This window comes from Pedobacter sp. SYSU D00535, from assembly GCF_017355855.1.
Classification (GTDB): Bacteria; Bacteroidota; Bacteroidia; order Sphingobacteriales; family Sphingobacteriaceae; genus Desertivirga.
In genome coordinates, this window is sequence record NZ_JAFEWD010000012.1 from 115344 (window position 1) to 173014 (window position 57671).

The window sequence follows — 57671 nt, forward strand, 5'->3', positions numbered from 1 at the left end:
GAAATTTCAAATCATAAAAGCCTGGTAGGCTCCATCATCAAAAGAACAGTGATACTGTTTGCACTCGGCCTCATACTTGCCCTATTTCCCCTTGTACTGACAGATCCTCTCGAAGCACTAAAAACGGTTAGGATACCGGGAGTATTGCAACGAATAGCGCTCGTTTTCTTCGCTACTGCCATTATTTTCCTAAAAATGGGATGGAAAGCACAGGCGGGAATCTTCGCAGGATTGTTAGGCCTTTACTGGATACTGCTTACTCAGGTACCCGTCCCCGGCATTGGGCCTGCAAACTTTGATCCGGATACAAATTTGGGTGCATGGCTTGATAGGGTAGTATTTGGGGAATCGCACCTCTGGCAGCAGTCAAAAACCTGGGACCCGGAAGGACTACTTGGAACGCTGCCAGCAATTGCAACCTGCCTGTCGGGAGTATTAACCGGACAGCTGGTCAAGAGCAAGCGCATTGCCAACGGCTCAAAACTAATGTCCATGTTTGGGGCTGGAATCGTCTTCCTTTCTGCCGCTATCTGGTGGGACGACTCCTTCCCAATAAACAAAGCTTTATGGACTAGCTCCTATGTATTATATACCTCGGGATTTGCGATGCTACTATTTGCAATACTTTACGGAGTTATAGATCTCAAAGGCTATGAAACGTGGACAAAACCCTTCGTTTTTTATGGAGTCAATGCTATTACCGTATTTTTCCTATCCAGTATAATGGCGAAATCGATGAATGCAATAAAGATAACTGCAGCGGGCGAGGAAGTGAGCTTGAAAACCTGGATCTATACCAGTGTTTACACCCCTTACCTGTCGCCATTGAATGCTTCATTGGCCTGGGCCTTTACCTTTGTATTCATCTGGATGTTGATCCTCTGGTGGATGTATAGCAAGAAAATAATAATTAAAGTCTGACGTACTATACTTGATATCCTAATAAACGTAATCCAATTACTATGAAAAAAATTCTAACTAAAAACCTTGTCCCCATTTGGATAGTGACTGCATTTACTGTCGCGGCTTGCAGCGTGAACAGGCAGACCAACACCACGCCAACGATTGCGGTAACACCGAAAGCAGATACGTTGCCTACGGATACGGCTGTACTTATTGGGAAACTAGACAACGGATTCACCTATTACATCAGAAGGAATATCGAACCCAGAAACCGGGCTCAGTTATATTTGGCAGTAAAGGCAGGTTCTATCCTCGAAAACGAAAACCAGTTGGGCCTGGCCCATTTTATGGAGCACATGAGCTTTAACGGCACTAAAAACTTTCCTAAAAATGCTCTTGTAGATTACTTACAAAAGTCCGGCATCCGCTTCGGCGCCGACTTGAACGCCTACACAAGCTTCGATGAAACTGTTTATCAGCTCCCTATCCCAACAGACGACCCTGAACTATTAAAAAATGGCATCCAAATCATGCGAGACTGGGCCCAGGACGCATCGCTTGACTCGGCCGAAATAGAAAAAGAAAGAGGGGTAATTCTTGAAGAAAAACGACTTGGAAAAGGTGCACAGGAAAGAATGAGAAATAAATATCTCCCCTTACTTTTGAACAATTCCCGCTACTCTAATCGCTTACCAATAGGAACAGAAGAGGTACTAAAAAGCTTCAATCATGAGGCGCTTCGGCAGTTTTACAAAGATTGGTACAGACCAGACCTCCAGGCTTTGATAGTGGTAGGAGACATCGATGTGCAAAAGGTGGAACAAATGATTAAAAGCACCTTTTCGGATCTTAAAAAGCCGACAAATTCAAAAGCACGGACTGACTACGAAATTCCCTTACTTAATAAAAACCAATTTATTGCTGTTACCGATCCGGAAATGCCCTACACCGTAGCTCAAGTGCTGGTAAAGCATCCTGCGGCGGTGGTAAAAACAACGGCTGATTTAAGAAACGGCATTGTAAGATCCTTGTACAACCAAATGTTGGCTGCGCGCTTCTCCGAGCTGATGAAGCAGGCGAATCCTCCTTTTCTCCAGGCTGGAAGCAGTATAAGCGGTCTTTTGGCTGATCTTGATGTGGCCTCAACCGTGATAGTGGCCAAGCCAGGAGACCTTGAAAAAGGATTTAAAGCAGCCTTGACAGAAACTGAACGGGTTGAAAAGTTTGGCTTTACCGCGACAGAATTAGAACGAGCGAAGCAGTCGTATATGACTTCGATGGAGGCTGCTTACAATGAGCGCAGCAAGACCAATTCGCAAAACTACGTTCAGGAGTACTTAAGAATGTTCCTGGAAGGAGAAGCCAGTCCGGGCATCGAATACGAATACAATTTCGCCAAAAATACCCTCGGACAGATTTCGCTAAGCGATGTGAACGGCTTAGCAAAGCAGTACCTGGTCGATGTAAACCGAGATGTGATCATCATGGCTCCGGAAAAGGAGTCAGCAACTATTCCAAATGAAGCGACCATAAACACCTGGATACAGTCGGTGGAGCAGCAAAACCTAAGTGCTTATGTCGACCAGGTATCGAACGAACCACTGATCAGCGCAAAACTAAACGGAGGAAAAGTCGTAGCTGAAAAAAAACTAGAAGCAATCGGGGTGACAGAACTGACCCTCAGCAATGGGGTGAAGGTGGTACTTAAACCCACCGATTTCAAAAATGATGAAATTATTTTTAGCGCTTCAAGTCCTGGTGGAACATCCTTATACCCTGATGCCAGCTATCAGTCTGCAGCTAACGCGGCCAGCATTATAGGCAGAAGCGGTGTCGGGAACTTCAATTCCATCCAGTTGCCCAAAATGCTTGCCGGTAAACGGGTGTCGGTAAGCCCTTACATTTCTGAACGTACCGAGGGCATCAGCGGCTACGCTTCACCCAAGGACTTGGAAACGGCCTTACAGCTCACCTATCTGTTTTTTACGCAACCGCGTAAGGATGAGGAAATCTTCCAAGCGCATGTTGCACAACAGAAAGGAGCCATTGCCAACCGCGCCAGCGATCCTTCCAGCGTCTTTTCAGATACCATAGCAGCCGTTCTGGGGAACTACAATATTCGTCGTACCGGTCCAACCCTAAGTAAAATAGAGCAGATCAACCTGGATCAGGCCTATCAGATTTACAAAGAACGCTTTGCCGATGCAAGCGACTTTGCGTTCACGTTTGTTGGTACGTTTGATAATGAAAAGATCAAGCCACTCTTGGAGCAGTACCTGGGATCGCTCCCCACGCTAAAACGAAATGAACAGGCCCGAGACCTCGGGATACAGATTCCTGCAGGAAAAATAACGAAAGAAGTTCGGAAGGGCCAGGAAGATCAAGCAAGCGTGCGCTTAGTATTCAGCGGTGACTACAGCTACAACGAGGAAAACAATAACCTGCTTGACGCTTTGGCTGAAGTGCTGCAGATTAAGTTAATTGAACGCTTACGCGAAGAAGAAAGCGGAGTCTACAGTCCGGGAGCATATGTGAGCTATTCGAAGTACCCAAAAAACCGCTACGCCTTTACTATCGTGTTTGGTTCGGCTCCTGAAAACGTGGATAAGCTGACTAACGCTGCCTTAGATGAGATTAGCAAAATCAGGAAGAACGGCGCGGCTGCCACAGATATCGCTAAGTTTGTAGCCGAGGAAACAAGAACTACCGAAACCCAGCTGAAACAAAATAGCTTTTGGGCGAGCTATATCAGTAGCCAATATCAACTTAATGAAGACCCAACCGACGTGCTTGGGTATGTTGCGAGTTTGAAAAAGATCACCCCGGCTGCCCTTAAAACTGCAGCCAACAAATACTTGAGCGGCGCTAATTATATAAAATTCGTCTTGCTGCCAGAGAAAAAGTAAACCTCACAAAAAAGCCGTCCCTCGAAGGACGGCTTTTTTCCTAACTACTGCCCTACCATGAAAATAGCGTTGCTGAATAACAGCTTCCCATTTTCCCAAAACCCTCTAAATAAAGGATCTTCGGCCATGTAAACGATAGAACCTGCGCCGCTTTCTTGCACCCCGAATAATAAGCCACCTGTCAACTTTCTTTTTGTTTCTGCGCCCGCGAACCCTGTTACGTAACTTCCCTTCTCTAGTATGCCAACGTTCCAACCTTCACTTATATAATTGTAAACTTTGTCGTCCAATTTCAGTGTGAAGTAGTAATCAGGAAAACCAAACGCCAAAGGGTGGGTATTATCAAGCCGAAGTTTAAAAATTGCCCCGGGAATATTGTTTTTCACAGACTCCCTTTCCCGATTTGCATAGGGTTTCAGAATATCGACAAGTTCCGGTTCATGATCTTTTAAACCTTCCTTGTTTTCCCCTTTAAGGCTGATATTAAACCCTCTTTTCCCGGCAAGACTATTCAAGGCACTCTGCATGGATACTACTTTTCCTCCATCGTTCACCCATGCTAGCAATTTTTCACTTGCTATACCTGGATAATCTCCGTCGGGGAAAATAAGCACATTGAACTTTGTCAAATCGGCCTGGTTAAAATCTACTGCCCGGATGATAGACAGCGGGTAGCTAAGTTCCTGTTCGAAATGGTGCCACACTTCACCCACAGCAAGTGGCGACGACTCTTCGCCCGCAATCAGTGCAACTCGAGGAGGTTTAATATACCGAACTTTCTCCGAGCCGAGGTCGGGCCCTCTCTCCGCCATGCCAGAACTAAGCGGCTGGAGACTAACCCCTGCAGCAGAAGCGATAGACTCAACAGTAGATTCAAAGGATTCTCCTAAAAATTCATTTCCCGTTTTAGTAACAAGAAGCGACCCCGCATTGAACAACCTACCGTTCGCCTCAAAAGGCACTTCCGAGTAACGCACCCGTAGGTTTCGTTTTAGCAAAGCCGACAAAAATCTGGCATCGGCTATAGAGTTCCAGTTGGCCGCAAAAGCGACCGGATTCTCAACTTTCGCCCTAACCAAACTCAAGCTGGGAGCTGATGCACTTAATGGCTTCAATGCCTCCTTCGTCGCATAAGCTTTTAGTCCGTAGGCATATGGCAAAGCCCAGGCAGTAATGTCATAGGTGACAGAATCTGAAACGAAGGTGCGAGGCTCGAACAAAACCTTTAGAAGCACTGACCTTGGTTGATAAGCGCTAATCACCATATCTTGTGGTGTTATACTCAGAGATTCCACCTTCCCGGTGACATAATTCAAGCCGCGGCTATTCTTCGCCGAACCGTATCCAAATACAATCCCATTTTTAGTAAGCAAGTTGGCCAACTTCTTCAGCTTCTCCTGATTTTCAGCCTTGATTACATACGACTTATATTGTCCGGGTGGCTTACTACGACTATTAGAAAAATACTTTTGATATTCTGCAACGAGTTGAGAGGCATTCATTGCAGCAGATTCGACAGTAGAAAGAGCGCTGGTATGATGATGTTCGATACGCTGGGCAAGTGTAAGCGTATCTCCTTCCCTGTTGATAACAGCCAAACCAGCCCTTCCAGCGCCACCCTGCTCAAAGGTCATCCCTACCGCCCCGTTATAAGTTGGATAGGTATCGCCATAAGATGGGTAAAGCAGATCAAAACGCTCCCGCGTAAAATAAAGCCAACCCTTCTCGTCAAAATACCGTGCGTTGTTTTTTCCTATAACTTTTTGAAATTCCCGTTGCCAGGGAGTGACGTCCTGATGAAACGGCTCAGCCGCCGGGGCAAAGAAGTAAGGAGAATTAAGGTTCTGCTCATGAAAGTCGACATGAATTTGAGGCAACCAGGAATTGTAGAGCGCCATCCGTTGTTGGGTTTCCAGCTGTGTTTGCCAGGCCCAATCGCGGTTCAGATCGAAATAATAGTGATTGGAGCGGCCGCCGGGCCAAGGTTCCATATGCTCTCGGGTGAATGGAAGTGCATCCGGAACGACATTTTTAACCGAATTATAAAAATTTACATACCGTTCCCGGCCGTCGGGATTTAGGCAGGGATCAATTACTATTATCGTCTTTTGCAACCAATCTTTTGCCTTCAGATTATCGGGACGCAACAAGTCATACAAAGTTTGCATAGAGGCCTCGGTGGAAACCGCCTCATTCCCGTGAACATTGTAGCTTAGCCAAATAATAGCGGGACTATCTGAATCTGAATTGCCGGCTTGCCCATGACTCAGCCTCCAATTGTTTTTCCGAATATCCTCTAAATGACCTAGATTTTCAGCCGATCCGAGGAAAGCGACCAGCAACTCACGTCCTTCATAGGTCTTTCCATATTCCCGAAGTTTTATGTGAGCGGATACAGAAGCAGCATGTCGAAAGTATTCAAGCACGCGGTAATGAGGAGTAAACCTTTCCCCGGGCTGATATCCTAAAAATTGCGCCGGTGAGTGCAGCTTTTGCGAAAAGCCGGGTTTAAATAATAGCAGAAAGAATATTAGCAATGCCGCTCGTCTCATATTACTAATCTACCGAAGCAAATGATCATTTGGAAAAAAACTATCATGGATTGCATATTTCATCTTATTATTGCCAAAAAAGGTTTTCTATGTCAATTGAAGAACTGTATGAGATCTATCTGAAGCACCCCTCCGTTTCTACCGATACAAGGAAGATCACGAAAGATTGTCTCTTTTTCGCCCTCAAGGGGGATAATTTTGATGGGAACGCATTTGCCGAAAAAGCACTTGATGCTGGCGCTGCTTTTGCCATCATCGATAATCCTACATTCAAAAAAAGCGAAAAGTACCTTTTGTTTGATGATTCACTCCAAATACTACAGCAATTAGCATCTTATCACAGAAAACAGCTTGCTATTCCCGTCGTGGGAATCACAGGCACCAACGGTAAAACAACCAGTAAAGAGTTGATCAATTCCGTCCTGTCGCAAAAGTTTAAAACCTTTGCCACACAAGGCAACCTCAATAATCATATCGGAGTACCACTTACGTTACTGTCTATTGATTCATCCATCGAACTTGCTATTGTTGAAATGGGAGCCAATCATCAGAAAGAAATCGGTTTCTTAAGCAGCATTTCTCAACCTACTCACGGCTTAATCACTAATGTTGGCAAAGCACACCTGGAAGGATTTGGTGGCTTTGAGGGGGTGAAGAAAGGCAAGGGGGAACTATACGACTATCTCAAGGAACAGAACGCCATTGCTTTTATTAATAGGGACAGTAATCATTTGATGGAAATGAGCTTATCGAGGCAGCTCCAACAGGTAATCTATTTCGGCAGCGGTAGTGATTGTTCCGTTTGTGGAAGAATTATTAAAAATGATCCATTCCTCTCCGTAGAATGGGAGACTAAGAGCGAAAAGCACCAGATACAGTCAAATCTTACCGGAGCCTACAACCTGGAAAATATATTGGCGGCTATTACCATTGGCCTTCATTTCGGATTAGCCCCAGGACTGATCAACGAAGGAATAGCGTCATACGTCCCCGGGAACAACCGCTCCCAGGTAACGAGAACGGCAACGAACACGTTGATCTGCGACTTCTACAATGCCAATCCTAGCAGCATGTCTGTTGCCCTCGACAATTTTGACGGCATTTCCGCAGCGCGGAAAGTGTTAATACTGGGAGATATGTTCGAGCTAGGCACCGAAGCAGCTGAAGAGCATCAATTCATTTTGGAGAAAGCACTGAAAACAGAGGCTGATGAAAGGATCTTTATAGGAAAAGAGTTTTTAAGCTTGAAGAATACCCAAAACGCACATTTTTTCGAGTCGACGGCAGAAGCCTTAACCTTTACTAAGGAAGCTGATTTCAAAAACGCCACTATTCTGATCAAAGGGTCAAGAGGCATGAAACTGGAGCAACTACTCGAAGTGCTTTAAATAGCACGCGACAACAAAAAAGCCGGCTTTTAACCGGCTTTTCTATTTTTATCTCTTACCAAAAGGCATTTTCGGCATTCCCTTCATCATCTTCGCCATTTGGGCAGGGTTGCTGAATTGTTTCATCACCTTTCGCATGTCCTCAAACTGCTTAATCAGCTTATTTACCTCCTGAAGCTCAGTACCAGAGCCTTTGGCAATCCTTGCTCTTCTGCTGGGATTGATCGAGTCTGGATTCTCCCGCTCATAAGGAGTCATAGATTGAATAATCGCTTCAATAGGCTTGAAGGCATTATCGTCGATATCAACGTCTTTGATTGCCTTTCCAACCCCCGGAATCATTCCCATCAAGTCCTTCATATTACCCATCTTTTTGATCTGTTGGATCTGACCGAGAAAATCATTGAAGTCGAACTTATTCTTGCGGATCTTCTTTTGGAGTTCAGCTGCCTCTTTCTCATCAAACTGTTGCTGTGCCCTTTCCACCAGAGACACCACGTCTCCCATCCCAAGAATACGTGAAGCCATCCGATCCGGATAAAATACATCCAGAGCATCCATTTTCTCACCTGTTCCAATGAATTTAATCGGTTTGTTCACTACCGATTTAATAGACAGGGCAGCTCCACCACGTGTATCACCATCCAGCTTCGTTAAAACGACACCAGAAAAGTCAAGACGATCGTTGAAAGCTTTAGCCGTATTCACAGCGTCCTGACCGGTCATGGAATCTACTACGAACAGAATTTCATGAGGGTTAGTACTTTGCTTTACAGCAGCAATCTCGTTCATCATCTCCTCATCGATGGCTAAACGACCTGCAGTATCCACAATTACCACGTTGTGCCCATTCTTTTTCGCTTCCGCGATACCCCGCTCTGCGATACCGATCGGATCCTTAGATTCAAGATCAGCAAAAACAGGAACTCCGATCTGCTCGCCCAATACCTGCAGCTGGTTAATAGCGGCAGGCCTGTACACGTCACCGGCAACCAGTAAAGGCTTCTTATTCTTTTTTGTCTTTAAAAAATTAGCCAACTTTCCGGAAAAGGTTGTTTTCCCTGCTCCGTTCAAACCTGCAATTAAAATGACAGTAGGGTTAGCAGTTAAATCAACTTCTGTTACCGAGCCCCCCATCAGTTCTGTCAGCTCATCGTTCATTATTTTGGTAAGCAATTGACCTGGAGAAATTGCGGTAAGCACATTTTCACCCAGGGCTTTTTGCTTCACCTCATCAGTGAAAGTTTTGGCAGTTTTATAGTTTACGTCAGCATCAAGAAGGGCCTTTCTGATCTCCTTCATCGTCTCCGCGACGTTAATTTCTGTTATAGTACCTTGTCCCTTCAGGACTTTAAATGCCCTGTCGAGTTTATCCTGTAAGTTTTCGAACATATTCTAATTTCAACTTTAGAGGTGCAAATTTAAGGAATAATATAAAACATCTTGTCTATTAATCACATATCCCAGCCACGGAGCACTTCGCTACGCGTTCTTGGAAGCTTGTTTAGGAAATTGCAAACTAGCAGTGGCCAGCTTTTGTCCTCTCCCCACTACAGATTCTGGAAAAGCAATGTTTGCTACCTCACGTTTGGAAATTTATACACTAAGCCAAGGGCTAATGTTTGGCTGGCCTGGATTTTGTCACTGGCATCGTCGTCGTATACGCCTATACCGGAAATAGTAACGTTCACAACCCTGTTGACCTTTGCAATAAGAGTGGCGTCCAATCGGTGGTCGATGTTATTTAACCTTTCATAATTGGCAAACATAGCATATCTGGTCTTCAACCTCAAGTTCTCCATGATATCCTTTTCATAGTTACTCACCAACTGAAAGGCAAGTTCATTACGCACCACTTTTCCGGGCGCAACCCCAAAATTTTTCGGATTAGTACGATAAAGGTCTTTATCCAACACAAAGGTCTGACGAGCTGTTCCTGTACCTATACGAAGGTAGTAGTACTTATTTGGCTTATATTCAAATCCAAGCGACTCGGTTAGGTATCCCGGCGACATAAATCTCGAAATCAGTGTGCGGGTTTCGTTACCTTGCTGATCCTTACCATAAGAATACCCTTGATCAAACTGCGACTCAAAGTTCAACGAGCCGAAAAAATACCAGCTTTTGGAGAGCTTTAGAGCGACTTTGTTATCCCAAAAAATACGGTCGTTAGTTTTTCGCTGCAGCTGATCCCTGTTTTTTAGCTTCCCATATTGGAAGATGAGCTCGGAGACGTAGTTCTTTTCATCTTTGGTATAGTCGGTTTTATGATTAAACATCAGCCCGACCGCAATAGAATTCACTCCCCCTCCACTCCAGTTATCGCTGAATGCTGCCTGGTTCATATTAATTCCAAAAGTAGACCAGTTGCGCCAGTAATTCACCTTCAACTTCAACTCTGACTCCGGAATTTCGACGGGTTGTAATTGCAATACCGGCTTTCGTACAGGCAAGGTGTTTTTCTTAGGATACTGCTTCAAGCCACTTAATCCGGTAGTGTCGCTTGCTGTGTTTTGCGCATATACAACTGAAGAACAAACTACTAACAGAAAACTAAACACCCTTTTCAACATCATCGCAAAGAAACTGAAATTTGAAGAGTATGAAAAATCTAATTCGTAACTAAAAAGATAGAAAACGCCGCCAGGCCCAAATTTCGCGCCTTTTCAAATAAGAAGTTTCACTTTCGCGACGATAGGCCTCCTTCTCAAAAACGATATTCAAATAAGCCAGCTCGTGCTTTTTGTATTTTAGGAGATTGATCAGGTAATTCAAGAAATAGAGCAGATAAAATCCAACTAAGAGCAGCTCCAGCTGCTGTACTATATGAATCCTTTCGTGGTTCAGCAATACCTGATCTCCCTTGTATTCACTCCTTTTTATTAAAATAAAGGGAAAAAGCGCCATACCCGCCATTGGCAAAAAAGGCACACAAATGACAGGAAAACGCATCATCTATCTGACGGCTTTAGAGGAGGAAGACGATTTGCTGCAGGATTTCTCTTATACTGTTCGTACGCTTTTTGAACGAAATCAATAAAAGCGTAATCATTAGCATCGAGCACAAAATAATAGCTTGGCCGGTACTGAGACATGAAGTCTGTTAACTTGTCACCGCTTAAGCCCGTGATTTGGGCCACAAAACTTTTACTATAACGGTAGCTGATGATCATCTCGCGATAATCCTGCTCAATAATTTTTTGAAGATTTCTGGCATTTTTTCCTTCTCTGCTCAGCAAGCTCCATAAGGCATCGATCCCAAGCCCTGCTCCACCTGTCCCATTGCCTCCTCCTATCTGAAGAATGTCTTCAGTGCTCCCCTTTCGGTAGATGTCCTTGTATTCTCTTTTAACGCGTTCCAGTCGTGCAGCAGGACTTCCTACTGTGTCGGTCACTACTACCTCACGGAGCTGTATACTCGTTCTTTTTAAGTAAAAAAGAAGTGTATTCTGATTTTGAACGGTCAGCGTGTCCACTCGGTAGCCGGGCAGGGCCGCTATCAGTGTATCCCCCTTACTTACACGGGTAGAAAATTCGCCTTTCGTGTTGTTATAAAACCCTTTATGCGTGCGAAGATTGTACAGGTACACTCTAGACAATCGTTGCTTGGTGTCCAGATCAAACACCAAACCCTGAACTTCTCGCTCTTGAGCAAATAGTGTACAAAAGGAAATTATAAAGAAAAATAGCAGGCTTATTTTTTTCAAGTCGGTTAAAGTTAAAGTTTTTGTTGCAAGCGAATTGCAGTTTTAACATTCCTTAACTTATTTTGAGACTAGAAGAAGCTGCCCGAGTTTAATATCGTCACCGTTAATAGAGTTCAAAATCTTGACATCGTCCACGCTGATACCGAAGCGTCTGCTGATAGAATACAGCGTATCTCCTTGCCTCACCTCGTAGATCTTCATCGCTACCGGCGCTTTTTCCGGTTGATTGATCTGCTTAACCGGCTCCTCTTTGATGATTTCCGATAAGACCCGCTCCTCTCTTTGTTCTTTGGCGATATACGTCTCTGCCCGGTCATACTGATCGAGCTGGTAACGCTCCACCAAGCCAATCAGCAATTCGGCATAACGGGGATTGGTAGCATAACCCGCCTTTTTCAGTCCATGAGCCCAGCCGCGATAATCATTCCGGTCGAGCTCAAACAACGCAGCGTAGCGCTTTCTTTTCAAAAACTCAGAGTGATCCCGATAAGATTCTTCGGGGTTGTTATATACACGAAAGCACTCCCCTATAGCGTCATCGTCCTTTAAGATCGTCGGACCGGTCCAGTCCACATTACACTTAATTCCGAAGTGATTATTAGCCTGCGTTGCCAGTGTGCTATTTCCGTTTGCAGATTCTAGAAGTCCTTGAGCCAGCGTAATACTTGCCGGAATGCCACTTTTTAGCATTTCTTCAATTGCGATGTCCTTATAGCGTTCTATATATGCGTCAGCAGTGGAATTTCTACTTAGCTTTTCTGTTGTTATTACGCGCTGTGGTTGGTTCGTTTTGGGTACTGGCCGTGTCTCTTTCGCCGCAATCTTTATGCTGGTGCAGGACATAGAAAGTCCGGCACAGGCTATCAGAATTAATCTTTTCATCAAAATCTTACAAATGCAATATCTGGCCGATGCTCAGGCTGCTGTTTTTTAAACTATTTTTTATTAGGATAGACTGTACTGTCGTGTTAAACTTCTTTGCTATTTCAATTAGCGTATCCCCTTTTTTAACCTGATACGTTACTGCCTGATTTACAGTTTCAACTGAATTTACTTTTACTGTTTCCAGGGGCCGCAGGTTCTCGGGAACAGGGTTATCATATTCGTACAGCTTGTACTTTTTGATGATGCCCACCACCTGAGACGCCCAACTTTTGCTGGCGGCATAACCACCTCTCTGGATACCAATTGCCCATTTCTTATAATCACCATCCGGATATTTAATGAACAGCGAATTGAACCTTCTCTTCAGCAGAGATACGAAATCCGCGTAGCAATCATCCACGCTTTCATAACCCTTGTAAGCTGATGGAATAGGCTTCGGACCGCTTTTACCCTTCATCCCGAAATGATTGTTAAGATATTTTGCAATCTTGCTTGTACCACTAGCCGACTCATGAATTGCAACTCCAAGCACAATACTGGCTGGAACTCCATGTTCATTCATTGTACGTATAGCAGCTTCCTTATATGCTTCAACATATCTCTGTGCTGCCGACTGTGCCGATGCTGTGCCTGTCATAAAAAGAGCAAACAGGCTCATTGTTAAAAATTTTCTTAGCATAGTTTTACAGTTTACGGATTATGAATAAACCATCGCGTACCGGAAGTATTAGCTTCTCTACGCGATGGTCTGATGTTACTTTTTCATTAAACGTCCGGATTCCAGAGGTATCCTTATCATTTGCACCCTGTGTTATTTTACCGCTCCACAGTACATTATCTACTATAATGAGCCCGCCTTTTCTTATTTTATCAAATACTAAATCGTAATATGTTTGATTATTCTTTTTGTCGGCATCTATAAAGACTATATCAAAAACTTCATCTAACCCAGGAATAATGTCAAGTGCGTTCCCAAGATGGTAGTTGATCTTCGAATGATAGTCTGACTTGTTAAAATATTCCCGCACCCGGTCTTCAAGCTCTACATTAATATCAATAGTATGGATAATACCATCGTCACTTAAGCCCTCAGCGAGACATAAAGTTGCGTAGCCTGTAAAAGTTCCGATTTCTAAAATGCGGCGGGGAGAGAGGAGCTTGCTCAGAAAAGTTAGGACACGACCCTGGTAATGCCCTGAGAGCATCCGGGCCATAGGCACCTTCAAATGCGTCTCACGGTTTATGTACCTAAGCAACTCTGGCTCTGGTTCGCAGTGTTGCTCAAGGTAGGCCTGCAGTCCCTCAGTAAGCAGTTCCATGGCTACAAATATATAAAATTGTTTTTTGCCGCAAATTTTTCGCCTATAAACTCAACATTATCAACAGGATGCGAAAATCGACCACACGATACTCTCATCTAAAACTCTCTCACGTTCGCAAATGAACGAAAAACTTGGAGCTTTTGTTTGGCCAAAGGTTTAACCGGAATTTCCGAGTCAGGGCGAAAACTAGCTGAGAAAGCTCCTTTTTTCCAGGTAAGATTGCAGGATGATCGTAGCAGATATGGTGTCTACCAACTCCTTTTTTTGCCGGTCAGCTTTCTTTAGACCGCTTTGAGCGATCACGGCCGAGGCCATCTTTGAGGTAAATCTTTCGTCTATAGTTTCTATCGGTATACCAGGGAAATTTTTTTTCAGGATGGTGATGAAGCCTTTTACATGAGGGGCGGACTGAGAGACTGAACCGTCCATTTGCCGTGGCTCTCCCACCACAAACCTTTCTACCTGTTCGGTGGTCAGGTATTTTTTCAGAAACTCCACAATGTCTTTTGGATGCACCGTAGTAAGCCCATTGGCAATAATCTGCAGCGGATCTGTAACAGCTACCCCAATTCGTTTTGTCCCAAAATCAAATGCCATTATCCGCATACTCATCGTGTTTTTGCTTTGTAAAAGAAGCTTAAGAATGCAAAAGTAGTGTAAGTTCTTCGTCCCAAAAGTATATATCTCACTTCTATTTATTATTTTGCACCTCATGCATTTCAGCGAAATAGTTGGACAACAGGAGGTAAAGCAACACTTGATTCAAAGTGTGAAGGAGAACAGGATAAGTCATGCCCAATTATTTTTAGGCCCTGAAGGATCTGGAAGCCTGGCGCTTGCCGTCGCCTATGCCCAATACATATCCTGCGAAAACAGGAAGGAAGATGATAGCTGTGGCGAATGCAGTTCTTGCAGAAAATATAACCGACTAATTCACCCGGATCTTCACTTCTCCTACCCCTTTTTTGCTAAACATAAAGAAGATACAGCCCTCTCGTTTATAGAAGAATGGCGGGGAATTTTTCTATCGAACCCGTATCTGAGCTTAGACGAGTGGCGTAATCAGTTGGATGCTGAGAATAAACAAGCCAACATCAATATAGCGGAGTGTCACCAGATCATTAAAAAACTCAGTTTAAAACCTTTTGAGTCTGAATACAAAGTATTGATCATGTGGCTCCCGGAATATCTGGACAAAGAAGGAAATACGCTTTTAAAGATTATTGAAGAGCCTCCTCAAAAAACGCTGTTCTTACTGGTAGCTCAAAATCAGGATCAGATACTAAACACCATACTTTCTCGTACTCAGTTAGTGAAAGTTCAACGGCTTAGCAATAATGATGTGGCAGGTTACCTGATGCATCGGTACCACATGCAGGAAGATGCGGCGCTGAGAATTGCTTATTTAAGCGAAGGGAACATACAGTCAGCTATTAATCTCAGCAAGGAAGAAAGCGGCAATAACTTCGGCCTTTTTTCCGATTGGTTGAGAATGTGCTTTACCAACAGAGGACTCCTTACTATCGAGTTTGCGGAAAATGCAGCAAAGATGGGCCGGGAGAATCAGAAAAACTTTCTGCGTTACGGCATGAAGCTAATGCGGGAGGTATTGATGGTTTTGGCCGGAGCAGAAGCATTGGTGAACTTGCCCGACAATGAAAAACTCTTTGCTGTAAACTTTAGCCGCACGATTAATTCGGCAAAGGCGGAAGCGATAATTAACGAGCTTGAAAAAGCTCACTACCATATAGAGAGGAATGCAAACGCTAAAATCTTATTTTTAGATGTATCTTTGCAGTTTATTAAAATTTTAAAATACAATACGCTCCCGAAAGGGACTCAATATATACTAAATTAAATGGGATGTGGATCATGTTCTTCAGGCGGCGGATGTACGCCTGCAGGCTGCAAAAGTAATGGCTCGTGCCTTACTAACGGTTGCAGCAAACTAGATGTATACGACTGGCTTGCCCATATGGACATGCCATCAAATTATAAACCTTTCAATATTGTTGAAGTAAAGTTCAAAGGCTCACGCAAGGATTTTTACATCAACCATGAGAACCTTTACGTTGAAAACGGGGAACTGGTAGTAGTGGAAACACCCACTGGGGGCTACGATGTCGGACATATTTCTCTTACGGGCGAACTAGTGAGGATGCAAATCAAAAAGAAGCACCTCAAAATGGAAGACATTGTTAAAAAAATACTCCGTAAAGCGACGCCGGCAGATGTTGACAAATGGAAAGCCGCAAAAGACCTGGAATGGGAGACGATGCACAAAGCTCGTACCCTCGCACTCAACTTAGGGCTATCGATGAAACTAAGCGACGTGGACTACCAGGGTGATAAAACCAAAGCTACTTTCTATTATACTGCAGAGGGACGCGTTGACTTCCGGGAACTTATAAAAAAGATGGCCGAATCTTTCCGTATACGGATTGAGATGCGGCAGATCGGTATGCGCCAGGAGGCAAGCCGCCTCGGCGGAATTGGATCCTGTGGCCGCGAATTGTGCTGCTCAACGTGGTTGACCGACTTCAAAACAGTCTCTACTTCGGCTGCCAGGTATCAGAATCTATCCTTAAACACCTTAAAATTAGCCGGCCAATGTGGCAAGCTCAAATGTTGCTTAAACTACGAGCTGGATACTTATATGGATGCGCTGAAGGATATTCCAGATGACGTAGACAGATTGGAAACAGAGAAAGGGTGGGCCAGACTGCAGAAAACCGATATCTTCAAAAAGTTGATGTGGTTCAGTTATCCAAACGAAGAGTCCTGGATTCCGCTGGAAATTGACCGGGTGAGGGAAATACAACAAATGAACCGAGAAGGTGTTAAACCTGAAGACCTGAAAGATGAAGCGGTTGAGTTGGCGCCGGCCCAGGTAGCTAAAATTCTTGACTACGAAAACGTAGTGGGGCAAGACAGCATCACCAGGCTTGATGAAAAGACTAACAAGCGTAAGAAAAAACGAAATAACAAGAATAAGCCAAAGGCCGAAGCAGCTGTGCCGGTTAAAGAGGTTAACGCACCGGTAAAAGACGGAAGGCCAAGGCCAGCAGGAAATCCTCCCAGACAAAATCAGGAAAAACAGCAGGTAAACGGCACAAATAGCAACAATCAGCAACAAAATAATAGAAAGCCGGGTGGGAACAGAAATCACCAGAGAAGGCACAAAAACAACAATAAGCCGAAGGCCAATGAAGAATAAACTTTTTGCTTTTAACACTTTTATTCTTACCTGCCTGCTAGCTGCAGGATTATCTTCCTGTAAGGATAACGCTGTTATCGACACAAGTAAAGAGTTAAGCGACAGGAACTGGTCTTACATAAACAAGGTTTCTATTCCGGTGAAGGTTGAAGACGCTGACAAGCTTTACAATGTCTACCTCAATCTTCGGCATACAGCCGATTACAAATATTCAAACATCTATGTTCTCGTTCATCAGGTTGCCCCTGATAAAAAACGAGCTACAGAAAGAAGAGAATTCCAGCTGGCATACCCTGATGGGGAATGGTTGGGGAGCGGTTCAGGAAACCTCTACTCCTACCAATTGCCTATAAGAGAAAAATATAAGTTCCCGGCTCCGGGAACTTATATTTTTGAATTCGAACAGAACATGAGGGATAACCCTTTGCGGGAAGTCAACGATGTCGGCTTAAGAGTCGAGCCAGCCCAATAAACACCTGTATTTCTCTCCCCAGCCATTTTTTGAGGAAATTTTCTAGCCTCATCTTTTTCTTTTATCTTCGATAAAACCTTATTACGATGCCAGTTAAAACCTTTGGTAGCGCAGTTTATGGGATAGAGGCCACTACTATCACCATTGAAGTACATATCAGCAGCGGAACAAAATACTTTATTGTAGGATTGCCGGACAAAGCGGTAAGCGAGAGCATGCTGCGGGTGGAGAGTGCGATCAATAATTCCGGCTACCGGATGCCCCGCCAAAAAATTGTGGTTAACCTTGCTCCGGCCGACATTCGAAAAGAAGGTTCGTCATACGACCTTGCCATCGCCATTGGGATTCTTGCCGAATCCTGCCAGATCGAAAGCGATCTGCTAGACAAGTATTTAATTCTTGGCGAAATTTCTCTTAATGGGGATATACAGCCAATTAAGGGCGCACTTCCCATATCAATTCAGGCGAAAAAAGAAAACTTTAAAGGGTTGATTTTACCGAAAGCAAATGCCAGGGAAGCTGCAATTGTAAGTGATCTGGAAGTTTACGGCGTCGAAAATCTTACCGAAGTAATAGGTTTTTTCAACGGGAAAAAGTCGCTGGAGCGAACAATCGTTGATACAAGAGACGAGTTCTTTAATAACATCAATAACTATGAAAGTAATTTTGCTGACGTAAAAGGACAGGAAAACATCAAGCGAGCGCTTGAGATTGCAGCAGCGGGAGGCCATAACGTAATATTGATCGGTCCTCCCGGAGCAGGAAAAACGATGTTAGCGAAAAGACTTCCGACCATACTCCCTCCTTTGAACCTGTATGAAGCACTGGAAACCACCAAAATCCATTCAGTTGCAGGGAAATTAGCAGCTTCCGATTCTCTAATGACGGTCAGGCCCTTCCGATCCCCGCACCATACTATCAGCGATGTAGCTTTGGTTGGCGGAGGAGGACATCCACAGCCGGGGGAAATTTCGTTAGCCCATAACGGAGTACTGTTCCTCGATGAGCTTCCGGAGTTTAAGCGAACCGTACTGGAAGTGATGCGCCAGCCGCTGGAGGAAAGAAGAGTGACTATTTCGAGAGCCCGCTTTACCGTGGATTACCCTGCGAGCTTTATGCTGGTAGCCTCCATGAACCCCTGCCCCTGCGGCTTTTACAATCATCCTGAAAAGGAATGTTTATGCGGCCCGGGAGTGGTGCAGCGCTATCTAAGTAAAGTTTCTGGTCCGTTACTGGACCGAATTGACTTGCATGTCGAAGTAACACCTGTCAATTTTAATGAACTAGCATCAGATCGTAAAGCAGAGGCTAGTGATATGATCCGGCAAAGAGTAATCAAAGCAAGGGAAATCCAAACAAATCGGTTTCAGGAACAGACAGAGGTATACTGTAATGCCCAGATGAGCCCAAAAAAAGTAAGAGAAATCTGCAAGATTAATGAAACCGGGCAAAACTTACTGAAGAAAGCAATGGAACGTCTGGGATTATCCGCCCGTGCTTACGATCGAATATTGAAAGTAGCAAGAACTATTGCTGACCTGGATGCTTCTGAGGATATAAAAATAGAGCATCTGGCTGAAGCAATTCACTATCGGAGCCTGGACCGGGAAGGCTGGGCAGGATAAGCTCAAAGCTTTGAAACAATCCAATATGTTGGCCATTTTCACGTTATTATAGCATCTATCAATTTAATAAGAACACCTTGAAATATCTTTCGCTCATCCTGCTCTCGATCTTGTTTTTGTCCTGCAACCTGGCCGGGCAGCAAAAATCTACTACCGTTAAGGCTGTAGCTCCAACAGGTAAGGCAGTTGCAGCCTTTGCAGAGGGCTGCTTTTGGTGCACTGAGCATATCTTCGAAGAAATTGCAGGAGTAGATTCAGCTGTTTCAGGCTATGCGGGGGGTAGGACGAAGAATCCTACTTACGAACAAGTGTGCACTGAAACCACCGGGCATGCGGAGACCGTACTCGTATACTATGATCCAAAAAAGGTTTCTTACACCCAACTCCTCGACGCTTTCTTTGGCTCACATGATCCAACCACAAAAAACAGACAGGGCCCTGATGTCGGCTCGTCCTACCGTTCAGCTATCTTCTATAAGACAGCGGCAGAACAGGAGCTCATCCGGAAAGCTATAATGAAGTGGACCCCTGCTTTCAAAAACCCAATCGTTACAGAAGTAGCGCCACTAAAGCAATTCTATCGGGCAGAAGAATATCACCAGAATTACGTGTCGCAGAATCCTAACGAGTCTTACGTACGAAACGTATCAATGCCTCGCTTCCAAAGCTTTAAAAGGACCTGTAAGTTGAAGCTAAAAAACTAATAACGAAAGCTTATTAGTAGATTTGCAGCTTAATGGATTATCAGGTACACACCTTGCCGAATGGCATCAGATTATTATATAAACCCTTTCCATCTACCATCACCCATGCATGCATCATTGTAAATGCGGGATCCCGGGATGAAGAATCTGGAAAAGACGGACTGGCGCACTTTATCGAGCATCTGCTTTTTAAACAGACAGCGAAGCGGAATACCAATCAGATTTTAAATCGACTGGAATCTGTGGGCGGAGACTTGAACGCATACACAACTAAGGAGTATACGTGTATCCACGCCTCTTTCTTAAATCCCCACCTGGAACGGGCACTCGATCTTTTTGAAGATCTGGTTTTTCATTCCACGTTCCCGCTCAACGAGATGGCTAAAGAGAAAAGTGTTATTCTAGATGAAATCGCCTCATACCAGGATCAGCCGGAAGAAGCTATTCAAGATGACTTTGAAGATTTACTATTTGCAGGTCACGAGTTGGGAAGAAACATTTTAGGAACAGAAGAAACGGTCAAAGCTCTGGAACAAACTGACATCCTTCACTTCCTTGCATCTAACTATAACACGGAAGAAATTGTAGTCGGAGTTATAGGAAGCTACGATTACAAAAAACTTTGTAATTTGTTTAATAAGTTGTTCGGGCAGGTGCCGGCAAACAAGCCAATAAAAAAGCGCCAGCTGATGCTAAGCTATCAAGCCCGTCAAAAAAAGGAGGAAAAGCCAATCTCCCAGAGCCACTGCATCATCGGTAGTCCGGCTTATTCAATTCACGATAAGAATAAGGCTGGGCTCTTGCTGATGAATAACATCCTGGGCGGCACAGGAATGACATCGCGGCTGAACCTGGAAATACGGGAAAAGTACGGGATTGCCTACACTATCGAATCAAATTACACCCCCCTGAGTGACACTGGCATCTTCTCCATCTATTTCGGTACAGATGTAGAGAAGGTTGAAAAAGCGCTGTCTTTAACGCATAAAGAATTACGAAGACTCAGAGAACAGCGTTTAACTGCTACCAGCCTTCATCGCGCTAAGCAAAAATTTATTGGCCAAATTGCATTGGGTGAAGAGAATAAGTTGAGCTTGATTATTGCGATGACCAAGAGCTTGATTGACTTTAACAGGGTGGACACGCTTGAAGAAGTTTTTGATAAAATAAATGCAGTAACCGAGGATCAGGTACTCGAAATATCAAACGAAATTCTTGAGCCCGCCAAGCTCACGACACTTCTTTTTCAACCAGCTGACGAGGAATAAAAATTTGAGTTTAACTCATCCCACTTAAAGTTTTAATTTTGCATTATGAAATTACCTATTGTAGCGTACGGGGATCCGGTGTTGAAAAAAAGAGCGGCAGAGATTTCAGAAGATTACCCCAATCTTTCTGACTTGATTGAAAACATGTTCGATACCATGTATAATGCCAGTGGTGTTGGCCTTGCTGCGCCTCAGATAGGACTTTCTATTCGCTTGTTCGTTATTGATATCACAGATAAAGACGAACCGGAATTCCAGGATTTTAAGAAGGTATTCATCAATCCCACTATCGTGGAGGAAACCGGAGACCTTTGGAGTTTTAACGAGGGTTGCTTAAGCATTCCTGATATCCGGGAAGACATAAAACGCCCTGAACATGTTACCATATCTTATTACGACGAGAACTGGCAACACCACCAGGAAACCTACTCGGGCTTAGCTGGTAGAGTTATCCAACATGAATACGACCATATAGAAGGCAAATTATTTATTGACAAGCTCGGCCCGCTTCGGAAGGCAATGATAAAAAGCAAACTCGACTCTATTTCAAGAGGATCTATAAAGGTTCCTTACCGGATGAAATTCCCAACTGCCGCGAAAAAGCGCTAATTAATTATTGCCCGAGCGACTCTTATCGCCTTCTAAAATCTGCTTAATAAAGGCACCCCAGGCAAGGGGATTAAGTAAGGGGTTGCTAGCCCGCTGATTGAAGTTCCTATTTGTTAAGGCGACGTGGTTATTCTGAAAGTTAATATTCCCAATTTCCTGCGCATCCCTTGGCAGGCTGCGTGACATTGCTAATATGGAAGTTCTGGCTACGTTCTTCTTGGCAATCTCCAAATCGTCATCTGCTATTTTCATTGCCATAAACTCCCTGTTGAACTCGTCAATACTAGTCCAGGGCAGCACGCGAACAGTCGGCAAATTTACTACAACTGCCTGCATCTTAACAATCACAGTGTACTTCCTGTCCTGAACATCCTGAGGAATAACTAATGCTTCCCTGCGATAACCAACCGCGCTAAAGACGATGGTATCACCCTCGTGGGCTACAAAAGAAAAATAACCCTGATGATTGGCAGAGAACACCTTATTACGGGCAGACTTGTTCGTAACTGTTACATAGGGAACCACAACATTAGAATCTACGTTATAAATCACCCCCGAGAACTGCACGAGGTCCCTATCCTGTCCCTGCGCGAAACCGGCTGTGAGTAGAATGACTAATATTGTCAGTATATGTTTCATCGATTAAACCTACCAATAATTATGCTAGATGCTTGTTAAATACTGTTAAATACAAAAAAAGCGATTGCATTACACTAACGCCATCGCTTTATACATTATTTTACAATCTATTATTTTAGATTCTCAGGCAATACAGCGTTAGGATCATCAATGTCAGTAAGATTAACAGCCTCTACGCCTTCTACTTCGGGTACGGCTTTCTTAATTGCCTGCTCAATCCCTGCCTTCATCGTCATGATGCTCATTGGGCAAGAACCACAAGCACCCAACAATCTAAGTTTCACTATATTATCTGAAGTAATTTCTTCCACTGAAACGTTTCCACCGTCTGCTTCAAGGTAAGGCCTGATCGTATCTAGCGCGCCCTCCACTTTTTGCAACAAATCCATATCGACAATCAATTTTTATAAAATTAGTAAAAAACTAGGAAACCGCCATCCCTGGTGACTTCGCATTCTGGATAGAAACCTGCTGCGCCACTCGCTCTGCTACCTCCAGAAAGGCTGCAGCCATGGGGTTGCTGTCGCTTAAAACAACAGGAACACCGGCGTCACCGGCCTCGCTGATACTCTTCACTAACGGAATCTCACCGAGAAAGGGCGCATCAAACTGCTCTGCCAGTGATTTTCCTCCGCCTTCACCAAAGATATAATACTTGTTCTCCGGCAGCTCGGCAGGACTGAAATATGACATATTCTCTACAACGCCCAGAAGAGGAACATTGATCGACTCCATCAAAAACATTCCGATACCCTTTCTTGCATCAGAAAGCGCTACATTTTGAGGCGTGGTTACAATCACGGCTCCAGCAACAGGATAACCTTGTGTTAAGGTAATATGGATATCTCCCGTTCCAGGAGGCAGATCCACCACCAGATAATCCAACTCGCCCCATTCAGCATCGTTGAACAGCTGTTTCACTGCATTCGAGGCCATAGGACCCCGCCAGGGAATAGGCTGATTAGGGTCGGTAAAAAATCCAATAGAAAGAATCTTTATCCCAAACTTCTCCACTGGCTCTATCCTTGTCCTTCCGTCGGCTGTTTGGCTAGCTAGCGGCCGCGCATCTTCCAGACCGAACATAATTGGAATAGAAGGCCCGTAGATATCGGCATCAATTAAACCCACCCGGGCGCCTTTTTTTGATAGTCCCAAGGCAAGATTCGCAGATACGGTTGACTTCCCAACTCCTCCCTTGCCAGAAGCTACTACTATTATATTTCTGATGTTACTCAGAGGCTTATTTTGCTGCGAAGTAACCCTCGAGGTCATGCGTACTTCCACTTCTGCATCCTGACTTATAAAATGAGCTATCGCATTGCGACAGGCATTTTCTATCAGGCCTTTCAAGGGGCATGCCGGGGTTGTTAATACTACAGAGAAGCTGATTTTGTTCCCTTCGATGTGTATATCTTCGATCATGTTCAAAGTCACCAGGTCCTTTTTAAGGTCCGGCTCTTCTACATGACTAAGCGCCTTCAATACTTGTTCTTTAGTAATCATCTTACTTTAATTCAGATTGCAAATTTATGAAACTGGCAGCCAAACTACTTGTTTGCAAAGTGATTTTACAGATATTTACACTGCGGAAATAAAACCTCCGCTTTTAGCGTTTCAAAAGCTTGAAGTATAGACTATATAGAGTGAAAGCGAAGTTCAAGGTCCCTCGAAAATATTTAAAAATTGCTGGTATCACTGTCATCTGCCTATTCATTGCTGCCATAATTGGCGGTGCCATAGCTTACTCCAAGAGAGAAGCCATCTTGAAGGCGATGGTAGCCAAGGCAGTCAACAAGGCGAAACGAGATTATGATCTAGACGTCAAAATAAGCAATCCCCGTTTTGAGGGTCTTACTTCTGTTGCTTTCACTGATATCTCCGTCGTGCCGGAAAATCGGGATAGTTTGGTACACATCAATGACATGCATGTGGGGATCAGCTTCTTCCCTCTTCTCTTTGGTGATGTGAAATTGTCAGATCTAAGGATCAAGGAGGGAAAAGTTCAGCTGATAAAGCAGGATAGCATAAGAAACTATGACTTTCTCTTCAAAAAGAAAAGAGACAGCACCAAAACCGGATCCCGCGCTGACCTCGCCGAGGTGGTGAACAAGCTGGTCAACCAAATCCTGGATAAGATCCCTGACGACATGGAGGTGAAAAACTTCCAGGTATTTATCCGGCACGACGACGACAGCCTTCGTTTCTTCACCCCGCTGGCGACTATTGAGAACAGTGAACTTCGCTCCAGAATTCAAATTAATAACAACGAATCAGTATGGCATGTAGACGGAAATGTCGACCCGGACGAGGAGCACCTGGATTTTAAACTTTATGCAGAAAACAAAAAGGTAGAGCTACCGGTGCTGGAACGAAAATTCGGATTAAAACTGAATTTCGACACTGCTTATACGAGCCTGAAGGAAGCCAAAAGAAGTGGCGACAAGTTTAGAATCGACAGCTATGTGGCGGTCAAAAACTTACTGCTTAACCATAAGAGAATTGCGGCGAATGACATTATCGTTCCTGACGGGGCTATTGACGCGAATTTTTTAATTGGTGAGAATTATATGGCGGTGGACAGCTCATCAGTGATCTACTTAAAAAAAATCAAAGCTTATCCCTTCATAAAATATACTCGCGCGCCCAAGAAGATATATGAATTGAAGCTCCGGACCGATGAAATGGATGCTCAGGAGCTATTCAACTCATTTCCGGTCGGCTTATTTGAATCGTTAGAAGGCATCAAAGTAGCAGGCAGCTTGAAATATCAAATGGACTTCTATTTGGATTCCAGCAATCCTGACGGAGTTCGCTTCAACTCCTCCCTGCAGAAAAAGAACTTCAGGATTTTGCAATTTGGCCGTACGAACCTGGCAAAAATAAACGGCCCTTTTGTATATACCCCTTATGAATATGGAAGACCTATGCGGGATATTATTATCGGGCCCGCTAATCCAGATTATACGCCGTTGAATCAAATATCGCCACACTTAAGAAATGCAGTTTTAACTGCTGAGGATCCGTCCTTCTTTAGCCACAGAGGATTCGTTGAAAAAGCCTTTACCCGGTCTATTGCCACTAATTTCAAAGAAAAAGCTTTCAAACGGGGAGGAAGCACCATCTCGATGCAACTGGTGAAAAACGTGTTCCTGAACAGGCAAAAAACAATGGCACGTAAGATTGAGGAAATATTGATCGTGTGGCTCATTGAAAACAACAACGTATCCACTAAACATCGGATGTTTGAAGTATATCTGAACCTCATTGAGTGGGGGCAGAATGTTTACGGCATTGGCGAAGCGGCAAGGCACTACTTTGGGAAACATCCTTCAGACCTTAGCATAGGCGAAAGTATTTTCCTCGCAAATATTGTCCCCCGACCGAAAAAAGGCTTATACTTCTTTGAGGGAGATGGAAGCCTTCGAACCAGTTTAAGAGGGTACTTCAGATTAATTGGAAACCTGATGGCCCGCCGTGGAATGATTGCGAGAGACACAAATGCCTACGGGTTCTATGGTGTGCGACTAAAAGAAAGCCTACGACGCTACACCCCTACAGATACAACCGTAACTGACTCACTCCTGTATGAAGAAGACAGTGACATTGTAGAACGGAACAATCAGACTTTTTTACAAAGACTTTTAGGAGGTAGAAAACGTGACACTATCCGAGTGGAAGACATAGATAAGTTAAAAGCCGATACTGGTGACACCCCGGCCGAGCGCAGGCGGGAACGGCGTGAACAAAGGCGCAGAGAGCGGGAAGAACGCAGAAACAGAGGGTAAAAAAATATACCTTTGAACATGAAAATTCAGATTGAGGATAAGGAATTTGACCTGATGCTAGAGTATGATCAGATAAAAAAACGTACTCGACTCTTGGGAATTCAGCTGAACGTGGATTACGAGGACAAAGTACCTGTGTTTATCGGCGTACTAAACGGCAGCTTCCTTTTCATGGCCGATCTGATTAAAGAAATCGACATCTCCTGTGAGTTGGCTTTTGTAAAAGTGTCGTCTTACCATGGAAATGACACCAGCTCCGGAATTGTACGTGAGCTGATTGGTTTGGATATAGATTTAAAAAACCGCGACGTCATCATTGTTGAAGATATTGTCGATACCGGTCTGACGCTTATTCACATCCTTGATACGTTGAAAAAACTCGAGCCCGCCTCGATAAACGTATGCTCCCTACTTTTAAAGCCCGGTTCTTTACAGGAAGACATCGAAGAAATAACTTATGTAGGGTTTGAAATACCAAACGAATTTGTGGTGGGTTACGGCCTTGATTACAAAGGACTTGGAAGGAATCTAAAAGATATCTATCGCGCTTCTACGAGCCCGTCTGAAACTTAATTCATAAATTTTCCCATCTTTGCAAAAATTTCAAACCAATGACCATTCATAAAGAAGGTTATACCTCTATAGCACTTACCGTGCTCTTTGTTTTCGTACTGAACGCGCTGGTACATTATTTTTTTCCAGACAAGCAGTGGCTCATTTACCTGAGCTACTTTGTATCATTTGTGTTGTTCATCACCGTACTTCAGTTCTTTCGTCATCCACATCGGAAAATAGACCCGAACGAATCATACGTTTTATGCCCAGCCGACGGGAAAGTAGTTGTAATTGAGGAAACTGAAGAAGGTGAATATTTTAAAGACAGAAGGATTCAGGTATCCGTTTTCATGTCGCCTATAAACGTTCACGTAAACCGAAACCCAATCTCCGGAATTGTCAAATACTTCAAATATCACCCTGGTAAATACCTGGTGGCTTGGGACCCTAAGTCTTCTACAGACAATGAAAGGACTACTACAGTAGTAGAGACCTCAGCTGGAATTCCTGTGTTGTTCAGACAAATTGCTGGCGCTCTTGCAAGGAGGATCGTATGGTATGTTAAAGAAGGGGATAAAGTGCAGCAGGGAGAACAATTCGGATTTATCAAATTTGGTTCAAGGGTGGATATCTTTTTACCGCTAGGCACCGAGGTAAAAGTTAACCTGGGTGATATTGTAAAAGGCGGTATTACCGTTATAGCAGAACTTAAAAGTTAAACTTAGTATGAAAAGGACATTTTTAATGTTAGCACTTGCAGCATCAGTAACATTTGCAACTGCTCAAGACAAGAAAGATCAAAAAAAAGACTGTTGTAAGTCGACTGAGGTAAAAGCATGTTGCAAAAAGCCGGAAGGAAAGAGCTGCTGCATGCCTGGTAGCAAAGCAAAAGCTGCAGCAATAGCTAAACCAGCCCCGAAAAAAGCATAACTTCTTTCATACACGATATTCGAGCCCGGTTCATGCCGGGCTTTTTTTGTTTCCATCATTTCCCTGTGGTTCTAAACCAAGGTCCTAAAACTATCTAAACTAATCCGCCGTTTATATCCTATGGCAAAACCTCTGCTACAATTCAATGATTGCGGCATCTATTGCGCAGCCGGCGACTTTTACATTGATCCCTGGAAGCCAGTTAATGACGCCATTATTACCCATGCCCATTCAGATCACGCTCGCTGGGGCAACAAGCGATACCTCGCCCACCAACTTTCCAGAGAAGTAATGAAGTACCGTTTGGGTGAAATCCAATTGGAAACAATGGACTATGGCGAAACGATCTACAAAAATGGGGTCAAAATCTCTTTCCATCCAGCTGGGCACATCATTGGCTCTGCCCAAGTACGGGTAGAACACAAGGGCGCTGTATGGGTAGCTTCGGGCGACTATAAAACTGTCGATGACGGTATCTCCACACCCTTCGAACCGGTGAAGTGCCATACGTTTATCTCCGAGTGTACTTTTGGCATGCCGGTTTACAAATGGAAACCCCAGGAGGAAGTTCATGGAGCCATCAATAAGTGGTGGAGGAAAAATGCCGAGGACGGTAAAATTACTTTCATTGCCGGCTATTCACTTGGGAAAGCACAACGCATCCTGCAACACCTCGATCAGAGCATTGGGAAGGTATTTATGCACGGGGTGATAGCAAACACCCATGAAGCGCTGCTTAGAAATGGGGTAAAACTACCGGAAGCCCATCGACTTACACCAGACACGAAAAAAGAAGATCTACGGAAAGCAATAGTCATTTGTCCTCCCTCCGCCATAGGCACGCCTTGGATGAGAAAGTTTCAGCCTTTCGCCTTCGGGTACTGTTCGGGTTGGATGTCACTCCGCGGGGCTAAACGACGGATGGCAGCGGACAGAGGGTTTGTGCTGTCGGACCATGCTGACTGGAATGGTTTGATTAGTGCCATCGACGCTACCGAATGTGAATGTGTCTGCCTTACCCACGGCTACACCGCGTCTTTTGCCAGATACCTGAACGGAATTGGCTACAACGCCCATGAGGCGCATACTTACTATGGCGGTGACGAACTAATGCAGGAAGATGAACTTCCAGCCCCGTTAGTAGACGAACACGGGGATGTGATCACGGAAGGTCCGGTTAACAAGGAAGGAAGCGCACTTCTATGAGGGATTTTGCCTGTCTTTTCTCTGATCTCGATGAGACCAACAAAACCAACGAAAAAGTCGCGGTACTAAAAGAGTACTTCTTATCAGTACCTGATGAGGATAAAATTCAAACGCTGGCCCTGTTTACGGGCCGTAAGCCCAAGCGTCAAATCAACAGCTCGCTACTAAAACAGTATGCGATGGAGATGGCGGGTATACCGACCTGGCTTTTCGAGGAAAGTTACCAGGTGGTAGGAGACTTGGCCGAAACTATCGCGTTGCTACTCCCTGAGCCCGCGGGGGAACAGACTAAGTCGCTATCTGACTGGATTGCAGAGATCCGCAGCCTTGTCAATTTCACCGAAGAGGACCGACGAAGCTGGCTTTTAAACGCCTGGGACACGATGGGTTATCAGGAGCGATTTGTATTTAACAAAATCCTCACGGGAAGTTTTAGGGTCGGGGTTTCTCAAAATCTGATCATCAAAGCTTTAGCTGATATTTCGGGGCTTGAATCGGCCACGCTTACCCATAGGATCATGGGGAATTGGGACCCTCTCTCGTTCAGCTTTCAGGAACTGTTGCAGGAGCAAGACGCCTCTGACGATGTCTCCCGCCCTTATCCCTTCTGCCTGGCTTACGCTATTCAAGAAACATCCGACAAGCAGAAAACGGCCGACGAGATTGAAGCCGAGCTGGGTAATCCCGCCGAATGGCAGGCAGAATGGAAGTGGGACGGCATTCGAGCTCAGGCTATCCATCGAAAGGGAACAATTTTTATCTGGACACGCGGTGAAGAGCTGGCTACCGACAAGTTTCCGGAACTTCATGATTTCTTGCTTAGCCTACCAGATGGAACTGTTCTGGATGGTGAAGCAATCTGCTTTTCGGAAGGTAAACCCCTACCATTTAACGTACTGCAGACGCGAATTGGAAGGAAGAATCTTAGCAAAAAGATCCTTGCAGAAAGTCCGATGGCCTTTATCGCCTACGATTGCATCGAATTTAATGGTGAGGACATCCGACACAAAACTCTTGCCGATCGCCGGAGAATTCTCGAGCAATTGCACTCCGACAGTCCCCACCAAGACGTCTTTCAATTGTCGCCAGTTGTCGAGTTTAATAGTTGGGCGGATCTTTATGAACTCCGGCTGGCGTCAAGGGAATATCATGCAGAAGGCTTTATGTTAAAAAGGCTCGACTCACCCTACCAAACCGGGCGTAAGCGCGGCGATTGGTGGAAGTGGAAAGTGGATCCGCTTTCAGTGGACGCCGTGATGATCTACGCGCAGAAGGGCCATGGAAGAAGGGCCGATCTATATACTGATTATACATTTGCGGTATGGGATGGAGATAAGCTGGTTGCATTTGCAAAAGCATATTCCGGCCTGACGGACAAAGAAATAAGGCAGGTGGACAACTTTGTAAAGCGAAACACAATTGAGAAATTTGGCCCCGTCAGAACAGTAAAACCCCAATTGGTTTTCGAAATTGGCTTTGAAGGCATTAACAAATCGAACCGACACAAATCAGGAGTAGCGCTGCGCTTCCCAAGGATTTTACGTTGGCGACACGATAAAAAGATTGAAGATGCAGACACAATCGAAGTACTGCGGGCTATGTTGGGAGAACATTCGTCTTGAGAACGTTCTATCACCTCCACTTTACAAGAGCTAGATACACATATTGAAACACGTTAGATGAAAGGCGAAGAGATTATCAAAGAGTGGTTCGCGGCCAAAGGCTGGCAACAATTCGCCTTTCAAAAAGAGATGGCTCAGGCTTACCTTTCGGGATACTCCGGCCTGCTTAACGCCCCCACAGGCAGTGGAAAAACATTTGCCCTCTTTCTGCCCTTCGTTGCTGATTACATTAATCGACATCCAAACGATTACAAGACCAGAAAAAACAATGGCTTGCTTATGCTGTGGATAACACCACTGCGCGCCCTTACTAACGACATCAGGAAAGCTATGCAGTCGGTTGTTGACGACCTTGGCTTACCCTGGACTGTTGCCACCCGCACCGGCGACACCTCTGCGAAAGAAAAAGCGGCCTTGAACAGGAAAAAGCCCGAGGTTTTGCTTACCACTCCGGAGAGCTTGCACCTGATGATCGCACAAAAGGATTATCCAAAAACCTTCGAACACCTGCAACTAGTGGTAGCCGACGAATGGCATGAGCTACTGGGAACTAAAAGAGGGGTTCAGCTAGAGTTAGGCCTCTCCAGACTTAAAGCCATCAGGAAGAACGCGATCGCAGCTTTTCCAGGGCAGGCACTTAACCCTCAGCAGTTTCGAATTTGGGGTATCTCCGCTACCATAGGGAACCTCGACCAAGCGGCTCAGGTTTTACTGGGCAATGAGCTGTCTGACGTCAAAGTAAAGTTGATCAGGGCGAAGCTCAATAAAAAGGTGGTTATCGAATCAGTTATCCCGGATCATATAGAAAAGCTCTCCTGGTCCGGGCACCTGGGGATTAAGCTTTTGCCGCAGGTTATGGAGATTGTTGCTAAAAGCACCACAACCCTCATCTTTACCAACACCCGCTCCCAGTCTGAAATTTGGTATCAAACTATCCTCGCAAAGTACCCGGAGTATGCAGGTGTGATGGCCATGCATCACGGTTCACTGGATAACGAGCTACGAAGCTGGGTAGAGGAAGCGCTCCACAAAGAGATGCTGAAAGTGGTAGTCTGCACCTCCAGTTTGGACTTAGGAGTAGACTTTCGTCCGGTCGATACCGTCATCCAAATTGGCAGTCCGAAGGGAGTCGCCCGGTTTATGCAACGGGCTGGCAGGAGTGGTCACCATCCGGGTGCCACCTCCAGAGCCTGGTTCGTGCCCACCCATTCTCTTGAGTTACTCGAAGGCGCGGCTATTAAACAGGCGATGAAAGAAGAAGTCTTCGAAAGCCGAGATCCGGTGATAATGGCGATGGACGTGCTGACGCAATACCTCGTCACCCTTGCTGTATCAAACGGCTTTCGACCGAATGAAATTTTCCAGGAGTTAAAAACTACCTACGCTTACGCTGATTTACAGGAAAAAGAGTACTCGCAAATCCTCGATTTTATAACCAAAGGCGGAAAAACACTTTCGGCCTATGATGAATTTTTAAAAGTCGAAATAGAAAATGGCCTCTACAAAGTAAACAGCAGGCGGGTAGCCATGCGACATCGACTAACGATGGGCACCATAGTGGGCGACGTTAGTATGCGGATTAAATTTTTAACAGGAGGCTATTTGGGATCGATCGAAGAAGACTTTATTGCTCGATTAAAGATTGGGGATAACTTCTGGTTTGCAGGGCGAAGCCTGGAATTGGTGAAGGTGAAGGAAATGACGGCTTTTGTGAAAAAATCTGCCAAAAGCAGCGGGAAAGTCCCAAGCTGGATGGGAGGACGAGTTCCCCTCTCCTCTCAATTATCCGCGATGTTCCGGAAAAAGCTGGACGAAGTAGCCCATAAAATTGAAAAAGATGTTGAAATAAAAACGCTGAGGCCCCTTTTTGATTTACAGGCGGAGATGTCGCACCTTCCCCAAAACACTGAGTTTCTGATCGAGAAGTTCAACTCGAAAGACGGCTATCATTTATTTTTCTATCCCTTTGAGGGACGTCTGGTACATGAAGGGATGGCTTCTTTGTTCGCCTATCGAGTCGGGAATATCAAAAAAGCGAGCTTCTCGATTGCTATGAATGATTACGGGTTCGAACTTTTGTGCGACGAAGAAATTCCGATTGAAATTGCTCTTGAAAGGAATCTCTTTACTGCAGAAAATCTGCTCGACGATATACAAAATAGCCTGAACGCGAATGAGATGGCCAGAAGGCGTTTCCGGGATATTGCGCACATTGCCGGTTTAGTTTTTACCGGCTTCCCCGGAAAAACAATGAAGAACCGCCACCTTCAGGCTTCTACCTCCCTGCTTTTCGATGTCTTTAGCGAGTATGAACCGGATAATGTACTGGTAAGGCAGGCCTACAACGAGGCGCTCCAGTTCCAATTAGAAGAGTTCAGGTTAAGAAGTGCATTGCGGCGTATTCAGGGTTTGAAAGTAGTTATCACGCAAACTGAGAAACCTACTCCTTTTTCCTTTCCTATTATGGTTGACCGTCTTCGGGAGAAATTATCGACTGAGTCTTTAGAAGAACGCGTTGCAAAAATGGCTTTGAGTTATTCTAAATAATAATTGCCCGAAAAATTGTGCTCTATTTACCATACACGTTAATTAAAATTACCCGAAATAGGTTTTTAAAGCCGATTGGCAAAGCTTTTGCAAGATGTTAAACGACAAGATTTTTTACTATGAATTTAAAGAGAACCTTTGGGACCATTTTGACGATACTAGGTATCGTTGGATTAATATATGCAGCGGTAGGGTTTGTTCAGCACTCTGAAGGTGTCCGCGAGCTGGTAGTTTTCAGTATCCTCGGATTTATTTTCTTTTTTACCGGGATTGGTTTGGTGAAAGGCACACATGACGTAGCCAAAATGTAATGGACCTCTAAATATAAAAAGGCAGCAGCTCAAAACTGCTGCCTTTTTATTTGGATTGCAAAACAATGATTTAAGCCGTCACGGATTTCGGCAAGCTTAGATCGATCAACTCCTGCTCGTTGAAGTAACGGTGTAATGCATCCTCGAGCTTTGGCAGCAACATCCCTTTGGTACTTGTTAAGACACTGTGCTTAGGCCTGCGAGCAGGATATTTAAACTGATTTAAAGACATCGGAAGAATTAGGGAGGAATCCAGATTCGCTCGTTTTGCTACGTCTGCAGCAAATAGCGCCCAGGTGGTTTCGCCAGCATTAGCCAAATGCCATATCCCGTATTCTTCGTCCAGCATCAAATCCAGACTGGCATTTACCAAGTCAGGAACGTACGTTGGAGAGATAAACACATCTTTAACCGCAGCAAAAGCTGACTTCGCTTGCAAGCTATTCAATACGCCCGTCACGAAGTTATAGTTGTCCCAGGGTCCGAAAAACGCACTCGTTCTTATAATGAGGGCGAATGGGTCAGCTTCCATTACCAGCCGTTCAGCCACTGCTTTACTTCTTCCATATACGTTCAGAGGCGAAACATAGTCCGCTTCATCATAATGGTCTTTCTTCAATCCGTCAAAAACCAGATCGGAAGAAAAAGTTAAAAATTTGAAATGATATTTTTGAGAAAGCCTGGCGATGTAAGCCGGGCCATAAGCGTTAGCAACATAACAAGCGCCTGAGCAAGTTTCCGCGTCATCAACTCTCACGAAACCCGCTGCATTAACGATAGCCCAGGGTCGCTTCTGTTTGATAACAGATTCTATTACCAGAGGGCTGGAAATGTCAAACTCCTCCCGTCCCAGCAACTCATACCTGATGCCTCTTAACTGACATAAGCGGGCGAAGGCATTTCCGAGGGTTCCGGTTTTGCCGATAATCAGCAAAGGCTGTGAGCTCTTATTTTCCTTACTAATCTGACGAACATTTTGCCGGAAGTATAAAATCCTCAGATCCTTTTTCCACCAGCCCTCCTCCTCCAAAACAGGATGAGTAAGTTCTTCGCCAACAGCAAGGTTCTGCAACAACTTCGCCAATGCGGTCGGACGAGGCTTACCTGCTGAAAGATCAAAAATCCCGGGTTCATAACTCACTTCTTCGCTGGTCAGCAGTTTATTCCAACCGTAAGAGCCGAGCATAGCCCAACCTGTTATCGCCCTTACATCCACTGATTCCGATTTCAGTTCGTTACAGGCAGTATATATCTCCTTGATCCACCGCATCTGCTCATCGCGGGTACATCCCAAATGCACCTCTGTTACGGCCATTGGAAGTTTAAATCGCTCCCAGGCTTCACGCATCAAACGTTTGATCCCATACTCCTCGTCCAGATCGACTCGTACTGCTTCCACGTCAGCATATTTGTGACGTCCGTTTCCGCCATGGGTATGAATAGGATATTTCGCCAGATCCTCATCTAAAAATCGTTCAGACGTGGGGTAATAATTGAATCCAAGGATATCTGGAGTGCAGCTATTTTCCCAAAAGAATTCAAGGCTCTCCTGGTGAACGCCCTCCGAAAGCAAGTAGTGCCACAACGGGTGTTTGGGCGTTACATTACCAATCATCAGGTCAAACGAAAGCCAGCGCCGATGATTCTCAAAGTTAGCCTGATATTCAAGCAAAGGTGTGCTGTACGTTCGTCCCAGGTCCTCCGTCTGAATAAGCTGTGCCTCGGGATTCACCTCGTGAATAGCTCTCATGGCTAACACGGTGGCCTTGCACTCATTAATGAGCAGGTTTAAGAAAACCTTTCCACTTTTGCCGTGGGGATACCAATGCCCATAAAGGCCGCAAAACCTTGCCGTCGTTAGCGGCTCGTTTACGGGCGTGTAATATTTCACCCAAGGAAACTTTCGGGCCACCTGAGCAGCGTAAGCTGCCAGGCCGGAAGCAAAATTATCGGTCTCGATTGAAGCATAAGACGGACCGCTTCCATGATGAACCAGGCCTACAATGGGATCTACTCCCAGCTCCCTAAGCCGATTCAGGTTTTTTTCGCTAATATCCCAATTAATCTTACTACCCGGTTCAAGCTGGTGCTTTTCCCACAATACCGGATACCTTAGCCTTTTGATGCCGATCTGCGCTAACAGCTCTATGTCTTTATCCCGGTGATAATGGCCAGAGAATTCCAACTGGTCCATATACCTGTCTTTCACTCGGTTTATGGTGCATTCGATCCCACCCCAGATCTCTACGCTCTGCGAACTATCAACCATACAATAAGAATTAGTTAAGCACTAAGCGGAACAGATACTTTTCGTCCGATCGCTTTCCGTATCAGATCCAGCATGTCCGAGTAAGTCTGATCCCAAGATTTGTCTGCAAGGAAAGAGTCTACTTTCTCTAGCCATTCTTTCTTCGATTTTGACAATTCGCGCTCTGCTGCTGCAACAAATTCCTCAGCAGTACTTACAATACTCACCAGGTTATGCTTTCCATAAGGATTTACGACGTCTTTGATGGGAGTAGAAATTACGGGCACTCCACCAGATAGGTATTCAGGAGTTTTTGTCGGACTAATAAAGCGGGTCGACTCATTCAGCATGAACGGAATCATAGCGACATCCCAGCCAGAAAGATAAAGCGGCAATTCCTCATAAGACTTACCTCCCAAGTAGTGAATATTTTCGTTCTTTGGCAGGATCTCCGGATTAATTTTAACCGTAGGTCCAATTAAGATAAAGTTCCAATCCGGACGCAACGTCGCCACCTGACCGATCAGCTGGTGATCAAAACGTTCGTCGATTACACCGTAGAAACCAAATTTAGGACCTGGCACTCCCTCCTGATCTGCAGGCTGGATATTATTCTGCCGGGCCTGAGCGAAGTGTTCTTTGTCTATACTGCTTGGGAATGGATGGATATTTTGATGTTGATGCTTTTTTGCCTCGTAAAGGCAGTGACCGCCAGTAAATACAACGTCGGCCCTCGTTAGTAACTCTTTTTCCAGATAGGTTAACTCTTTAGGAGCGTTTTTAAATGCAGACAGCTCATCCATGCAATCGTAAATGATTACATCTGGTATATATTCCGCAGAGAATTCGAGAGCCATGGGAGTATAATACCAAAACATGAAATCTGATAAGCTTTTATCCTTTAAAAAGCCCTTCAAAATTTCCTTCTGAATTTTAATGTTATCTTTTTTATTGATGCCTTGTGGCAAATGAGGTACGAGCACATAAAGCTTGTCCTCCCGTTTGCTGATTGATAAGTAACTCTCGCCCTCAGCCTCTACATCAAAGTGAGGTTCCTCAAAAAAATATACATTGAACTCGCGTGCGAAACGAGTAAGTAAATGCTGGGGGCGTTGAAATACGAAATCCCATCTCAAATGAGAAAACACTAATAGATTTTCAGGTACACGTTTCATAGATTCATTTGTTATGTTAGGATTTAACAAGAAGTAAATCGAAACGTTTGCCCTGTACTGAAAATTTTGGCCCGATCGTTCTTAAATGAAAAGAGTTTAACCTTTACGCCAGTCGTTATTAAACAAAAAGATCAGAATTATCTTAAAAAGGAATAGAATTTACACTAATTCGCTGTTGCAACACCTATGTTAGATGGAATACTCTCATTTTTAAGGCGATCAATGGCAGTAATTGCATAATGATACTTGACACCCTTTTTGGCAGTGAAATCAGTGTAGGATGTTAGCTTATTTTCATAAAGAATTTTTAGTATTCCCTCAGGGTTTTGAAGATTAACTTCCTTGCCCGCTTCAAACCGATAAATAACGTAACCGTAGGCAGTTTCGCCATCCCTAGCTTGCAACGGAGCCTGCCAGTTCAGAATTACGCTGCCATTGACCACCGCAGTGGTAAGGTTAAGCGGCGACAAAGGAGGGACGTCGTCCAACCAAAGCATTTGGGGCTGCAAAGCTGGATACCGATAAAAATTGTTGCGCAGGGAATCCTGCACTCCCGCCAAATTGTTTGTAAGCGACTTGGAACTGAAGAACACACTCCCCTGCACTCGCGGATTCTCCCGTAAATAACGGATCTGATTAGGAATTTGTCGCCAGTCGAGCCAACCCTCCCGGCGCTCAGTAGCGCGGTAGGCCGCCTGTCCAATGTATACATGTTTCCCGAAAGCGTTGTTACTCCACCAATCTACCAATTTTTCATATGGCGCTGCACGATAATGGAACGGGAAATATATCTGGGGATTAATATAGTCGATCCAGCCTTCCCTCACCCATTTCCTGGCATCCCCATACAATGCGCTATAGCCGGAAAGGCCAGTACTTTCAGACCCCTCGGGATCCTGAGACTTGTTCCTCCAGATACCAAAAGGGCTAATACCAAATTTTACATGACGTTTAGCGGCATGGATACTGTCCGACAGTTCTTTGATAAGCAAGTCTACGTTATTTCTGCGCCAGTCGGCAATGTTGTCAAAGCCTTTGCCATACAAATTATACTCCCGTGCATCTTGAATTACTTGTCTTTGCGCCGGGTACGGATAAAAATAGTCGTCAAAGTGAACGCCGTCTATGTCATAATTCCTTACCACATTCAAAATCACGTCGACGATGTACTTTCGGACTTCGGGAATCCCCGGGTTGAACAGTTTTTTACCCTCGTAGTTAAAAAACCACTCCGGTCGCTTTCTTGTAATGTGTTCACTGCTGATATCTGCGGGGTTTAAAGTGGTTGAGGCCCGGTAAGGATTAAACCAGGCGTGCAGTTCCATTCCCCGCTTATGTGCTTCGTTGATAGCAAATTCGAGCGGATCGTAAAACGGAAAAGGCGCTACGCCCTGCCGTCCGGTTAAGAACTTACTCCAGGGTTCGTGACTTTTCGCATATAAGGCATCAGCCGCCGGGCGCACTTGAAGCATAATAGCATTAATCCCCGACTGCTGGTGTTCATCGAAAATCCTCAACAACTCCTGCTGTTGTACGTGTGATGGTAATCCCTGGCGGGAAGGCCAGTCTATATTTGCAACAGTAGCGACCCACACTCCTCTAAACTCCCGCTTAACGGGAACAGGATTAACAACAGCCTGAGCAAAAACAGAAGGATTGGCGATGAATATCAGGATATATAGCAGTGCTGGAAATCTAAAACTCATAATTCTTTAAAACCGACGAAGATACTTAACAAACAAGTAATAGGAAGATTTATTGTCCCCAAAGTGTTTCAGGTACTTTTGATTTTTGATCTTTGCCTCATCCCACTTGGGTAAAATATTATATTTGCGATAATAGGGTCAGTTCCCCAAGCAATAATCTGTAAGATTTACAGTTTAAAAAAGCGGGTCCCAGACCAATTTTAATACGATTTTAATCCTTCGAAATGGAAAAAATTTATCCAGAACAAGCTCCTAAAAGAGATTCGAATAAGATCTATTTTTTGATAGCTGTTATTGTTGCACTGCTTGGTACTAATGCTTACCTCTTCTTTAAGGATAAAAAAGCGAACGACAGGATCGTGACGTTAAGTGATGAACGCTCCCGAATGGAAGTCGAAATTGACAAAATTGAGGCAGAACTTGATAAATCAAACAACGCGAATATCCAGTTAACGGCAGATATGCGTGAAGAGCAGGAACTGGCACGCCAAAAAATCTCAGAACTCCGTGAGCAGTTAAGAAGAGGAAAACTGACCCAGGGGCAGCTGGCAAAAGCTCAGCGAGAAATTGAGCAGCTTCGATACTTTGTGAATAAGTACACCTCAGATCTTCAGGAACTTCAAAAGCAAAACGCGGCCCTCACTATCGAGCGCGACAGTTTACGCACTACTGTTGATAATGTAAATCAACGTGCCACCCAGTTAGAACAACAAAACACTGAACTATCGTCTAAAGTAAAAACCGCAGCCGCTTTGAAAGCAGGAACGGTGAACGTAACTCCGCTCAGAGTACGTAACAGCGGGAAAGAATCGGATGTCACCCGGGCGAACGCGGCCAAAAAACTGAGGATCAGCTTTACAGTTGCAGACAATCAACTAGCAGAAAAAGGAATGCACGATGTGTACGTTCGTATCGTAGATCCTAATGGCAATCTTATTGCGTCTGATAATAACAACGTGTTTTCAGCAGATGGAGAGGACCTGCAGTACACTTACAGAACTGCTATCGAGTTTGATAACACCGGAAAGATATTTAATATCGACTGGACAAACCCCAACGAGTTCCAAAAGGGAACCTATACCGTTCTGTTGTACGCTGATGGCTATGCGATGGGCAAAAGCAGCGTTACGCTAAGATAAAGACGACCGTAAAAAAAACTAAAGAGCCAGACCCTTCTGGCTCTTTTTTTTGCCCTTACTTCCGCTGCTTAGCAGCCCACGCTCCCATTTTATCTTCCAGTACGTTAAGCGGCATCACGCCGTCTTTTAACAGTTCATCATGGAATTTGGCAAGGTCGAATTTCCGTCCGAGCGCAGTCTGGTACCTGCTGCGCAATTCCCTAATTTTTAAAGAACCAATTTTGTAAGATAGCGCCTGCCCCGGTATCGCCATGTAACGCTCGATTTCCGCCTCGGCAGCCTCGCTGCTAATAGCCTGATTACTCATCATATAATCGATGGCTTCGCGCCTTGACATCCCTTTCATATGCATACCAACATCTACTACTAATCGCACAGCCCGGTGCATTTCATCTCCTAACGCTCCCATATACTGGAAAGGGTCTGTGTAGAGGCCCAGCTCCTTACCTAAAGATTCCGTATACAACGCCCAACCCTCGCCCATAGCGCCGTACCAGGCAAAACGCCGGAACTTAGGAAGCCCCTCATTTTCCTGCTGTAATGAAATTTGATAGTGGTGTCCGGGGATTCCTTCGTGAAGGAATAAGGACTCCATCCCTGAGGTAATATTAAAGTCTTCGGCATTTAAAATAGGCACATAAAAGATGCCGGGCCGGCTCCCATCTGGAGTACCAGGAACATATTCCGCACTCGCTGAAGCTGCTCTAAAGGCCTCCGTCTGTCGTATTTCGAAAGGCGTTTTAGGGCGGCGGCCGAACATGGTATTTAGCTTTGGTTCCATTTTTTCGTGAATCCCCTTGAAGGCATTTATTACATCTTGAGGCTGTTTGAAAGGACTAAATCGCTCATCGGTTTTCATGTATTCGAAAAACTGCTTCAAATCCCCTATAAAGTTCACCTCGCTTTTCACCTTCTCCATTTCCCACTTGATACGTTTTACTTCCTCGAGCCCGGTTTTGTAAATCTCATCGGGAGTTTTATCTGTAGTTGTCCAGTATTTTACGAGATAAGCGTAAGTATCCTTTCCTCCTGGGATAGCAGAAATGCCTGTGGTACGCCTCGCACGAGGCAAATACTCTTTCTCCAGAAAGTCTGCAAGCTTGCTATACGCGGGTGTTATAGAAGTACTGATCACTTGGCGATAATCCTCAGCAAGTTGCTTTTTGTCTTGCTCAGTAAAATCTGAGGGGAACCTTTTGATTGGTCCATAGAACAAGCTTTTTTCCGGGTCACTCGTTGCCATATCTCGCATTTGAGGTATCATCTTCTCAACAAGTGGCCGAGGTAAGACAACCTTGTTACCTATACCCTTTTTGAAATTAACTATTGCAGAATCCGTCCAAGCAGAAAAAGCAGAAACACGACTTAGCCAGGCCTTATAATCCCGCACGGTCTTAAAAGGTTGAAAACTTTCCCCTGAGCCTAGTTGTCCAATGGTAAGAGGAAGCCCCCAGAATTGTTGAAAAGGAATCATCCACTGATTATGGCGAAGGCCTTCCAGCTGGATTTCCATCTCATATTTAAAGATATCGTAGCTCGTACGGTCATCGCCGCTAAGCTCGTCCCTTTTATACGATTGGAGTTTGGATAAATAAGTTGAATAAAAGGTTTTTAACGAATCTCGAAAGCTCTGGGTTTGATCGTTTCGCAACAGGTGATTGTATCGATAGTCGCCCTGCTGAGTAGCGTCTAGGGGGAAAAGCTTCGCTCGTTCTTCCCAGTACTGCTCGAATAATTGGTCCATTCCCATTTTATCTGTAACCCTTGTTTTTTGGGTGTTGGTGTCCCTGCAGCCTGCAAAACAAATAATTAACAATACAAGCGCTATTAGCCGAAATCTCATCTCAAACATTTATTTAATACCAATTTGTAGTGGAGTTTGTTGTAATAAGAAAAGCAATAACGGGCTAAACCAACTGCCATGGTATTTATTTTATTAGGAGTTTTCTCATTTTTTTGCTGTATCCCATCATACTACCTTATGGTACAATCACACCTACACCTTTGATTATATCCATGGAAGTTGGATACCAGTTTAGCTAGCTGGAGTTGAAGGAGACTCGTCTCCGGCGTTCTCCTTGTTTTGATCTGGAAGCACCTTTACTTCTCGTTCCTCTTCGATTTGGGTAACATGCACTGCATAGGAAGCAGGCCTGATGGTCCGCCCATGTTTCTCTGTGTACACCTGCGTAAATTCGGCCCCGAAGTAGAGGATTGCTGCCGCATAATAAACCCATACCAGTATCACAATTAGCGAACCAGCTGCCCCGTAAGTTGATCCGGGTCCTACTCTCTCAATATATAAAGTGATCAAGTACCTACCCAACATAAACAACAAGGCAGTGAAGATTGCTCCTGCCCGAACATCTCTCCACTTAATTTCCACGTCAGGCAAAAATTTGAATACGATTCCTAGTAAAATAGTAATGATTGCAAACGTCAGCGCGGAATTAAAGATCTGTACCAGCAGTACAGTAACTTCTGGAAAATACTGATGAAGTTTGGTACTAAAGGCGGTGACAATACCATTTATAATAAGCGAAACGATCAGCAAGAACCCCATAGTAGCAATCATCGAAAAAGACAGGAGCCGGTTCTTAAGCAATTTGAGCCAACCTTTCTCGGGCTTCGCTTTCACCCGCCAGATCATATTGATAGAATCCTGAATCTCGACAAAAACCCCCGTTGCGCCGATAAATAGAGTAATTATACCAGTGGTGACCGCAAGAACGGAATTTTCCTTGATAGTTACGTTTTGTATAATTTCCTGCACTTGTAGTGCTGCTTCACGGCCAATAAACTCATTTATTTCTTCGAACAGCTTTCCTTGCAAAGCCTCCTCACCATAAAACCTCCCGGCGAGCGAAATAATAATTAAGAGCAGTGGAGCAATCGAGAAAAGAGTGTAGTACGATAAGGCGGCGCTTAATTTGAAAACGCGATCATTCATGAAGCCGTTGTAAGTCCCGACTAGAATCTGCCAGCTCGTTTTAAAGAAACTTCTATTGATCTGCATTCATCAGGTTTTAACCAATTAATGCAAGAACAGCTAAAAGTGTTTTATGGACTGCTAACTAAACCGGGAAAGTTGGGAGCTGTATAACGCTACCTTACCTGTTAGATACGATCAGCAATTCCAAGTCCTTTGGTGGGATATTGAAGCGCTCAGCCAGATCTTTATTAGTAAGGTGGCCGTGATATAAGTAGATGGCGTTCCTAACTCCCGGCCTTTCCCAAATCACATTCATGATGCCCCCCATTTCTCCTATATCCATCAAAATGGGCGTGAAAATATTTGTCAATGCGTAAGTAGCGGTCCTAGCCACCCTGGAGGCAATGTTGGGTACACAGTAGTGTATTACGTCGTATTTTCGAAAAACCGGGTGTGTATGATTGGTGATCCTAGAAGTCTCAAAACAGCCCCCCTGATCAATGCTGACATCAATGATAACTGAATTCGGCTTCATTTTGCTCACTGTTTCCTCACTAACAATGCAGGGACTCCGGCCGTGTTGAGATCGGATGGCTCCTATTACTACATCGCAGGTAGTAATAGCTTTGTTTAGTACAATTGGCTGGATCACAGAAGTAAAAACGCGGTTACCTATATTGTTCTGTAAGCGCCGCAGGCGATAAATAGAGCTATCAAAAACCTTCACTTCAGCGCCTAACGATATGGCCGTCCGGGCAGCGTATTCTGCTACCGTTCCAGCTCCGAGTATCACAATTTCGGTAGGGGGTACACCGGTGATACCACCCAACATCAGCCCTTTGCCGTCAAAAACATTACTCAGATATTCAGCTGCAATCAGCACGGACGTAGCCCCAACAATTTCACTCATCGACCTGATTACGCTCAATACTCCTCCTTCGTCTCGCAGGTATTCGTAGGACAAAGCGGTAATCTTTTTCTTCATCATCGCCTCCAGACTTTCAGCTTTCAACGTACCCATTTGAAGGGTGGAGAAAAGCACCTGAAAAGGCTTCATCAAATTAATCTCATCCTGCGTCGGCGGACCAATTTTGATGATTATATCCGATTTAAAGATTTCCTTTTTATCATATATGATCTGTGCACCTTGTTCACTATAATCTTTATCCGAGAAATTAGCTCCATTTCCCGCCCCCGTTTCAATTACAACCTGATGCCCGTTATTTACCAGCAGCGCAACAGACAAAGGAGTAAGGGCAATCCGGTTTTCCTGAAAAGACGTTTCTTTAGGGATACCTATACGCAAGCTGTTCTTGCGAGATTTCACTTCAATCATTGCCTCCTGAGGTTGCATGAGAGCTTGCTTGGCGATGTCAGAAAGTTCGCTTATCATTTAACAAGGATAAAATTGGGATGAAAATTACAAAAATGCAGTCAATTCTCATGATTAAATACCATCAAGCTACCAATACAGCGCTTAACACCCTTTCATTTTCGCCCGCTTCTGATATGCTTATTCGGAAATATCTTTCTGGCAGGAAACTGTTTACTTTTTCCGGCCACTCGATAAAGCAATATTCTCCAGAATACAAGTAGTCTTCGAATCCCAAATCGAGCGCCTCGGATTCAGCTTTCAAACGATAGAAGTCGAAATGGTAGATTAAGCCTTTGGGGTACGAGTATTCGTTCACAATAGAGAAAGTAGGACTGGAAACTGCGTCTTCCACCCCCAAAGCAGAGCACAGGCTCTTTATAAAAGTGGTTTTGCCTGCGCCCATCGGTCCATAAAATAAAAAAGTCTTTTCATCTCCTGCTTGTGCCAGAATTTTTGCTGCAACTTCTTCCAGCTCCTCCACAGATTTTACTGAATACTCCATAGCCAAAGATAGCAAGGAAAATAATTTACCTTGGGGTATATGTAACGTAGGGTACAATCATTTCTTCCAGCGAAATCCCCCCATGTTGAAATGTCTCGTTATAATAATTCACGAACTGGTTATAATTGTTGGGGTAAACAAAGTACATATCCTCTTTAGCAAAAATAAAACTGGAACTGACATGCAGTTTCGGGAGCAGGGCTTCATGGGGATTTTTAATATGAAAAACCTCTTTAGCGGCGAAATTGAGGTTCTTCCCTTGTTTATACCGTAAGTTCGTATTCGTATTTCTATCGCCTATTACTTTGCTGGCGTGTTTTACTTTAATCGTGCCATGATCGGTGGTAATTACCAGTTTGATATTCTTTTGAGCAAGTTTCTTCAGGGCATCCAGCAAAGGTGAATGTTCAAACCAAGAGAGCGTCAAGGAGCGATAGGCGGCTTCATCGTTAGCAAGCTCACGAATCATTGCCATGTCAGTTCTGGCATGGGATAGCATATCTACAAAATTATAAACGATAACGTTCAGCTCATTGCTCATCAGGTTATTCAAATTCTCTACAACTTCCTTGCCCTGCTCAAAGGTTAGCACTTTGGTATACGAGTGCTTAACGTCTCGTCGTAACACGCGCTGAATATGATCTCCCAAAAACTGTTCCTCAAAAAGGTTTTTCCCTCCTTCGTCTTCATCATTCTGCCACATAGTGGGGAAACGCTTCTCCATATCTAAAGGCATTAATCCCGCGAAAAGCGCATTTCGAGCATATTGAGTTGCAGTGGGAAGAATGCTATAGTAAGTATCCTCCTCATCTACTCTGAAGTATTCCGAGATGATTGAATTCATTACTTTCCACTGGTCATACCTTAAGTTATCAATCAAAATAAAAAAGGTAGGCTTGTTACTTTCCAAACTTGGAAAAAGTTTCTTCTTTAGGATTTGATGCGACATTACCGGCCCCTCCTCCGGAGTTTTCAGCCAGCCCAAATAGTTCTTTTCTATGAACTTAGAGAACTGAACGTTCGCCTCGGCCTTCTGCATTGTCAAAATCTCGTGCATCCCCTCGTCTTCAAGCTTCTCCAGGGATAACTCCCAGAAAACTAACTTCTTGTAAACGTCCACCCATTCAGCAAAACTCAGGTGGTCATTCAGGGTCATCCCCAGATTCCGGAAGTCTTGCTGATAAGCCATCGAGGTTTTTTCACTGATTAATCGCTTGTTCTCGGTAAACTTCTTAATGGTAAGGAGGACTTGTTTAGGGTTCACCGGCTTAATCAGGTAATCATCGATCTTAGAGCCGATAGCATCCTCCATCAAATGTTCCTCTTCATTTTTAGTGATCAGCACAATAGGAACATCGGGATTTATATTCTTTATTTCCGCTAGGGTTTCCAAACCAGTAAGGCCTGGCATATTTTCATCCAAAAAGACCAAATTATAATGTCCTTTTTTAAACTCCTCCAGCGCATCATTTCCGTTTGTTACTGTTTTTACTTCATAACCTTTCTCATTTAGTAACATAATATGAGGTCTAAGTAGATCTATTTCGTCGTCCGCCCATAGGATCGTTGTATCTTGCATAATTATTGCTATAAATTTTTCTCAGCCAAGTTATAACACTTGAACTTGTTTTTTGTATCGTAAAAATTAACAATTTTTGCACCGGAGACCATATCTTGAATAAGAAAAAAATCATTAACGATCCGGTTTACGGATTTATCACCATACAGTCCGACTTAGTCTTTGATCTGATTGAGCATCCTTATTTTCAGCGACTACGAAATATAAAGCAATTGGGCATGACCCATCTCGTATATCCTGGCGCTATTCATACCCGATTCCACCACGCGTTAGGAGCAATGCATCTGATTGGTCTGGCTATAGAAACACTCCGAAGCAAGGGGCATACTATTACTACTGAGGAAGAGGAAGCTGCTACTATCGCGATCCTGCTGCATGATATTGGACACGGTCCTTTTTCTCATGCCCTGGAACATACGATTGTCGAAGGAATATCCCATGAGCACATCTCAACCCTGCTTATGGATAAGCTGAATAAGGAATTTGACGGAAAACTAAGTCTGGCGATAGAGATATTTAATAACCGATACGCTAAATCATTCCTATATCAACTGGTGTCAGGGCAGCTTGACCTTGACCGAATGGATTATCTCAACCGCGACAGCTTCTTTACCGGCGTATCTGAAGGGATCATCGGCTTTGATCGTATCATAAAAATGCTGGATGTCGCCGAAGGGCAAATCGTAATAGAAGAGAAGGGAATTTATTCGATTGAAAAATTCTTAATTGCGCGAAGGCTGATGTATTGGCAGGTGTACCTACATAAAACCGTGATTGCCGGTGAGCAGCTACTGGTGAAGATATTGGATCGGGCCAAACAGCTCGCTTTGAGAGGTGAAGAGCTCTTTGCCACTCCAAACTTTGCCCATTTCCTAAATCGCAAAGTAAGCAAAGAGGATTTTGAACAAGATGGAATCCATCTGCAGCGCTTTGCAGCTCTAGACGATTACGATATTTATACCTCTGTAAAAGTTTGGACCAGCCATACGGATCTCATTCTGTCAACACTTTGCCACAATTTAGTAAACAGAAACCTTTATCATGTAGAAGTAACTAATCGGCAGCCGGCTCGCGAACAAGTGGAATTGCTGAAGTTGCGTGCTATAGCGAAGTACGGAATAACAGAGAAGGACGCCAGCTACTTCGTCTTCACCAATAGCATCAAAAACAATGTTTATCATGTTGGCGATGGAAATATTAATTTGTTGATGAAAGATAAGTCGATAAAAGAGATTACTGAAGAGTCGGATAACTCAAACTTGCTGGCCCTTTCAAAAACAGTTAGAAAACACATTTTGTGCTACTCGAAAGACCTAAAATGACCGTTCTAAAATGTAGCTCGAAACAATTTTCAAGTGCAGCCCTTAAAATTTGTTCATAAACTAATAACATATAACTTTGCCCGATGCAATTTACTGCTGAGCAAATCGGAGTTTTACTTAATGGGAGTGTGGATGGCAATCCGTACGTTACAGTAAACAATTTGGGTAAAATAGAGGAGGCCGTAGAAGGAGACCTCTCTTTTCTTGCCAATCCTAAATACGAACCTTATCTGTACGAAACCAAAGCTTCAGTAGTAATTGTTTCCGAATCGTTTGTGCCATCCTCTCCTGTGCAAGCCACTTTAATTCGGGTAAAAGATGCTTATAGCGCCTTTTCAATCCTACTGGAGAAGTATAACACCATAAAGAACAATAAAGTTGGCATTGAAGATCCTGTTTTTATTCATCCCACTGCAAAAATCGGGAAGGATGTTTATATCGGGGCCTTTGCTTACATCGGGGCCAATGCTGTAGTAGGAGACAATAGTAAAATTTATCCTCAGGTCTATCTTGGAGATAACACGGCAGTAGGTGAATACTGTACCTTGTTTGCGGGAGTGAAAGTTTATGCAGATTGTAAAATAGCGAACCGGGTAATTATCCACGCAAGCAGCGTAATTGGCAGTGATGGTTTCGGCTTTGCTCCTCAGCAAGACGGCAGCTATAGCAAAGTAAGCCAGATTGGAAATGTTGTTATAGAGGATGATGTCGAGATTGGTTCAAACACATCAATCGACCGCGCTACGATGGGCTCGACGATTATCCGAAAAGGGGTAAAACTAGATAACCTTATTCAACTTGCTCACAACGTAGAAGTAGGGAAAAACACGGTTATTGCTTCGCAAACAGGAATTTCAGGAAGCACCAAAATTGGCGAACAAAGCGTCATTGGAGGTCAGGTGGGGATCGTGGGTCACATCACCCTGGCAAAAGGGACACAAATTCAGGCGAAATCAGGGATCAATCGCTCAATAGAAGAAGAAGGAAAAAAATGGGCTGGTGCTCCGGCTGTTCCTTACTCCCAGAACATGCGAGCTCAGGTAGTAATCAACCGACTTCCCGATCTAGAGAAGAAAATTGAGCAGCTTGAACGTATAATCAACGAGAAATTAAAATAAAAAAGCGGATATATCAAAGTATGAATGTTAAACAGCGCACTATAAAAACAGAAGTTACTGTCTCTGGCTCTGGCTTACATACGGGGCAACCCGTAAATATGACTTTTAAACCTGCCCCTGAAAATCACGGGTACAAGTTTAAAAGAATAGACATTGAGGGACAGCCCATAGTTGACGCTGATGTTGACAATGTTACTGATACATCCCGCGGAACCACCATTTCACAGAATGGCGCCAGTGTCAGCACGGTTGAACACGTTTTGGCTTCCTTGGTGGGACTGGAGATCGACAATGTCCTGATTGAACTTGATGGACCTGAAACTCCTATCATGGATGGAAGCTCGATGCTTTTTATTGATGCCCTTGAGAAAGCAGGTTTTGTAGATCAGAACGCCGAAAGAGAATACTACCACATCCCCTACAATATCCATTATTCTGAAGAGGAAAGAAAAGTGGAGATGGTAGCGATGCCTTTAGACGGCGATTACCGATTCACCTGTATGATTGATTACAACTCAGTCGTACTGGGAAGTCAACATGCTGCGATCACCACCATCACCGATTTTAAAAAAGAAATTGCGTCTAGCAGAACTTTCTGCTTTCTGCATGAACTGGAAATGCTTTTGGAGCATAACCTGATTAAGGGCGGAGATTTGAACAACGCTATTGTGGTTGTGGACAAGGAAGTAAGCAAGGATGAGTTAAAGCACCTGGCAAAACTGTTTAATCGGGAAGATATTGATGTTGCTCGCGAAGGCATTCTAAATAATATAGAGTTAAGACACCAAAATGAGCCTGCCCGTCATAAGCTGCTCGATATGATTGGTGATCTTGCCCTTGTAGGAGTTCCACTGAGAGGCCACATAATGGCTGCCAGACCCGGCCACGCCGCAAACGTCGCTTTTGCTAAAAAAATCAAGGCGCAGATTAAAAAGGAACGCAGCAAAAAAACTGTGAAGGTGTATGATCCGAACGTGCCGCCGGTATACGACACCGTTCAGATTATGAACATCCTGCCACACAGGCAACCATTTTTGCTGGTTGACAAGATATTAGAGCTTACTAAAAGTCACGTTGTAGGGGTAAAAAATGTAACAATGAATGAAGAGTTCTTCAAAGGCCATTTCCCCGGTCAGCCTATCTTTCCAGGAGTTCTGCAAATCGAAGCGATGGCCCAAACAGGAGGAATTCTGGTTCTGAACACTGTGCCAGACCCTGAAAACTGGCTTACCCTGTTCCTAAAGATCGAAAATGCGCGTTTCAAAGATAAAGTGATCCCCGGAGACACACTTATCTTCCGTTGTGATCTTATTGCACCTATCAGACGTGGAATTGCCCAGATGAAAGGTATAGGCATGGTTGGTGAGAAAATAGTCGTAGAGGCTGAACTTATGGCCCAAATAGTAAAAGTTAAAGAAGGTTAAAGAATGATCCAACCCTTAGCATATATCCATCCGCAGGCAAAAATTGCAGATAACGTTGTAATTGAACCCTTTGTTACTATCCACAAGAATGTGGAGATTGGCGAAGGAACCTGGATTGGCCCTAACGTTACCATTATGGATGGTGCCCGCATCGGAAAAAATTGCCGGATATTTCCGGGAGCTGTTATTTCTGCTGCTCCACAAGATTTGAAATTTGCAGGCGAGGAGACCACCGTCGAAATAGGTGACAACACCACCATTCGCGAATGCGTTACTATTAACCGCGGCACCAAAGACCGCTGGAAAACCGTAATTGGGAAGAACTGCCTCATTATGGCCTATTGCCACGTTGCGCACGACTGCGAAGTCGGAGACAACTGCATCTTTTCAAATAACACTACTATTGCAGGTCACGTTACTGTCGGTGATAATGTCGTACTCGCAGGAATGGTGGCAATCCATCAGTTCTGCAAAATTGGCTCGCACGCCTTTGTAACAGGCGGTTCGTTGGTGCGGAAAGACGTACCTCCGTATGTTAAGGCAGCCCGGGAACCTCTTTCTTATGTCGGTATCAATTCTGTGGGACTTCGGCGTCGCGGTTTTAGTTCGGAAGCCATTAACGAAATTCAGGATATCTACAGGACCCTATTTGTCAAGAAGTATAATATCAGTACAGCTCTCGATCTTATTGAGGCTGAACATCAGCCCACGGAGATACGTGATGAGATCTTAGACTTCATCCGCAATTCTAACCGTGGTATCATGAAAGGCTTTTCAGGGGCTTAGAAGACTGCCGGTTGATATGAAGATTTTACTGGAAAATATCGGCCGGCGGTTCAATCGTGAATGGATTTTCAAAAATCTGAACTACACGTTCGAAACGGGGGAAAGTTATGCAATTTTGGGCAGGAATGGTTCGGGCAAGTCTACATTACTACAGATCATTGCGGGAAGCCTGACACCGTCTGAAGGAAGAATTACCTACCTTCAGGATTCGAAGAAGCTGGACCCCGACTACGTTTTCCCTAATCTTAGTATTGCAGCCCCCTATTTGGACCTTGTTGAAGAGTTTACCCTTACAGAACTGATCAACTTCCATTTCAAATTCAAGCGGTTTTATGCACATTTCGATACTCCCGCGGTCATCAAGTTATTAGGCCTCGGCTCTTCTCGTCATAAACCGCTAAAATATTTTTCATCGGGCATGAAGCAACGAACAAAGCTTGCCCTCGCATTTTGTTCAGATACCTCCGTTCTACTGCTTGATGAGCCTACAGCAAATCTCGATAGCCAGGGAATTGCATGGTACAGAAGCTGCATCGAGACTTTTAGCGAAAGGCGTCTGGTTATTATCTGCTCGAATCAGGAACACGAATACGACTTTTGCCAAGCCCAACTGAACATCCTTGATTATAAGTAAGGTCTTTTACCCGCGGGAAACAAAAGCCCTAATAGTCTTTCCTTTTAGCGACCAAAATTTTTATCTTTGCGCCTCAAAACCTAAGTAATTTATGGCTAAAGCTTCTGATATTAAAAACGGTAATATACTTCGTTTTAACGGCGAATTGGTAGCAGTTGAAGAATTTATTCACCGTACTCCCGGTAACCTTCGTGCTTTTTACCAGGCAAGAATGCGGAACGTTAAAACTGGCAAATTGGTAGAATACCGTTTTCGTACTGACGAAGAGGTGGAAATTTGCCGGGTTGAAACAAACGACTATCAATACCTTTACGAAGATGGCGACTTCTTCGTAGTGATGGATAACACGACTTACGAGCAGTTCAATATCCCCAAAATCCTTTTCGGAGATGCTGCAAAGTTTATCAAAGAAGGAATGAATGTGGTTATTGCGTTTGAAAGTGAAGAACCAATAATGGCACAGGCGCCTACGAGTGTTGAATTGGAAATAACGTACACTGAGCCAGCGGTAAAGGGCGACACTTCCACTAACGCTACAAAATATGCAACTGTTGAAACGGGTGTAGAAATTCGAGTTCCTTTATTTATTAATCAAGGAGATAAAGTAAGGATAGACACTCGTACCGGTGACTACATCGAGCGTGTAAAATAGTAGTATTTCCAGTATAAAGATTAAAGTTTAGGTTGATTGAACGGCCGCGAAGAACATTCGGGCCGTTTTTTTATTTTTAAGCAGTGGAGAAACAACTATTAAGAAAGCTATATCTGGAGAAACGAAAATCCCTTACACCTCAGGAAGTTGATCAGCTTTCTACTGCTATTTTGAAGCAGTTTCAATCGCTGGACTTTCAAAGCGTCAAACTATTACATACCTATTATCCAATTGCTGGGAAGTTTGAATTTAATACACAGATTCTGACGGAATGGCTTCGTCAGGCTCACCCCGAAATCATGCTTGTCCTGTCGAAAAGCGACCTGCAAAACCACACGCTACAGCATATAATATGGGAAAGAGAAACACCTCTCGCCATGAACCAATGGGGAATTACGGAACCTACGGACGGTGAAACTGTTGCTGCAACCGAAATCGACATGGTACTCATCCCACTATTAGCCTATGACCTGGATGGCAATAGAATTGGCTATGGCAAAGGGTTTTACGACCGGTTTCTGGCTGACTGCAAACCTGCCTGTCTTAAGGTCGGTATTTCTTTTTTTGCTCCCGTTGATGAAAGTTTTGAGACAAATGAACACGATATACCCCTGGACTTATGCCTTACCCCCGAAAAAATATGGCATTTTAAAAAATAGCGGGAAACCCGATCCTAAATATCTAATTCCAGAAGCACAGGACAGTGATCAGAATGTACCGCTTCACACAAAATGGAGGCCCGCTTCAGATGAGGCTCCAACTCCTGCGAAACCATATTATAATCGATTCGCCATCCCAGATTCTTCTTCCTGGCCCCTGCTCTAAAACTCCACCAGGTATAGTGATGAGGATCCTCGTTAAAATACCTGAACGAGTCGATAAAGCCGCTATTAATAAAGTTCTCCATCCACTCGCGCTCAACGGGGAGAAAGCCGGAAGAATTGGCGTTGGATTTAGGATTATGAATATCAATGGGCCTATGACAGATGTTATAGTCACCAGAGATGACCAATTTTGGATGTTCAACTTTCAACTTCCCGATATACTCCTGAAAATCGTCTAGGAAGCGATACTTGAAATCTTGCCGGACATCTCCACTCGATCCGGATGGGAAATACGTGCTCATTACTGAAAAATCCTCGAAATCGGCTCGGATCATCCGGCCCTCGAAATCATAGTCGCAGTGGCCGCAACCGTATTCAACTTTTTTGGGAGTTACCCGGGTGAAAATAGCTGTACCGCTGTATCCCTTTTTCTGTGCAGGATACCAGTAATGCTCATACCCAAGTTGTTCCAGCAAGAGTAGATCCGGAATTTGATCGGGGGACGCTTTTATCTCCTGAAGACAAATAACATCGGGATTTGCGGCTTGCAACCAGGATAGCCAATTTTTAGTAATAGCAGAGCGAATGCCGTTTACATTGTACGTGATAATTTTCATTAACGGGCATTCATTATTAAGTTTTGACGGAAAGCTTGTTTGATCAATTCCTTCTCCAGCTTTTTAACATCCCGCTTTTTAAGGACCGATAGTTCCATGCGCACATCCTCCAGCGGACGATCATTGCCATCTGTCTTCATATCTGCGATTGCGTCCACCATTTCAATTCCCTTCACTATCTCGCCAAACACAGTATAATTCTGATCAAGAAAAGGGGTTCCACCCACAGTTTTGTAAACCTGCCGTTGCTCAGCAGGGATCTTTCGGCCTTTCAGTCGTGACTGTTCAATCCGATCCAATTCCTCATCCGAATAAGTTCTACCCTGAACAAGATAAAACTGGGAAGCGTTGGAGTTCTTTTCAGGATTTTCATCTCTTGCCGCAGCAATCACTCCACGTTTATGATACAGCGTAGGATTAAACTCCGCCGGTACCTTGTAGCCTAAATCTCCCTCACCTAGTACCTGACCGGAAGTAGCATTTTTTGAAGTGCCATCCCCCCCTTGTATCATAAATTTATTGATTACCCTATGAAACAAGGTTTTATCGTAAAAGCCGCTTTTTACTAACTTCACAAAATTGTCCCGATGCTTCGGTGTTTCGTTGTATAATTTGACAATACTCTCCCCTTTGGAAGTTTTTATCCGAACGTAGGTATGAGAAGGCTTCGCAGCATATGCAGTAGCCACAGCGAAGCTAAAAAATACTATAAGAAAGTGTTTCATTGATGCTTTACCCCTTTTTTGTAAGATCAAGAAAGTATTTTAAGGTTTAATATCCCTTTTTTGACTATGCGTTTTCTTGAAAATAATTAACAATCAGCGACTTCATGATCAGCTCTTGTTCCAGCAAAGTATAGTTAGGAATCGGCTTTACCAGCCGCCAGTGTGGCCATCCGTCCTGATCAAGCCCTTCCAGCTCATAGAATCCCATCTCACTGAAGAGACGGCAATTTGCTATATGCATTAACTCTTCTTTCTGTCTCTTTGAAAACTTTCGAGGCCCCTTCCCTAACTCCTGAACTCCTATAAGGAACAGCATCACCTTCATATCAGGCTCATCCATCCCAAAATCATGTGCAATCCTCGCCTGGAGTTTCTTCCAATTTTGATTAATCTCAGCAGGTGTCATGAAACAAAGATAACTAATGCTATTCTGTCATATTCCTCGTTTATGTCATAATATTTGTATATTCAAAACTGTTCGACCTGCAATTTCAGGCACAGGCTCGTTACTTATTAACACACATTGTTATTACTCATTTATTTTTCAAGCCATTATTCATAGCACAGGTGTGATGTTGAAAAATAATTAAATAGCGGTATTCGTTTTTAAAGTAATTTAATAGTAGTTAAAAACTGGCATACATTTTTCTGGTTCTATTAATACCTGTCCTACAGGAATCGTTCTTAAATCTCGCATACATGGAAGAAGACTTTGAATTTGAATTCTCTGAAGACCCAAAATTTTCAGTAGAACGATACGAGGAAATGATCCGAAATCAGGATCAATATTTTTTTGACGCACAAGCATTTGAAAACATCATAGACTATTATATTGAAAAGAATGACCCGATTAAAGCACTTCAGGTAGTGGAATACGCTGTAAATCAGCATCCATTTGCTGCGGTATTCTTTATTAAGCAGGCACAACTATTTGTAGCTACAGGTCAGATTGATAGTGGTTTTGAAGCACTGGATAAAGCAGAGCTTCTTGAGCCATCGGAAGCCGATATCTTCTTAATAAGGGGCAATATTTACCAGGTTTTGGAGCGGCATGATGAGGCACTTGATAATTATAAACGGGCGCTTACCCTCGCTGAAAATACAGACGACATCCATCTCCATATCGCCATGGTTTATCAAAACATGGGTGATTACGAAAGTGCCATCCATAGCTTGAAAGAGTGTTTGAAGCAAAACATGGAGAATCAGGATGCTCTGTATGAGCTCGCATTTTGCTATGACGTGCTCGACAAACAGGAAGAAAGCATTCAGTTCTACAAACAGTACATTGATACGGAGCCCTACTCCTACGCTGCCTGGTATAATCTGGGGAACGCTTACCACAAAATGGCCTTATATGAAATGGCCATCGACGCCTATGACTATGCCATACTCATCAAGGAAAACTTCGCATCTGCCTATTTTAATAAGGGCAATTCACTGGTACACCTTGATCGCTTTACCGATGCTATAGATGTGTACAAGCAAACCTTCGAGTACGAGCCACCCAACGCCGATACTTATTGCGCGATAGGGGAATGTTATGAAAAGCTGGAGCAGATGGAAGAGGCCAGGGCCTACTACAAGAAGGCGGTAAAAATGGATACGAAGCTCGCCGACGCTTGGTTTGGAATCGGGGTAACACTGGATTTTGAGGACCGGCACTTTGAGTCATTGCACTTTTATAAAAAGGCGCTGGCTATTGACGACAAGAATCCTGATTACTGGTTTGCGATAGCGGATGCGCAATACAAACTGGGACGTTTAGAAGAATCTGAAAAAGCGTATGAGAAAGTGATTGAGCTAAATCCGGTTGATGTAGAGGCTTGGCTCGACTTTTCTTCTATCCTGTACGAGCAAAACAAGCTGTTGCAAGCTATAGAAACTATTGCGCTCGCAATCAAAAATAATCCAGACGCAGCGGAGCTTTATTATCGGATGGTGGCTTACCTGTTTGCTGAAGGTCAGTACAACGAGGCGCTAAACTGTCTTGAAATAGCCTTGAAGATTGATCCTGAAAAGCACGAAATTTTATTCGAGTATTTACCACAGTTGCAAAGCAACAAGGTAATAATCGAGATCATCAACAAGTACCTGCTGAGATAATCATTCTTTTAAAATTTAAGAAATCCAATACTTTTATCACATAAGTATTGGATTTTTTTTGTGAGATTTGCAGCCGTATGATTAATTTCAGTTTGAATCAGATTCCTGAACGCACCCAAAAGCCACGGGATAAAGGGATAACCATGGTAATGGACAAAGGCCTGAGCGTGAGGGAAATTGAAAACTTCATTGAAGTAGCTGGCCCTCATGTGGACATCGTCAAGCTAGGATGGACAACTTCTTTCGTGACCCCTAATCTCCAGCAGAAATTAGATGTATATAAAAGCGCGGGTATCCCTGTTTACTTTGGCGGGACCTTGTTTGAAGCTTTTGTAATCAGAAATCAGTTTGAAGATTACCGCCGGGTGCTCGACAAATACGGAATGCAATTCGCAGAGGTTTCAGACGGATCTATTGATATTCAACATGACGAGAAGTGTGAGTTCATTAGAAAGCTCAGTACTCAAGTGACGGTAATTTCTGAGGTTGGTTCAAAGGATGCACAGAAAATATTCGCTCCATATAAATGGATTAAGATGATGCATGCAGAGCTGGAAGCAGGATCCTGGAAATTGATCGCTGAGTCGCGTGAAGGAGGTAATGTGGGGATTTACCGCGATTCAGGAGAGGTTCGGGAAGGTTTGGTCGATGAAATTCTAACGCAGATTCCAGAAGGAACGATCATCTGGGAGGCTCCTCAAAAAGATCAGCAAGTTTGGTTTATCAAACTTATTGGATCGAATGTGAACCTTGGAAACATTGCACCAGCAGAGGTCATTCCATTAGAAACTATTCGCCTTGGACTTCGCGGGGATACTTTCAATCATTTTTTAAAAACAGTTTAACCTGACAAAGCTTTAACTAAAATGAAGAAGTTCGGGTTGATTGGTTTTCCTCTGGGGCATTCATTCTCAAAAAAATATTTCACCGAAAAATTCGAAAGAGAGGGTCTGAAAGATCACTCATATGAGTTGTATCCCATAGAACACCTTAGCGCTTTCGAAGATCTTATTAACTCTGAGCCCGAGCTCTGCGGGCTCAACGTAACTATTCCTCATAAAATAGGAGTAATGTTCTATCTCGATAAAATTGATCCTGCAGCAAAAGCTATCGATGCTGTAAACTGTATCAAAATTATCAAGCAGCATCCTGTTGAATCATTTTTTACAGGCGAGCTTTCCTCTATGAAGGTGAGGCTGGAAGGCTACAATACGGATGCCCATGGATTTGAGAACTCGTTGAAACCACTACTGAAACGGCATCACACCAAAGCACTTGTGCTAGGAAGCGGAGGTGGTGCCAGAGCTGTCACGTATGTCCTTTCAAAGCTGGATATCGACTATAAAGTTGTTTCAAGAAAGAAGGCCAGGAAGCAAATCAGGTACGAGGACCTTACTAAGAGCATTATGGAAGAGTATTTGCTCATAATAAATACAACTCCATTAGGTATGGCGCCAAACGTTGAAACTTACCCTGCAATACCGTATGAGCATTTAAACAGTAAACATCTTTTATTTGATCTGGTATATAATCCTGCTGAAACAGAATTTTTGAGACGGGGTAAGGAACAAGGGGCAACAGTAAAAAATGGAGAAGAAATGTTGCACCTCCAGGCCGAAAAGGCTTGGGAGATCTGGAAAAGTTGATGAAGTAC

Annotated in this window: 53 protein-coding genes (2 of these 53 cut by a window edge); 29 read left to right on the forward strand and 24 right to left on the reverse strand. The window is 44.0% G+C overall.

Going from position 1 to position 57671, the window contains the following annotated elements:
- Positions 1 to 921: the 3' portion of an acyltransferase family protein gene (locus tag J4N23_RS18295; RefSeq protein WP_370527297.1), read on the forward strand. It extends 216 nt beyond the left edge of the window; 921 of the gene's 1137 nt are visible here — the last part of the coding sequence; the start codon falls outside the window, past its left edge; the stop codon is at positions 919 to 921.
- 41 nt (positions 922 to 962) lie between these two features.
- On the forward strand, positions 963 to 3809 hold the full coding sequence (locus J4N23_RS18300) for a pitrilysin family protein (RefSeq protein ID WP_207429284.1): 2847 nt from the start codon (positions 963 to 965) through the stop codon (positions 3807 to 3809).
- A gap of 44 nt (positions 3810 to 3853) precedes the next feature.
- On the opposite strand, the gene J4N23_RS18305 is transcribed toward J4N23_RS18300, so the two are convergent.
- Positions 3854 to 6361 (reverse strand): M14 metallopeptidase family protein, encoded by a 2508-nt coding sequence (locus J4N23_RS18305; RefSeq protein ID WP_207429285.1) that lies wholly within the window; start codon positions 6359 to 6361, stop codon positions 3854 to 3856.
- An 89-nt stretch (positions 6362 to 6450) separates the two neighbouring features.
- On the opposite strand from J4N23_RS18305, the gene murF reads away from it, so the two are divergent.
- Positions 6451 to 7749 (forward strand): UDP-N-acetylmuramoyl-tripeptide--D-alanyl-D-alanine ligase, encoded by a 1299-nt coding sequence (murF, locus tag J4N23_RS18310; protein WP_207429286.1) that lies wholly within the window; start codon positions 6451 to 6453, stop codon positions 7747 to 7749.
- A gap of 48 nt (positions 7750 to 7797) precedes the next feature.
- On the opposite strand, the gene ffh is transcribed toward murF, so the two are convergent.
- The 8 genes from ffh to ruvX all read right to left on the reverse strand — a co-directional run bounded on the left by ffh (position 7798) and on the right by ruvX (position 14269).
- Positions 7798 to 9141: a signal recognition particle protein gene (ffh, locus tag J4N23_RS18315; protein ID WP_207429287.1), complete on the reverse strand. Its 1344-nt coding sequence runs from the start codon at positions 9139 to 9141 to the stop codon at positions 7798 to 7800.
- A 185-nt stretch (positions 9142 to 9326) separates the two neighbouring features.
- On the reverse strand, positions 9327 to 10325 hold the full coding sequence (locus J4N23_RS18320; RefSeq protein ID WP_207429288.1) for a DUF3078 domain-containing protein: 999 nt from the start codon (positions 10323 to 10325) through the stop codon (positions 9327 to 9329).
- Positions 10326 to 10371: 46 nt separating this feature from the next.
- A complete protein-coding gene (locus J4N23_RS18325; protein WP_242689285.1) occupies positions 10372 to 10704 on the reverse strand; it encodes a hypothetical protein in 333 nt (110 codons plus the stop codon).
- A complete protein-coding gene (locus J4N23_RS18330) occupies positions 10701 to 11456 on the reverse strand; it encodes a carboxypeptidase-like regulatory domain-containing protein (RefSeq protein WP_207429289.1) in 756 nt (251 codons plus the stop codon). Before J4N23_RS18330 ends, J4N23_RS18325 begins: the two co-directional genes overlap by 4 nt.
- A gap of 57 nt (positions 11457 to 11513) precedes the next feature.
- Complete coding sequence (locus J4N23_RS18335) at positions 11514 to 12338, reverse strand: glucosaminidase domain-containing protein (protein ID WP_207429290.1); 825 nt, start codon at positions 12336 to 12338, stop codon at positions 11514 to 11516.
- Between the two features lie 7 nt (positions 12339 to 12345).
- Positions 12346 to 13020: a glucosaminidase domain-containing protein gene (locus J4N23_RS18340; RefSeq protein ID WP_207429291.1), complete on the reverse strand. Its 675-nt coding sequence runs from the start codon at positions 13018 to 13020 to the stop codon at positions 12346 to 12348.
- Between the two features lie 4 nt (positions 13021 to 13024).
- A complete protein-coding gene (locus J4N23_RS18345; protein ID WP_207429292.1) occupies positions 13025 to 13660 on the reverse strand; it encodes an O-methyltransferase in 636 nt (211 codons plus the stop codon).
- A 189-nt stretch (positions 13661 to 13849) separates the two neighbouring features.
- A complete protein-coding gene (gene ruvX, locus J4N23_RS18350) occupies positions 13850 to 14269 on the reverse strand; it encodes a Holliday junction resolvase RuvX (protein ID WP_207429353.1) in 420 nt (139 codons plus the stop codon).
- Positions 14270 to 14375: 106 nt separating this feature from the next.
- On the opposite strand from ruvX, the gene J4N23_RS18355 reads away from it, so the two are divergent.
- From J4N23_RS18355 to def, 7 genes are all read left to right on the forward strand, one after another.
- Positions 14376 to 15521, forward strand: a complete 1146-nt coding sequence (locus J4N23_RS18355; RefSeq protein WP_207429293.1) for an ATP-binding protein — start codon at positions 14376 to 14378, stop codon at positions 15519 to 15521.
- Positions 15522 to 16880 (forward strand): regulatory iron-sulfur-containing complex subunit RicT, encoded by a 1359-nt coding sequence (locus tag J4N23_RS18360; protein ID WP_207429294.1) that lies wholly within the window; start codon positions 15522 to 15524, stop codon positions 16878 to 16880.
- Positions 16870 to 17352 (forward strand): gliding motility lipoprotein GldH, encoded by a 483-nt coding sequence (locus tag J4N23_RS18365; protein WP_207429295.1) that lies wholly within the window; start codon positions 16870 to 16872, stop codon positions 17350 to 17352. Before J4N23_RS18360 ends, J4N23_RS18365 begins: the two co-directional genes overlap by 11 nt.
- Before the next feature lie 86 nt (positions 17353 to 17438).
- Entirely contained in the window at positions 17439 to 18977 is a 1539-nt protein-coding gene (locus tag J4N23_RS18370; protein WP_207429296.1) for a YifB family Mg chelatase-like AAA ATPase, read from the forward strand.
- A 77-nt stretch (positions 18978 to 19054) separates the two neighbouring features.
- Complete coding sequence (gene msrA, locus J4N23_RS18375) at positions 19055 to 19681, forward strand: peptide-methionine (S)-S-oxide reductase MsrA (protein WP_207429297.1); 627 nt, start codon at positions 19055 to 19057, stop codon at positions 19679 to 19681.
- 32 nt (positions 19682 to 19713) lie between these two features.
- Positions 19714 to 20949: a pitrilysin family protein gene (locus J4N23_RS18380; protein WP_207429298.1), complete on the forward strand. Its 1236-nt coding sequence runs from the start codon at positions 19714 to 19716 to the stop codon at positions 20947 to 20949.
- Between the two features lie 45 nt (positions 20950 to 20994).
- A complete protein-coding gene (gene def / locus J4N23_RS18385; protein ID WP_207429299.1) occupies positions 20995 to 21558 on the forward strand; it encodes a peptide deformylase in 564 nt (187 codons plus the stop codon).
- Here def and J4N23_RS18390 read toward each other — a convergent pair whose 3' ends face one another.
- The 3 genes from J4N23_RS18390 to J4N23_RS18400 form a co-directional block, all read right to left on the reverse strand.
- Positions 21559 to 22197 (reverse strand): hypothetical protein, encoded by a 639-nt coding sequence (locus tag J4N23_RS18390; RefSeq protein ID WP_207429300.1) that lies wholly within the window; start codon positions 22195 to 22197, stop codon positions 21559 to 21561.
- A gap of 110 nt (positions 22198 to 22307) precedes the next feature.
- Positions 22308 to 22586 carry a NifU family protein gene (locus J4N23_RS18395; protein ID WP_207429301.1) on the reverse strand — a complete coding sequence of 93 codons (279 nt, stop codon included), beginning with the start codon at positions 22584 to 22586 and terminating at the stop codon, positions 22308 to 22310.
- Between the two features lie 34 nt (positions 22587 to 22620).
- Positions 22621 to 23700 (reverse strand): Mrp/NBP35 family ATP-binding protein, encoded by a 1080-nt coding sequence (locus J4N23_RS18400; protein WP_207429302.1) that lies wholly within the window; start codon positions 23698 to 23700, stop codon positions 22621 to 22623.
- A 119-nt stretch (positions 23701 to 23819) separates the two neighbouring features.
- Between J4N23_RS18400 and J4N23_RS18405 the strand changes: the two genes are divergently transcribed.
- Genes J4N23_RS18405 through J4N23_RS18415 form a run of 3 tightly spaced genes read left to right on the forward strand, consistent with a single transcriptional unit; the run spans position 23820 to position 27256 of the window.
- Positions 23820 to 25982, forward strand: a complete 2163-nt coding sequence (locus tag J4N23_RS18405) for a transglycosylase domain-containing protein (RefSeq protein WP_242689286.1) — start codon at positions 23820 to 23822, stop codon at positions 25980 to 25982.
- 18 nt (positions 25983 to 26000) lie between these two features.
- Positions 26001 to 26555 (forward strand): hypoxanthine phosphoribosyltransferase, encoded by a 555-nt coding sequence (hpt, locus tag J4N23_RS18410; protein WP_207429303.1) that lies wholly within the window; start codon positions 26001 to 26003, stop codon positions 26553 to 26555.
- Positions 26556 to 26593: 38 nt separating this feature from the next.
- Entirely contained in the window at positions 26594 to 27256 is a 663-nt protein-coding gene (locus J4N23_RS18415) for a phosphatidylserine decarboxylase family protein (RefSeq protein WP_207429304.1), read from the forward strand.
- Between the two features lie 78 nt (positions 27257 to 27334).
- On the opposite strand, the gene J4N23_RS18420 is transcribed toward J4N23_RS18415, so the two are convergent.
- The gene (locus J4N23_RS18420; protein WP_207429305.1) at positions 27335 to 27526 is read right to left on the reverse strand and encodes a hypothetical protein; all 192 of its coding nucleotides are present in this window, start codon (positions 27524 to 27526) and stop codon (positions 27335 to 27337) included.
- A gap of 61 nt (positions 27527 to 27587) precedes the next feature.
- On the opposite strand from J4N23_RS18420, the gene J4N23_RS18425 reads away from it, so the two are divergent.
- The 4 genes from J4N23_RS18425 (at position 27588) to J4N23_RS18440 (ending at position 33153) form a co-directional block, all read left to right on the forward strand.
- Positions 27588 to 28673, forward strand: a complete 1086-nt coding sequence (locus J4N23_RS18425; protein WP_207429306.1) for a ligase-associated DNA damage response exonuclease — start codon at positions 27588 to 27590, stop codon at positions 28671 to 28673.
- Positions 28670 to 30295: an ATP-dependent DNA ligase gene (locus tag J4N23_RS18430; protein WP_207429307.1), complete on the forward strand. Its 1626-nt coding sequence runs from the start codon at positions 28670 to 28672 to the stop codon at positions 30293 to 30295. The genes J4N23_RS18425 and J4N23_RS18430 overlap by 4 nt, the downstream gene beginning before the upstream one ends.
- 57 nt (positions 30296 to 30352) lie before the next feature.
- Positions 30353 to 32842, forward strand: coding sequence for a ligase-associated DNA damage response DEXH box helicase (locus tag J4N23_RS18435; RefSeq protein WP_207429308.1), 2490 nt, complete (start codon positions 30353 to 30355; stop codon positions 32840 to 32842).
- Between the two features lie 119 nt (positions 32843 to 32961).
- Positions 32962 to 33153, forward strand: coding sequence for a hypothetical protein (locus J4N23_RS18440; RefSeq protein WP_207429309.1), 192 nt, complete (start codon positions 32962 to 32964; stop codon positions 33151 to 33153).
- 70 nt (positions 33154 to 33223) lie between these two features.
- On the opposite strand, the gene J4N23_RS18445 is transcribed toward J4N23_RS18440, so the two are convergent.
- The 3 genes from J4N23_RS18445 to J4N23_RS18455 all read right to left on the reverse strand — a co-directional run bounded on the left by J4N23_RS18445 (position 33224) and on the right by J4N23_RS18455 (position 38282).
- On the reverse strand, positions 33224 to 35422 hold the full coding sequence (locus J4N23_RS18445; RefSeq protein WP_207429310.1) for a family 1 glycosylhydrolase: 2199 nt from the start codon (positions 35420 to 35422) through the stop codon (positions 33224 to 33226).
- Between the two features lie 14 nt (positions 35423 to 35436).
- Positions 35437 to 36576 carry a glycosyltransferase family 1 protein gene (locus J4N23_RS18450; RefSeq protein ID WP_207429311.1) on the reverse strand — a complete coding sequence of 380 codons (1140 nt, stop codon included), beginning with the start codon at positions 36574 to 36576 and terminating at the stop codon, positions 35437 to 35439.
- 164 nt (positions 36577 to 36740) lie between these two features.
- Complete coding sequence (locus tag J4N23_RS18455; RefSeq protein ID WP_207429312.1) at positions 36741 to 38282, reverse strand: glycoside hydrolase family 10 protein; 1542 nt, start codon at positions 38280 to 38282, stop codon at positions 36741 to 36743.
- 224 nt (positions 38283 to 38506) lie between these two features.
- Here J4N23_RS18455 and J4N23_RS18460 point away from each other — a divergent pair, with 224 nt between their 5' ends.
- Complete coding sequence (locus tag J4N23_RS18460) at positions 38507 to 39421, forward strand: hypothetical protein (protein WP_207429313.1); 915 nt, start codon at positions 38507 to 38509, stop codon at positions 39419 to 39421.
- 55 nt (positions 39422 to 39476) lie between these two features.
- On the opposite strand, the gene J4N23_RS18465 is transcribed toward J4N23_RS18460, so the two are convergent.
- The 5 genes from J4N23_RS18465 to J4N23_RS18485 all read right to left on the reverse strand — a co-directional run bounded on the left by J4N23_RS18465 (position 39477) and on the right by J4N23_RS18485 (position 45809).
- Positions 39477 to 41165 (reverse strand): DUF885 family protein, encoded by a 1689-nt coding sequence (locus J4N23_RS18465; RefSeq protein ID WP_242689287.1) that lies wholly within the window; start codon positions 41163 to 41165, stop codon positions 39477 to 39479.
- A gap of 291 nt (positions 41166 to 41456) precedes the next feature.
- The gene (locus J4N23_RS18470; protein ID WP_207429315.1) at positions 41457 to 42437 is read right to left on the reverse strand and encodes a YihY/virulence factor BrkB family protein; all 981 of its coding nucleotides are present in this window, start codon (positions 42435 to 42437) and stop codon (positions 41457 to 41459) included.
- 94 nt (positions 42438 to 42531) lie between these two features.
- Entirely contained in the window at positions 42532 to 43746 is a 1215-nt protein-coding gene (locus J4N23_RS18475; RefSeq protein ID WP_207429316.1) for an alanine dehydrogenase, read from the reverse strand.
- A 64-nt stretch (positions 43747 to 43810) separates the two neighbouring features.
- The gene (tsaE, locus tag J4N23_RS18480) at positions 43811 to 44230 is read right to left on the reverse strand and encodes a tRNA (adenosine(37)-N6)-threonylcarbamoyltransferase complex ATPase subunit type 1 TsaE (protein WP_207429317.1); all 420 of its coding nucleotides are present in this window, start codon (positions 44228 to 44230) and stop codon (positions 43811 to 43813) included.
- Between the two features lie 25 nt (positions 44231 to 44255).
- Positions 44256 to 45809, reverse strand: a complete 1554-nt coding sequence (locus J4N23_RS18485) for a PglZ domain-containing protein (RefSeq protein ID WP_207429318.1) — start codon at positions 45807 to 45809, stop codon at positions 44256 to 44258.
- A 95-nt stretch (positions 45810 to 45904) separates the two neighbouring features.
- Between J4N23_RS18485 and J4N23_RS18490 the strand changes: the two genes are divergently transcribed.
- From J4N23_RS18490 to J4N23_RS18520, 7 genes are all read left to right on the forward strand, one after another.
- The gene (locus J4N23_RS18490) at positions 45905 to 47131 is read left to right on the forward strand and encodes an HD domain-containing protein (RefSeq protein ID WP_207429319.1); all 1227 of its coding nucleotides are present in this window, start codon (positions 45905 to 45907) and stop codon (positions 47129 to 47131) included.
- Positions 47132 to 47214: 83 nt separating this feature from the next.
- Positions 47215 to 48249, forward strand: a complete 1035-nt coding sequence (lpxD, locus tag J4N23_RS18495) for a UDP-3-O-(3-hydroxymyristoyl)glucosamine N-acyltransferase (protein ID WP_207429320.1) — start codon at positions 47215 to 47217, stop codon at positions 48247 to 48249.
- A 20-nt stretch (positions 48250 to 48269) separates the two neighbouring features.
- Positions 48270 to 49673, forward strand: coding sequence for a bifunctional UDP-3-O-[3-hydroxymyristoyl] N-acetylglucosamine deacetylase/3-hydroxyacyl-ACP dehydratase (locus tag J4N23_RS18500; protein ID WP_207429321.1), 1404 nt, complete (start codon positions 48270 to 48272; stop codon positions 49671 to 49673).
- A gap of 3 nt (positions 49674 to 49676) precedes the next feature.
- On the forward strand, positions 49677 to 50459 hold the full coding sequence (gene lpxA / locus J4N23_RS18505; protein WP_207429322.1) for an acyl-ACP--UDP-N-acetylglucosamine O-acyltransferase: 783 nt from the start codon (positions 49677 to 49679) through the stop codon (positions 50457 to 50459).
- A 16-nt stretch (positions 50460 to 50475) separates the two neighbouring features.
- Entirely contained in the window at positions 50476 to 51093 is a 618-nt protein-coding gene (locus J4N23_RS18510; RefSeq protein WP_207429323.1) for an ABC transporter ATP-binding protein, read from the forward strand.
- Between the two features lie 91 nt (positions 51094 to 51184).
- A complete protein-coding gene (gene efp, locus J4N23_RS18515) occupies positions 51185 to 51745 on the forward strand; it encodes an elongation factor P (RefSeq protein ID WP_207429324.1) in 561 nt (186 codons plus the stop codon).
- A gap of 83 nt (positions 51746 to 51828) precedes the next feature.
- Positions 51829 to 52404, forward strand: a complete 576-nt coding sequence (locus J4N23_RS18520; RefSeq protein WP_207429325.1) for a 5-formyltetrahydrofolate cyclo-ligase — start codon at positions 51829 to 51831, stop codon at positions 52402 to 52404.
- A gap of 14 nt (positions 52405 to 52418) precedes the next feature.
- Here J4N23_RS18520 and J4N23_RS18525 read toward each other — a convergent pair whose 3' ends face one another.
- From J4N23_RS18525 to J4N23_RS18535, 3 genes are all read right to left on the reverse strand, one after another.
- Complete coding sequence (locus J4N23_RS18525; protein WP_207429326.1) at positions 52419 to 53186, reverse strand: exodeoxyribonuclease III; 768 nt, start codon at positions 53184 to 53186, stop codon at positions 52419 to 52421.
- Positions 53186 to 53911, reverse strand: a complete 726-nt coding sequence (locus J4N23_RS18530) for a peptidylprolyl isomerase (protein ID WP_207429327.1) — start codon at positions 53909 to 53911, stop codon at positions 53186 to 53188. The genes J4N23_RS18525 and J4N23_RS18530 overlap by 1 nt, the downstream gene beginning before the upstream one ends.
- A 64-nt stretch (positions 53912 to 53975) precedes the next feature.
- Positions 53976 to 54317 carry a hypothetical protein gene (locus J4N23_RS18535; protein ID WP_207429328.1) on the reverse strand — a complete coding sequence of 114 codons (342 nt, stop codon included), beginning with the start codon at positions 54315 to 54317 and terminating at the stop codon, positions 53976 to 53978.
- 293 nt (positions 54318 to 54610) lie between these two features.
- On the opposite strand from J4N23_RS18535, the gene J4N23_RS18540 reads away from it, so the two are divergent.
- The 4 genes from J4N23_RS18540 to gldD form a co-directional block, all read left to right on the forward strand.
- Complete coding sequence (locus tag J4N23_RS18540) at positions 54611 to 56017, forward strand: lipopolysaccharide assembly protein LapB (RefSeq protein WP_207429329.1); 1407 nt, start codon at positions 54611 to 54613, stop codon at positions 56015 to 56017.
- An 80-nt stretch (positions 56018 to 56097) separates the two neighbouring features.
- Positions 56098 to 56862 (forward strand): phosphosulfolactate synthase, encoded by a 765-nt coding sequence (locus J4N23_RS18545; protein ID WP_207429355.1) that lies wholly within the window; start codon positions 56098 to 56100, stop codon positions 56860 to 56862.
- A 21-nt stretch (positions 56863 to 56883) separates the two neighbouring features.
- Complete coding sequence (locus J4N23_RS18550) at positions 56884 to 57663, forward strand: shikimate dehydrogenase (RefSeq protein WP_207429330.1); 780 nt, start codon at positions 56884 to 56886, stop codon at positions 57661 to 57663.
- Positions 57663 to 57671: the start of a gliding motility lipoprotein GldD gene (gene gldD, locus J4N23_RS18555; RefSeq protein ID WP_207429331.1), read on the forward strand. 570 nt of this gene lie beyond the right edge of the window; 9 of the gene's 579 nt are visible here — the first part of the coding sequence; it begins with the start codon at positions 57663 to 57665; its stop codon lies off the right edge, out of view. The genes J4N23_RS18550 and gldD overlap by 1 nt, the downstream gene beginning before the upstream one ends.

What these genes read in the sequence shown, in the direction of transcription:
- J4N23_RS18300 (WP_207429284.1), top strand. Translation starts at nt 963, where the DNA reads ATGAAAAAAATTCTAACTAAAAACCTTGTCCCCATTTGGATAGTGACT.
- J4N23_RS18305 (WP_207429285.1), bottom strand. Translation starts at nt 6,361, where the DNA reads ATGAGACGAGCGGCATTGCTAATATTCTTTCTGCTATTATTTAAACCC.
- murF (WP_207429286.1), top strand. Translation starts at nt 6,451, where the DNA reads ATGTCAATTGAAGAACTGTATGAGATCTATCTGAAGCACCCCTCCGTT.
- ffh (WP_207429287.1), bottom strand. Translation starts at nt 9,141, where the DNA reads ATGTTCGAAAACTTACAGGATAAACTCGACAGGGCATTTAAAGTCCTG.
- J4N23_RS18320 (WP_207429288.1), bottom strand. Translation starts at nt 10,325, where the DNA reads ATGATGTTGAAAAGGGTGTTTAGTTTTCTGTTAGTAGTTTGTTCTTCA.
- J4N23_RS18325 (WP_242689285.1), bottom strand. Translation starts at nt 10,704, where the DNA reads ATGATGCGTTTTCCTGTCATTTGTGTGCCTTTTTTGCCAATGGCGGGT.
- J4N23_RS18335 (WP_207429290.1), bottom strand. Translation starts at nt 12,338, where the DNA reads ATGAAAAGATTAATTCTGATAGCCTGTGCCGGACTTTCTATGTCCTGC.
- J4N23_RS18340 (WP_207429291.1), bottom strand. Translation starts at nt 13,020, where the DNA reads ATGCTAAGAAAATTTTTAACAATGAGCCTGTTTGCTCTTTTTATGACA.
- J4N23_RS18345 (WP_207429292.1), bottom strand. Translation starts at nt 13,660, where the DNA reads ATGGAACTGCTTACTGAGGGACTGCAGGCCTACCTTGAGCAACACTGC.
- ruvX (WP_207429353.1), bottom strand. Translation starts at nt 14,269, where the DNA reads ATGCGGATAATGGCATTTGATTTTGGGACAAAACGAATTGGGGTAGCT.
- J4N23_RS18355 (WP_207429293.1), top strand. Translation starts at nt 14,376, where the DNA reads ATGCATTTCAGCGAAATAGTTGGACAACAGGAGGTAAAGCAACACTTG.
- J4N23_RS18360 (WP_207429294.1), top strand. Translation starts at nt 15,522, where the DNA reads ATGGGATGTGGATCATGTTCTTCAGGCGGCGGATGTACGCCTGCAGGC.
- J4N23_RS18365 (WP_207429295.1), top strand. Translation starts at nt 16,870, where the DNA reads ATGAAGAATAAACTTTTTGCTTTTAACACTTTTATTCTTACCTGCCTG.
- J4N23_RS18370 (WP_207429296.1), top strand. Translation starts at nt 17,439, where the DNA reads ATGCCAGTTAAAACCTTTGGTAGCGCAGTTTATGGGATAGAGGCCACT.
- J4N23_RS18380 (WP_207429298.1), top strand. Translation starts at nt 19,714, where the DNA reads ATGGATTATCAGGTACACACCTTGCCGAATGGCATCAGATTATTATAT.
- def (WP_207429299.1), top strand. Translation starts at nt 20,995, where the DNA reads ATGAAATTACCTATTGTAGCGTACGGGGATCCGGTGTTGAAAAAAAGA.
- J4N23_RS18390 (WP_207429300.1), bottom strand. Translation starts at nt 22,197, where the DNA reads ATGAAACATATACTGACAATATTAGTCATTCTACTCACAGCCGGTTTC.
- J4N23_RS18395 (WP_207429301.1), bottom strand. Translation starts at nt 22,586, where the DNA reads ATGGATTTGTTGCAAAAAGTGGAGGGCGCGCTAGATACGATCAGGCCT.
- J4N23_RS18400 (WP_207429302.1), bottom strand. Translation starts at nt 23,700, where the DNA reads ATGATTACTAAAGAACAAGTATTGAAGGCGCTTAGTCATGTAGAAGAG.
- hpt (WP_207429303.1), top strand. Translation starts at nt 26,001, where the DNA reads ATGAAAATTCAGATTGAGGATAAGGAATTTGACCTGATGCTAGAGTAT.
- J4N23_RS18415 (WP_207429304.1), top strand. Translation starts at nt 26,594, where the DNA reads ATGACCATTCATAAAGAAGGTTATACCTCTATAGCACTTACCGTGCTC.
- J4N23_RS18420 (WP_207429305.1), bottom strand. Translation starts at nt 27,526, where the DNA reads ATGATGGAAACAAAAAAAGCCCGGCATGAACCGGGCTCGAATATCGTG.
- J4N23_RS18425 (WP_207429306.1), top strand. Translation starts at nt 27,588, where the DNA reads ATGGCAAAACCTCTGCTACAATTCAATGATTGCGGCATCTATTGCGCA.
- J4N23_RS18430 (WP_207429307.1), top strand. Translation starts at nt 28,670, where the DNA reads ATGAGGGATTTTGCCTGTCTTTTCTCTGATCTCGATGAGACCAACAAA.
- J4N23_RS18435 (WP_207429308.1), top strand. Translation starts at nt 30,353, where the DNA reads ATGAAAGGCGAAGAGATTATCAAAGAGTGGTTCGCGGCCAAAGGCTGG.
- J4N23_RS18440 (WP_207429309.1), top strand. Translation starts at nt 32,962, where the DNA reads ATGAATTTAAAGAGAACCTTTGGGACCATTTTGACGATACTAGGTATC.
- J4N23_RS18445 (WP_207429310.1), bottom strand. Translation starts at nt 35,422, where the DNA reads ATGGTTGATAGTTCGCAGAGCGTAGAGATCTGGGGTGGGATCGAATGC.
- J4N23_RS18450 (WP_207429311.1), bottom strand. Translation starts at nt 36,576, where the DNA reads ATGAAACGTGTACCTGAAAATCTATTAGTGTTTTCTCATTTGAGATGG.
- J4N23_RS18455 (WP_207429312.1), bottom strand. Translation starts at nt 38,282, where the DNA reads ATGAGTTTTAGATTTCCAGCACTGCTATATATCCTGATATTCATCGCC.
- J4N23_RS18460 (WP_207429313.1), top strand. Translation starts at nt 38,507, where the DNA reads ATGGAAAAAATTTATCCAGAACAAGCTCCTAAAAGAGATTCGAATAAG.
- J4N23_RS18465 (WP_242689287.1), bottom strand. Translation starts at nt 41,165, where the DNA reads ATGGACCAATTATTCGAGCAGTACTGGGAAGAACGAGCGAAGCTTTTC.
- J4N23_RS18470 (WP_207429315.1), bottom strand. Translation starts at nt 42,437, where the DNA reads ATGCAGATCAATAGAAGTTTCTTTAAAACGAGCTGGCAGATTCTAGTC.
- J4N23_RS18475 (WP_207429316.1), bottom strand. Translation starts at nt 43,746, where the DNA reads ATGATAAGCGAACTTTCTGACATCGCCAAGCAAGCTCTCATGCAACCT.
- tsaE (WP_207429317.1), bottom strand. Translation starts at nt 44,230, where the DNA reads ATGGAGTATTCAGTAAAATCTGTGGAGGAGCTGGAAGAAGTTGCAGCA.
- J4N23_RS18485 (WP_207429318.1), bottom strand. Translation starts at nt 45,809, where the DNA reads ATGCAAGATACAACGATCCTATGGGCGGACGACGAAATAGATCTACTT.
- lpxD (WP_207429320.1), top strand. Translation starts at nt 47,215, where the DNA reads ATGCAATTTACTGCTGAGCAAATCGGAGTTTTACTTAATGGGAGTGTG.
- J4N23_RS18500 (WP_207429321.1), top strand. Translation starts at nt 48,270, where the DNA reads ATGAATGTTAAACAGCGCACTATAAAAACAGAAGTTACTGTCTCTGGC.
- lpxA (WP_207429322.1), top strand. Translation starts at nt 49,677, where the DNA reads ATGATCCAACCCTTAGCATATATCCATCCGCAGGCAAAAATTGCAGAT.
- J4N23_RS18510 (WP_207429323.1), top strand. Translation starts at nt 50,476, where the DNA reads ATGAAGATTTTACTGGAAAATATCGGCCGGCGGTTCAATCGTGAATGG.
- efp (WP_207429324.1), top strand. Translation starts at nt 51,185, where the DNA reads ATGGCTAAAGCTTCTGATATTAAAAACGGTAATATACTTCGTTTTAAC.
- J4N23_RS18525 (WP_207429326.1), bottom strand. Translation starts at nt 53,186, where the DNA reads ATGAAAATTATCACGTACAATGTAAACGGCATTCGCTCTGCTATTACT.
- J4N23_RS18530 (WP_207429327.1), bottom strand. Translation starts at nt 53,911, where the DNA reads ATGAAACACTTTCTTATAGTATTTTTTAGCTTCGCTGTGGCTACTGCA.
- J4N23_RS18535 (WP_207429328.1), bottom strand. Translation starts at nt 54,317, where the DNA reads ATGACACCTGCTGAGATTAATCAAAATTGGAAGAAACTCCAGGCGAGG.
- J4N23_RS18540 (WP_207429329.1), top strand. Translation starts at nt 54,611, where the DNA reads ATGGAAGAAGACTTTGAATTTGAATTCTCTGAAGACCCAAAATTTTCA.
- J4N23_RS18550 (WP_207429330.1), top strand. Translation starts at nt 56,884, where the DNA reads ATGAAGAAGTTCGGGTTGATTGGTTTTCCTCTGGGGCATTCATTCTCA.